The organism is Dickeya ananatis, from assembly GCF_019464615.1.
Lineage (GTDB): Bacteria > Pseudomonadota > Gammaproteobacteria > Enterobacterales > Enterobacteriaceae > Dickeya > Dickeya oryzae.
In genome coordinates this window covers 2301711-2359381 of the sequence record NZ_CP040816.1, presented here as the reverse complement: position 1 = coordinate 2359381, position 57671 = coordinate 2301711, and the positions used below count along the sequence as shown (strand labels likewise).

General features: G+C 55.8%; 49 protein-coding genes, 1 pseudogene and 1 riboswitch (2 of these 51 cut by a window edge). Of the genes and pseudogenes, 33 read left to right on the top strand and 17 right to left on the bottom strand.

Annotated elements, in window-relative coordinates; genetic code table 11:
• Positions 1-1203: the 5' portion of an adenosylmethionine--8-amino-7-oxononanoate transaminase gene (gene bioA, locus FGI04_RS10415; RefSeq protein ID WP_407336691.1), read on the bottom strand. It extends 90 nt beyond the left edge of the window; 1203 of the gene's 1293 nt are visible here — the first part of the coding sequence; its start codon is at positions 1201-1203; its stop codon lies off the left edge, out of view.
• An 89-nt stretch (positions 1204-1292) separates the two neighbouring features.
• Between bioA and bioB the strand changes: the two genes are divergently transcribed.
• The 6 genes from bioB (at position 1293) to FGI04_RS10385 (ending at position 8199) form a co-directional block, all read left to right on the top strand.
• The gene (bioB, locus tag FGI04_RS10410; protein ID WP_407273613.1) at positions 1293-2330 is read left to right on the top strand and encodes a biotin synthase BioB; all 1038 of its coding nucleotides are present in this window, start codon (positions 1293-1295) and stop codon (positions 2328-2330) included.
• The gene (gene bioF, locus FGI04_RS10405; protein ID WP_407336690.1) at positions 2331-3485 is read left to right on the top strand and encodes an 8-amino-7-oxononanoate synthase; all 1155 of its coding nucleotides are present in this window, start codon (positions 2331-2333) and stop codon (positions 3483-3485) included.
• Entirely contained in the window at positions 3472-4254 is a 783-nt protein-coding gene (bioC, locus tag FGI04_RS10400) for a malonyl-ACP O-methyltransferase BioC (RefSeq protein ID WP_407336689.1), read from the top strand. The genes bioF and bioC overlap by 14 nt, the downstream gene beginning before the upstream one ends.
• Positions 4247-4927 (top strand): dethiobiotin synthase, encoded by a 681-nt coding sequence (gene bioD, locus FGI04_RS10395; RefSeq protein ID WP_342700521.1) that lies wholly within the window; start codon positions 4247-4249, stop codon positions 4925-4927. The genes bioC and bioD overlap by 8 nt, the downstream gene beginning before the upstream one ends.
• Positions 4928-5660: 733 nt before the next feature.
• Complete coding sequence (gene uvrB, locus FGI04_RS10390; RefSeq protein WP_407336688.1) at positions 5661-7679, top strand: excinuclease ABC subunit UvrB; 2019 nt, start codon at positions 5661-5663, stop codon at positions 7677-7679.
• A gap of 73 nt (positions 7680-7752) precedes the next feature.
• On the top strand, positions 7753-8199 hold the full coding sequence (locus FGI04_RS10385; protein WP_342700522.1) for a VOC family protein: 447 nt from the start codon (positions 7753-7755) through the stop codon (positions 8197-8199).
• A 3-nt stretch (positions 8200-8202) separates the two neighbouring features.
• On the opposite strand, the gene FGI04_RS10380 is transcribed toward FGI04_RS10385, so the two are convergent.
• The gene (locus FGI04_RS10380; protein ID WP_342700523.1) at positions 8203-9123 is read right to left on the bottom strand and encodes a gluconeogenesis factor YvcK family protein; all 921 of its coding nucleotides are present in this window, start codon (positions 9121-9123) and stop codon (positions 8203-8205) included.
• Positions 9124-9717: 594 nt separating this feature from the next.
• Between FGI04_RS10380 and FGI04_RS10375 the strand changes: the two genes are divergently transcribed.
• The 12 genes and pseudogenes from FGI04_RS10375 to FGI04_RS10320 all read left to right on the top strand — a co-directional run bounded on the left by FGI04_RS10375 (position 9718) and on the right by FGI04_RS10320 (position 20355).
• Positions 9718-11133: a cytochrome ubiquinol oxidase subunit I gene (locus tag FGI04_RS10375; protein WP_407336687.1), complete on the top strand. Its 1416-nt coding sequence runs from the start codon at positions 9718-9720 to the stop codon at positions 11131-11133.
• Position 11134: 1 nt separating this feature from the next.
• Complete coding sequence (gene cydB, locus FGI04_RS10370) at positions 11135-12142, top strand: cytochrome d ubiquinol oxidase subunit II (protein ID WP_342700525.1); 1008 nt, start codon at positions 11135-11137, stop codon at positions 12140-12142.
• A gap of 44 nt (positions 12143-12186) precedes the next feature.
• Positions 12187-12351 carry a DUF2474 domain-containing protein gene (locus FGI04_RS10365; RefSeq protein WP_428845665.1) on the top strand — a complete coding sequence of 55 codons (165 nt, stop codon included), beginning with the start codon at positions 12187-12189 and terminating at the stop codon, positions 12349-12351.
• Between the two features lie 328 nt (positions 12352-12679).
• Positions 12680-12824, top strand: a riboswitch (molybdenum cofactor riboswitch).
• The gene (gene moaA / locus FGI04_RS10360) at positions 12812-13801 is read left to right on the top strand and encodes a GTP 3',8-cyclase MoaA (protein WP_407336686.1); all 990 of its coding nucleotides are present in this window, start codon (positions 12812-12814) and stop codon (positions 13799-13801) included. Its footprint overlaps the riboswitch before it by 13 nt.
• Before the next feature lie 44 nt (positions 13802-13845).
• Complete coding sequence (gene moaB, locus FGI04_RS10355) at positions 13846-14358, top strand: molybdenum cofactor biosynthesis protein B (RefSeq protein ID WP_023639957.1); 513 nt, start codon at positions 13846-13848, stop codon at positions 14356-14358.
• Positions 14359-14364: 6 nt separating this feature from the next.
• Positions 14365-14847, top strand: coding sequence for a cyclic pyranopterin monophosphate synthase MoaC (gene moaC / locus FGI04_RS10350; protein WP_012885132.1), 483 nt, complete (start codon positions 14365-14367; stop codon positions 14845-14847).
• Positions 14844-15089, top strand: a complete 246-nt coding sequence (moaD, locus tag FGI04_RS10345) for a molybdopterin synthase sulfur carrier subunit (RefSeq protein WP_012885131.1) — start codon at positions 14844-14846, stop codon at positions 15087-15089. The genes moaC and moaD overlap by 4 nt, the downstream gene beginning before the upstream one ends.
• Position 15090: 1 nt before the next feature.
• On the top strand, positions 15091-15543 hold the full coding sequence (gene moaE, locus FGI04_RS10340; RefSeq protein WP_342700527.1) for a molybdopterin synthase catalytic subunit MoaE: 453 nt from the start codon (positions 15091-15093) through the stop codon (positions 15541-15543).
• Between the two features lie 247 nt (positions 15544-15790).
• Positions 15791-16807, top strand: a complete 1017-nt coding sequence (locus tag FGI04_RS10335; protein ID WP_407336685.1) for an iron ABC transporter substrate-binding protein — start codon at positions 15791-15793, stop codon at positions 16805-16807.
• 136 nt (positions 16808-16943) lie between these two features.
• Positions 16944-18434 (top strand): annotated as a pseudogene (locus FGI04_RS10330) (ABC transporter permease); the annotation flags it as partial.
• Positions 18431-19465: an ABC transporter ATP-binding protein gene (locus FGI04_RS10325; RefSeq protein WP_407273608.1), complete on the top strand. Its 1035-nt coding sequence runs from the start codon at positions 18431-18433 to the stop codon at positions 19463-19465. The pseudogene FGI04_RS10330 and the gene FGI04_RS10325, both read left to right, overlap by 4 nt.
• A gap of 179 nt (positions 19466-19644) precedes the next feature.
• The gene (locus tag FGI04_RS10320; protein ID WP_342700530.1) at positions 19645-20355 is read left to right on the top strand and encodes a Bax inhibitor-1/YccA family protein; all 711 of its coding nucleotides are present in this window, start codon (positions 19645-19647) and stop codon (positions 20353-20355) included.
• A 368-nt stretch (positions 20356-20723) separates the two neighbouring features.
• On the opposite strand, the gene clsB is transcribed toward FGI04_RS10320, so the two are convergent.
• From clsB to hlyD, 6 genes are all read right to left on the bottom strand, one after another.
• Positions 20724-21935 carry a cardiolipin synthase ClsB gene (gene clsB, locus FGI04_RS10315; protein ID WP_342700531.1) on the bottom strand — a complete coding sequence of 404 codons (1212 nt, stop codon included), beginning with the start codon at positions 21933-21935 and terminating at the stop codon, positions 20724-20726.
• The gene (locus FGI04_RS10310) at positions 21932-22702 is read right to left on the bottom strand and encodes an endonuclease/exonuclease/phosphatase family protein (protein ID WP_342700532.1); all 771 of its coding nucleotides are present in this window, start codon (positions 22700-22702) and stop codon (positions 21932-21934) included. Before FGI04_RS10310 ends, clsB begins: the two co-directional genes overlap by 4 nt.
• A gap of 91 nt (positions 22703-22793) precedes the next feature.
• Complete coding sequence (locus FGI04_RS10305) at positions 22794-23900, bottom strand: ABC transporter permease (RefSeq protein WP_168365486.1); 1107 nt, start codon at positions 23898-23900, stop codon at positions 22794-22796.
• A 55-nt stretch (positions 23901-23955) separates the two neighbouring features.
• The gene (locus FGI04_RS10300; protein ID WP_407336684.1) at positions 23956-25146 is read right to left on the bottom strand and encodes an ABC transporter permease; all 1191 of its coding nucleotides are present in this window, start codon (positions 25144-25146) and stop codon (positions 23956-23958) included.
• A complete protein-coding gene (locus tag FGI04_RS10295; protein WP_342700534.1) occupies positions 25130-26881 on the bottom strand; it encodes an ATP-binding cassette domain-containing protein in 1752 nt (583 codons plus the stop codon). Before FGI04_RS10295 ends, FGI04_RS10300 begins: the two co-directional genes overlap by 17 nt.
• Positions 26871-27875, bottom strand: coding sequence for a secretion protein HlyD (gene hlyD / locus FGI04_RS10290; RefSeq protein ID WP_407336683.1), 1005 nt, complete (start codon positions 27873-27875; stop codon positions 26871-26873). The genes FGI04_RS10295 and hlyD overlap by 11 nt, the downstream gene beginning before the upstream one ends.
• Before the next feature lie 446 nt (positions 27876-28321).
• Here hlyD and rhlE point away from each other — a divergent pair, with 446 nt between their 5' ends.
• Positions 28322-29692: an ATP-dependent RNA helicase RhlE gene (gene rhlE, locus FGI04_RS10285; protein ID WP_407336682.1), complete on the top strand. Its 1371-nt coding sequence runs from the start codon at positions 28322-28324 to the stop codon at positions 29690-29692.
• A 4-nt stretch (positions 29693-29696) separates the two neighbouring features.
• Here the strand turns inward: rhlE and FGI04_RS10280 are convergent, their stop codons facing one another.
• Entirely contained in the window at positions 29697-30593 is an 897-nt protein-coding gene (locus tag FGI04_RS10280) for a DMT family transporter (protein ID WP_016942604.1), read from the bottom strand.
• Positions 30594-30797: 204 nt separating this feature from the next.
• On the opposite strand from FGI04_RS10280, the gene FGI04_RS10275 reads away from it, so the two are divergent.
• The 3 genes from FGI04_RS10275 (at position 30798) to FGI04_RS10265 (ending at position 33604) form a co-directional block, all read left to right on the top strand.
• On the top strand, positions 30798-31541 hold the full coding sequence (locus FGI04_RS10275; protein ID WP_407336681.1) for an AraC family transcriptional regulator: 744 nt from the start codon (positions 30798-30800) through the stop codon (positions 31539-31541).
• Between the two features lie 63 nt (positions 31542-31604).
• A complete protein-coding gene (locus tag FGI04_RS10270; RefSeq protein WP_407336680.1) occupies positions 31605-32567 on the top strand; it encodes a DMT family transporter in 963 nt (320 codons plus the stop codon).
• A gap of 161 nt (positions 32568-32728) precedes the next feature.
• A complete protein-coding gene (locus tag FGI04_RS10265) occupies positions 32729-33604 on the top strand; it encodes an AraC family transcriptional regulator (protein ID WP_407336679.1) in 876 nt (291 codons plus the stop codon).
• Here FGI04_RS10265 and pepT read toward each other — a convergent pair.
• The gene (pepT, locus tag FGI04_RS10260; RefSeq protein ID WP_407273600.1) at positions 33596-34837 is read right to left on the bottom strand and encodes a peptidase T; all 1242 of its coding nucleotides are present in this window, start codon (positions 34835-34837) and stop codon (positions 33596-33598) included. The genes FGI04_RS10265 and pepT overlap by 9 nt on opposite strands.
• Before the next feature lie 114 nt (positions 34838-34951).
• Between pepT and FGI04_RS10255 the strand changes: the two genes are divergently transcribed.
• The 4 genes from FGI04_RS10255 to cyaB all read left to right on the top strand — a co-directional run bounded on the left by FGI04_RS10255 (position 34952) and on the right by cyaB (position 39412).
• Positions 34952-36547 carry an ABC transporter substrate-binding protein gene (locus FGI04_RS10255; protein WP_407336678.1) on the top strand — a complete coding sequence of 532 codons (1596 nt, stop codon included), beginning with the start codon at positions 34952-34954 and terminating at the stop codon, positions 36545-36547.
• Positions 36548-36695: 148 nt separating this feature from the next.
• Positions 36696-37631 (top strand): tRNA dihydrouridine(16) synthase DusC, encoded by a 936-nt coding sequence (gene dusC, locus FGI04_RS10250; RefSeq protein ID WP_407336677.1) that lies wholly within the window; start codon positions 36696-36698, stop codon positions 37629-37631.
• Positions 37632-37734: 103 nt separating this feature from the next.
• A complete protein-coding gene (gene fos, locus FGI04_RS10245) occupies positions 37735-38142 on the top strand; it encodes a fosfomycin resistance glutathione transferase (protein WP_407273598.1) in 408 nt (135 codons plus the stop codon).
• A 730-nt stretch (positions 38143-38872) separates the two neighbouring features.
• Entirely contained in the window at positions 38873-39412 is a 540-nt protein-coding gene (cyaB, locus tag FGI04_RS10240; RefSeq protein WP_012885110.1) for a class IV adenylate cyclase, read from the top strand.
• Positions 39413-39463: 51 nt separating this feature from the next.
• Here cyaB and FGI04_RS10235 read toward each other — a convergent pair whose 3' ends face one another.
• Positions 39464-40144: an epoxyqueuosine reductase QueH gene (locus FGI04_RS10235; protein WP_342700664.1), complete on the bottom strand. Its 681-nt coding sequence runs from the start codon at positions 40142-40144 to the stop codon at positions 39464-39466.
• A 300-nt stretch (positions 40145-40444) separates the two neighbouring features.
• Here FGI04_RS10235 and pbpG point away from each other — a divergent pair, with 300 nt between their 5' ends.
• Entirely contained in the window at positions 40445-41404 is a 960-nt protein-coding gene (gene pbpG, locus FGI04_RS10230; RefSeq protein ID WP_016942597.1) for a D-alanyl-D-alanine endopeptidase, read from the top strand.
• Positions 41405-41423: 19 nt separating this feature from the next.
• Here pbpG and FGI04_RS10225 read toward each other — a convergent pair whose 3' ends face one another.
• A complete protein-coding gene (locus FGI04_RS10225) occupies positions 41424-42110 on the bottom strand; it encodes a glutathione S-transferase family protein (RefSeq protein ID WP_407336676.1) in 687 nt (228 codons plus the stop codon).
• Between the two features lie 96 nt (positions 42111-42206).
• Complete coding sequence (locus FGI04_RS10220; RefSeq protein WP_407273595.1) at positions 42207-42983, bottom strand: DeoR/GlpR family DNA-binding transcription regulator; 777 nt, start codon at positions 42981-42983, stop codon at positions 42207-42209.
• A gap of 396 nt (positions 42984-43379) precedes the next feature.
• Between FGI04_RS10220 and FGI04_RS10215 the strand changes: the two genes are divergently transcribed.
• Both FGI04_RS10215 and bglX read left to right on the top strand, forming a co-directional pair.
• Positions 43380-44720, top strand: a complete 1341-nt coding sequence (locus FGI04_RS10215) for an aspartate aminotransferase family protein (RefSeq protein ID WP_342700546.1) — start codon at positions 43380-43382, stop codon at positions 44718-44720.
• A 241-nt stretch (positions 44721-44961) separates the two neighbouring features.
• Complete coding sequence (gene bglX, locus FGI04_RS10210; RefSeq protein WP_342700547.1) at positions 44962-47277, top strand: beta-glucosidase BglX; 2316 nt, start codon at positions 44962-44964, stop codon at positions 47275-47277.
• A 116-nt stretch (positions 47278-47393) separates the two neighbouring features.
• On the opposite strand, the gene FGI04_RS10205 is transcribed toward bglX, so the two are convergent.
• Positions 47394-47501: a YohO family small membrane protein gene (locus FGI04_RS10205; RefSeq protein WP_012770198.1), complete on the bottom strand. Its 108-nt coding sequence runs from the start codon at positions 47499-47501 to the stop codon at positions 47394-47396.
• Between the two features lie 232 nt (positions 47502-47733).
• Here FGI04_RS10205 and dinG point away from each other — a divergent pair, with 232 nt between their 5' ends.
• The 4 genes from dinG to FGI04_RS10185 all read left to right on the top strand — a co-directional run bounded on the left by dinG (position 47734) and on the right by FGI04_RS10185 (position 54455).
• Positions 47734-49857 carry an ATP-dependent DNA helicase DinG gene (gene dinG / locus FGI04_RS10200; protein ID WP_342700548.1) on the top strand — a complete coding sequence of 708 codons (2124 nt, stop codon included), beginning with the start codon at positions 47734-47736 and terminating at the stop codon, positions 49855-49857.
• 202 nt (positions 49858-50059) lie between these two features.
• Positions 50060-51028, top strand: a complete 969-nt coding sequence (gene ybiB / locus FGI04_RS10195; protein WP_342700549.1) for a DNA-binding protein YbiB — start codon at positions 50060-50062, stop codon at positions 51026-51028.
• Between the two features lie 30 nt (positions 51029-51058).
• Complete coding sequence (locus FGI04_RS10190) at positions 51059-52924, top strand: M3 family metallopeptidase (protein ID WP_407336675.1); 1866 nt, start codon at positions 51059-51061, stop codon at positions 52922-52924.
• Positions 52925-53177: 253 nt separating this feature from the next.
• Entirely contained in the window at positions 53178-54455 is a 1278-nt protein-coding gene (locus FGI04_RS10185) for an acid phosphatase (protein WP_342700551.1), read from the top strand.
• A 103-nt stretch (positions 54456-54558) separates the two neighbouring features.
• Here the strand turns inward: FGI04_RS10185 and FGI04_RS10180 are convergent, their stop codons facing one another.
• From FGI04_RS10180 to glnP, 3 genes are all read right to left on the bottom strand, one after another.
• Positions 54559-56286, bottom strand: a complete 1728-nt coding sequence (locus FGI04_RS10180; protein WP_407336674.1) for a fibronectin type III domain-containing protein — start codon at positions 56284-56286, stop codon at positions 54559-54561.
• Between the two features lie 232 nt (positions 56287-56518).
• Positions 56519-57241, bottom strand: a complete 723-nt coding sequence (glnQ, locus tag FGI04_RS10175) for a glutamine ABC transporter ATP-binding protein GlnQ (RefSeq protein WP_012885098.1) — start codon at positions 57239-57241, stop codon at positions 56519-56521.
• Positions 57238-57671 carry the 3' portion of a glutamine ABC transporter permease GlnP gene (glnP, locus tag FGI04_RS10170; protein WP_342700553.1) on the bottom strand. 226 nt of this gene lie beyond the right edge of the window, so only the last 434 of its 660 coding nucleotides appear in the window; its start codon lies beyond the right edge, outside the window; its stop codon occupies positions 57238-57240. Before glnP ends, glnQ begins: the two co-directional genes overlap by 4 nt.

The window sequence follows — 57671 nt, the reverse complement described above, 5'->3', positions numbered from 1 at the left end:
TGGCATCAGATAAATCAGTTTGCCAAAGGGGCGAATCCATACTCCCCGTTCGACAAAGAACCGTTGCAGGTTCGCCATATTGACCGGCCGGTGGGTTTCCACCACGCCGATAGCACCCAACACCCGTACATCGGCAACCGCTGGTGCGTCCCTAAGTGGCAGCAACGCCTGACGCAGTTGCTCTTCGATGGCCACCACCTGCGCCTGCCAGTGATTTTCTGCCAGCAGTGTCAGGCTAGCGTGGGCCACGGCGCACGCCAGCGGGTTTCCCATAAAGGTCGGGCCGTGCATGAAGCATCCAGCCTCGCCGTTGCTGATGGTCTCGGCGACCGCACGGATGGTCAGTGCGGCGGACAGTGTCATGTAACCACCGGTTAGCGCCTTGCCAAGGCACAGTATATCTGGCGTGACGTCGGCATGTTCGCAGGCAAACAGACGCCCGGTGCGGCCAAATCCGGTGGCGATTTCATCGGCGATCAACAAGATGCCGAGTTGATCGCATAACTGACGGACTTGTCGCAGGTACTCGGGATGATAAAAGCGCATACCGCCCGCACCCTGCACGATGGGTTCCAGAATGACGGCGGCGATTTCACGCTGATGCTGTTGCAGCAAGGTGCTGAACGCCGATATATCTTCCTGTTGCCACGGCTGGTCAAACCCGCCGCGCGGCGCATCGGCAAACAGATGCGGTGGCAGATATCCCTGATAAAGACTGTGCATCGAGTTGTCCGGGTCGCACACCGACATCGCACCGAATGTATCGCCATGATAGCCGTGGCGCAGCGTCAGGAAACGCTGACGACGTTCCCCGCGTGCCTGCCAGTATTGCAACGCCATCTTCATCGCCACTTCTACCGCCACCGAGCCAGAGTCAGCCAAAAACACACACTCCAGTGCCGCCGGGGTGATCGCTACTAACTGGCGACACAGTGCCACCGCCGCCGGATGGGTGATGCCGCCAAACATGACATGCGACATCTGCGCCAGTTGTGCTTGCAGCGCCTGATTCAAGCGTGGGTGATTGTAGCCATGAATCGCCGCCCACCAGGACGACATGCCATCCACCAACTGGCGGCCATCAGCCAGTTGCAACCGGTAGCCGCTGGCAGCGGTGACCGGATAACAGGGCAGTGGGGACGTCATAGAGGTGTAAGGGTGCCAGATATGGCGCAGGTCGAAGTCCAGGTCATCCTGATTCATACTGTTGTCAACTAATCTGATCTCAATTTGGTTGACAGTATACCCACATAAATTACACTGGCGAGACTTTTTTACCCGGAGCAATGACGATGACCGAACGCGTAAACTGGACACTGGAACAGGCGCAAGCCCTGTTTGATAAGCCGTTTCTGGAACTGATGTTTGAGGCACAGCAGGTGCATCGCCAGCACTTTGATCCCCGTCAGGTGCAGGTCAGCACACTGTTATCCATCAAAACCGGCGCGTGTCCGGAAGATTGCAAATATTGTCCGCAAAGCGCCCGTTACCGCACCGGCATTGAAACCGAAAGGCTCATGCAGGTTGAGCAGGTACTGGAGTCCGCCCGTCAGGCAAAAGCCGCAGGCTCGACCCGATTCTGTATGGGCGCGGCGTGGAAAAATCCTCACGAGCGCGATATGCCGTATCTGGAATCGATGGTGCGTGGCGTGAAAGAGATGGGTATGGAAACCTGCATGACGCTGGGTACGCTGCATGGCGATCAGGCCCAGCGACTGGCGGCGGCCGGGCTGGATTTCTATAACCACAACCTGGATACCTCGCCGGAGTTTTACGGCAACATCATTACCACCCGTACCTATCAGGAGCGGCTCGATACGCTGGATAAAGTCCGTGGTGCAGGTATCAAAGTCTGCTCCGGCGGGATTGTCGGGCTGGGGGAAACGGTGCGTGACCGTGCTGGCCTGTTGGTGCAACTGGCCAATCTGCCGACGCCGCCGGAGAGTGTCCCCATCAACATGCTGGTGAAAGTGAAGGGCACGCCGCTGGCGGAAAACGACGATGTGGACCCGTTCGATTTTATCCGCACCATCGCGGTGGCACGCATCATGATGCCGACGTCTTATGTGCGGCTATCCGCCGGTCGTGAACAGATGAGCGAACAGACACAGGCGATGTGTTTTATGGCGGGTGCCAATTCCATTTTTTATGGTTGCAAGCTGCTGACGACGCCAAACCCGAAAGAAGATAAGGACCTGTTGCTGTTTCGCAAATTGGGGCTTAACCCGCAGCAAACCCAAATCGAATATGGCGACAACCAGCAACAGCAGCATCTGACCGAGCAATTGCTGCATACCGATACTGAGCAATATTACAACGCGGCGGTATAAATGAGCTGGCAGCAACGGATCGATCAGGCGCTGGCACAGCGGCAGGCGCAAGACGCTTACCGGGTGCGTCTGGTCAATGACGGTGGCAGCGGTCGTTGGCTGGTGCGCGAGCAACAACGTTATCTCAATTTTTCCTGTAATGATTATCTGGGGTTGAGCCAGCACCCGGCGATTGTGCGCGCCTGGCAGCAAGGGGCGCAGCAGTTCGGTGTGGGCAGTGGCGGCTCTGGTCACGTAACCGGTTATACCACCGCACACCAACACCTGGAGCAACAGTTGGCGGACTGGCTGGGATATGACCGGGCAGTGCTGATGATCTCCGGTTTTGCTGCGAATCAGGCCGTGATAACCGCGCTGATGGCAGAGGGCGACCGTATTCTGGCGGATCGGCTCAGCCATGCCTCGTTACTGGAAGCCGCCAGCCTGTCACCCGCAACGCTACGCCGCTTTCACCATAACCAGCCGGAATCGTTGCAATCATTGCTGGAAAAACCGGTGGGTGGTCAGACGCTGGTGGTCACCGAAGGGGTATTCAGCATGGATGGCGACACGGCACCGTTGGCGGCATTGCACCAGTGCTGTCGCGCGCATAGCGCCTGGCTGATGGTGGATGATGCCCACGGTATCGGCACGCTAGGGGAGCACGGTCGCGGCTGTAGCGCGCAACAAGGGGTGAAACCCGAATTGTTGATCGTCACCTTCGGCAAGGCCTTTGGCGTCAGCGGTGCGGCGGTGTTGTGTAGCCAGTCGATTGCGGAATACTTGCTACAGTTTGCCCGCCATCTGATATACAGCACCGCCATGCCACCGGCGCAAGCCTGTGCGCTGTCAGCGGCGCTGGCAGTGATTCGCGGCGATGATGGCGAGGCCCGGCGTGATGCGCTGGCGCAGAATGTTCAGCGTTTTCGTGAGGGGGCTGCTGGCCTGCCGTTTCGCCTGTTGGCGTCAGAAAGCGCCATTCAGCCGCTGATTGTCGGTGATAACGCCTGGTCGCTGGCACTGTCGCAGCAATTGCGATCCGCGGGGCTGTGGGTCAACGCCATACGGCCGCCCACCGTGCCACCGGGTACGGCACGCTTGCGCATTACCCTGACAGCCAGTCATCAGCCTGACGATATCGACAGACTGCTGGAGGTGTTGCATGACGCAGGTTGATGGGGTGTTGAACGCATCGCCCCCTCATAAACAGGCGATCGCCCGTGCTTTCGGCCGGGCGGCTTCGCAGTATGACCGCTTTGCCGCACTACAGCGTGAAAGCGGCGAACACCTGATGACTCTGGTCGGTGAACATCGCGGCGGCGAACTGCTGGATGCCGGTTGTGGTACCGGCTATTTCAGTGCGCGCTGGCAGGCATGCGGAAAACGGGTGACGGCGCTGGACCTGTCCGTGGATATGCTGGCGATGGCGCACCAGCGTCAGGTAGCGACACACTACCTGCTGGGGGATATCGAGCACTTACCGCTGGCGGATAGCAGCGTGGATATCAGTTTTAGCAATATGGCGATGCAATGGTGTGATGACTTTGCCGCCGGTCTGGCCGAGCTTTATCGGGTCACCCGGCCAGGCGGGGTGATTGCCTTTTGTACGCTGGCGCAGGGGACGCTGGCCGAGCTGGATGACGCCTGGCAGCAACTGGATGGCTCCCGGCGTATTAATCGATTCTTGTCGCTGGAAGCCATTGTTTCAGCCTGTCGTCGTTACCATGCTGATATCTCACCTGCTCCCGCGACATGCTATTTCCCCGATGTACTGGAGCTGATGCGTTCTGTCAAAGGTGTGGGGGCGACCTGGTTGCGGGAAGGGCGGGAGCCGCGCGGCCTGAGTCGTCGACAACTGACGGCGCTGGCTGCGCATTATAGCCGTCACCCACAAGGCTATCCGCTGACCTATCAACGCATTTTTGGAGTGATTTACCGTGACTGAGCGCTGGTTTGTAACCGGAACCGATACCGAAGTGGGGAAAACCGTTGCCAGTGTGGCGCTGTTGCAGGCTGCCCGTCGTGCCGGATACCGTACCGCGGGGTATAAACCAGTGGCGTCCGGGTGTGAGCTAACGCCACATGGCATCCGCAATAGCGATGCATTGCAGCTACAGGCTAACAGCACACTGGCACTGCCATACGACGCGGTTAATCCGCTGGCCTTTATGGAGCCGACGTCGCCTCATATCGTCAGTGCAGAGGAAAATCGACCGATTGCCTTTTCTACCCTCAGCGACGGCCTGCGCCAGCTTGAGCGTCAGGCAAACTGGGTTCTGGTTGAAGGGGCGGGCGGCTGGTTTACGCCGCTTTCCGGGCAGCAAACTTTTGCTGATTGGGTACAGGAAGAGGCGTTAGCAGTGATTTTGGTCGTCGGCGTCAAACTGGGGTGCATCAATCACGCCATGCTCACCGCGCAGGCCGTGCAGCACGCCGGTTTAAGGTTGGCTGGGTGGATTGCCAATGTCGTGCAGCCGCCAGGGCGTTATCACCGCGCTTATTTGCAGACGTTACAAGATAACCTTCCGGCACCGCTGTTAGGTGAAATCCCGTATTTATCCAAGCCGTTTCAGCAGGATATGGGCGATTACTTAAACATCACTTTACTAAGAGGTTAACGAAGTTGGGTGAATGTTGCGTAGGTGGTGGTTTTATCCCTGTTCTTAATTGAAATTGATAGAAAAAACCATCTTGAAAATTGCTGATCGAACCACTGGGTCAGCAGTTTTTCTTTTTGCTAAGTCTGTGTCATTTAGCACTTTTTTTTATAATAAGCGGCACGTCAAACATGGAAATTTTGTTTAAAAGTCGTTTGCCGGTCTCTAACGGACCAAGGTAACGAAAGACGCCAATACAGGAGGCGCGGGCACTTGTGGGAGTTATCCACTATTTCTGTGGATAACTGTGTGTATTAGGGTTAGAAAAAACGCGCCAGCCAAGAGCTGGCGCGGGTTACGCCGGGTTTGGTGCTAAACTCCGCTTTTTTGTGAAGTTCTTTTAAATCAATAAATTAATTAAAATCAAGTCACTTTTATGTCAGTGCGTCATCCCTGAATAAATTACCGGCACTGGTCATAGCAGATAATTTGAGAAACAGCGTTTCTGGGGATAAATTCTCGATTTTTTGCTGGATAGCAACATCACTCTGTGCTAGTCAACGAGGGCGCGTGCTGGCATGTGGTCAATGGTTAAGAATTACTTGATGCTGTTTTTATATCCAGTAATATGGGGCTGGCAAATCTGGCTGGGGGTTTTCATACTAGACGTATCCCTTTCCTGTCGATGATGCGGGTCATGCCGACCCGCGTCTGATGCGTGATTCCAACCGTTTTTTATCCGGGTGTCTTGTTCATGAGTAAAGCGTTCAAACTGCATTCTGCCTTTAAGCCCGCAGGCGACCAACCTGAAGCGATACGTCGTCTGAAAGAGGGGCTGGAAGACGGGCTGGCGCATCAGACATTGTTGGGGGTAACAGGCTCCGGCAAGACGTTTACCATTGCTAACGTGATTGCGGATCTCAACCGGCCTACCATGGTGCTGGCGCCGAATAAAACCCTGGCCGCGCAGTTGTATGGCGAGATGAAGGAGTTTTTTCCGGACAACGCGGTGGAGTATTTCGTGTCTTACTACGATTACTATCAGCCTGAAGCCTATGTGCCAAGCTCCGATACCTTTATCGAGAAGGATGCCTCGGTTAACGAACATATCGAGCAGATGCGGTTGTCTGCCACCAAGGCCCTGCTGGAGCGGCGTGACGTGGTGGTGGTGGCGTCGGTATCCGCCATTTATGGTCTGGGCGACCCGGACCTCTACCTGAAGATGATGTTGCACCTGACACAAGGTATGCTGATTGATCAGCGCGCTATCTTGCGTCGGCTGGCAGAATTACAGTATTCCCGTAACGATCAGGCCTTTAGCCGTGGCACCTTCCGGGTTCGCGGTGAGGTCATCGATATTTTTCCGGCGGAATCCGATGAGATAGCGCTGCGTGTAGAGTTGTTTGACGAAGAAGTGGAGCGGCTGTCGCTGTTTGACCCGCTCACCGGCCACATCGTGCAAACCGTACCGCGTTACACCATTTACCCGAAAACCCACTATGTGACGCCACGCGAACGTATTTTGCAGGCGATGGAAGAGATCAAAGTCGAACTGGCGGAGCGCCGTCAGGTGTTGCTGGCCAACAATAAACTGTTGGAAGAGCAGCGGCTGGCGCAGCGCACCACCTTCGATCTGGAAATGATGAATGAGCTGGGGTATTGCTCCGGCATTGAAAACTACTCCCGCTTTTTGTCCGGACGCGGCCCCGGTGAACCGCCGCCAACCTTGTTTGATTACCTGCCTGCCGATGGGCTGCTGGTGATTGACGAATCCCACGTGACTATCCCGCAACTGGGCGGGATGTATCGTGGTGACCGGGCACGGAAAGAAACGCTGGTGGAATACGGGTTTCGCTTACCCTCGGCGTTGGATAACCGGCCGATGAAGTTTGAGGAGTTCGAAGCGCTGGCACCGCAGACCATTTATGTTTCGGCGACGCCGGGTAATTACGAACTGGAAAAATCTGGCGGCGAGATAATCGATCAGGTGGTGCGGCCGACCGGCCTGCTCGATCCGGTGCTGGAGGTGCGCCCGGTTACGACGCAGGTGGATGATTTGCTGTCGGAAATCCGCAAGCGTTCGGCCATTAACGAGCGTGTACTGGTCACTACCCTGACCAAACGTATGGCGGAAGACCTGACCGAGTATCTGGAAGAGCACGGCGAGCGGGTACGTTATCTGCACTCGGATATCGATACCGTGGAGCGGGTAGAAATCATCCGTGATTTGCGACTGGGCGAGTTCGACGTGTTGGTGGGTATCAACCTGCTGCGTGAAGGGCTGGATATGCCGGAAGTGTCGCTGGTGGCGATTCTGGACGCCGACAAAGAAGGCTTCCTGCGCTCGGAGCGATCGCTGATTCAGACTATTGGTCGTGCGGCGCGTAACCTTAACGGCAAGGCGATTTTGTACGCCGACAGGATTACGCCGTCGATGGAACGCGCCATCAATGAAACCCAACGCCGCCGTGAGAAACAGCAGGCCTACAACGAGCAGCATGGCATTGTGCCGCAGGGGCTGAACAAGAAGATTGGCGACATTTTGCAGATTGGTCAGCCTGTCAACGGCAAGGGCAAGGGCAAAGGCCGCGGCAAGAAAGCGGCGGAACCGGCGGCACGGTATCAGCAACTGTCGCCGAAAGCGTTGGATCAGAAAATCCGTGAGCTGGAAAGCCAGATGCTGACCCATGCACAGAATCTGGAGTTCGAAGAAGCCGCCCGTCTGCGCGACGAAATCCATGCGCTGCGTGAGCAGTTTATTGCGGCATCCTGACCGCGTTGGTGCTGTCGGCATACTTTTGCCAGCGGCGTGACGCGATACTTCCGAATACAAGAGTGATGGTGTGATGAAAAATACGATCCCCGATGTGCCGCTTTCTGGCGTTGATGTGTTGTTCGTGGCAGGCTTTGGGCCGATAACGGTGTCGGTGCCGACCAGTCAGACGTTCTATCAGACCCTGTTGAATCTGCCGATAAAGCCGATGGAAGGTAATGAAGCCTACCTGACCTGCGATACGTTGGACGGTGTGAAGCACTTTGCGTTATGGCCGCTGGCGCAGGCGAGTCAGTCCTGCTTCGGCACTGACAACTGGCCGTCAACCCACCCGATTCCGCAAGGCTGGATGGAACTGGAAGTAGCGGATATCGGGGCGGCGACCGAGACCATCAAACAACAGGGTTACCCATTGCTGGTGGATAACCGGCTGGAACCTTGGGGGCAGACGGTAACCCGTTTCCTCAGCCCCGAAGGGCTGTTAGTGGGAGTTACCCATACGCCGTGGCTGAGGGCGTGAACCTTAAGCCGGGCACAGCCCCAGCGCTTGCACAGCCTGCTCTAACGCGGCCTGCAGCAATTGGCGATCATGGTGGTGGGGGACATCGTGCGCCCCCAGCGGTTGCCGGATGATCAGGCGGTCGTTCACGCCGTGGGTATCGGTTCGGGGAGCGACAACAACGGCGTCGATGATGCGTCGGTTAATCTTGCTTTCGATAAGTTGCAGCTTTTGGGCCAGTGTCAGACGGGTGGCTATCTGGCTTTGCTCATCGCCCAGATTACCGATATAGACCACTGGCGCACGCGCGTCGTGCAGCGATTGAGCCAGATCGGTCAGCAGTAAAGGCGGCATCAGGCTGGTGAGAAAACTGCCCGGTCCTATTAGGATCAGGTCTGCTTCGGCTATCGCCGTCAACGCCTCTTGTGTGGCCGGTGCGCTCGGGTAGAGCATCAGATCTTGCGGCAGTGCGGCGAGTTGATCGACCGCTACTTCGCCGTACACCGGGTTGCCTTGCGCATCAATTGCCATCAGGTCGACTGGCTGCTCTGACATCGGGATCAAGAGCGCGTCGACATTAAGCAGATTGCGTATCAGGTTGATGGCTTCCAGCGGGCGCACGCTGAGGTGGTCCATCGCTTTGAGCATCAAATTGCCAAGGTTGTGGCCGGACAGCTCGCCGTTGCCGTTGAAGCGGTATTCAAACATGGCGGAGGCGACACTGGGGGTGGTGATCAACTGATTAAGACAGTTACGGGTGTCACCCCAGGCAATGCCGCCTTCCGAGCGGCGAATGCGCCCGGTAGAGCCGCCATTGTCGGTGGTGGTGACAATGCCTGTCAGCCGCGAACCGAGAAAGGAGAGCGATGACATCACGCGCCCCAGTCCATGGCCGCCACCCAGCGCGACCACGCTACCCAGTTCCGCCAACGTGCGATTACCCATACCTGCCCTTATATTCCGGTTATCTACCCTAAAAAGTAGCGGTTATATACCACATCTTTGGGTAAAGCTGCATAAGCGCCAACAGAAAATTTCAGAGCCGGGTATCGATGGGATCAATGATGTTCACCCGAGGAGCAGCAACCGGTACTGTGACGCCGGGAAAGCCCGGTGTGAACAGGCTGGCTGGACATCAGTACAGGCGACGATACCGATGGGACAACGACCGATATTGAGGGAGCGTGGAATATATTCTTCCTTGATTTAATTTGTAATAAATTATTCTGTTATATTTTTATTGATATTCATCACTTATTTGTTTTTAAAGGTTTTTAAAAATTAATTTTTAATTTTATTATGGATTGATAATGAAATTATTAAATAACATTAAAACTGTTATAGTCTAAATAACGCAGACTGTTTATACCCATTCACTCCTGCCCATTTTAAGATCAGTGCCGGTAGTATCTCGCCTCGGCACGATACTTCCCACGCGTTATGTCATCGGCGCACGTCGGCGCTGTTTCCTGATTCTGGCCTGCGTGCCAGCCGACAAGTAAAACGATAGCAGGGCTGATAACAGTCCAGGGGTAAGGCATGTTTGGACTCGATGCATTTCATCTGGCAAGGATACAGTTTGCGTTCACGGTATCCTTCCATATCATTTTTCCCGCCATCACTATTGGGCTGGCCAGTTTTTTGGCTGTGCTGGAAGGGTTGTGGCTGAAAACCAGAAATCGCGACTACCGTGATCTCTACCATTTCTGGTCGAAAATCTTTGCCGTTAACTTTGGTATGGGCGTGGTGTCCGGTCTGGTGATGGCCTATCAGTTTGGTACCAACTGGAGCGGTTTTTCGCAGTTTGCTGGCAGTATTACCGGCCCGCTGTTGACCTATGAGGTGCTGACCGCATTCTTTTTGGAGGCTGGTTTTCTCGGCGTCATGTTGTTTGGCTGGCAGCGGGTTGGGCCGGGGTTGCACTTTTTCGCGACCTGCATGGTGGCACTCGGTACGATCACGTCCACGTTCTGGATCCTCGCCTCCAACAGTTGGATGCAGACCCCGCAGGGGCACGAAATTCATAACGGTGTTGTGGTGCCGGTAGACTGGCTGGCGGTTATCTTCAATCCCTCTTTCCCGTACCGACTGATGCATATGGCGACGGCGGCATTTCTTGCCAGCGCCTTTTTTGTCGGCGCGTCTGCTGCCTGGCATTTGCTTCGTCGCAACGATACCCCGGCAATTCGCAAAATGTTGTCGATGGCGCTCTGGATGGCGTTGATTGTCGCCCCCATTCAGGCGTTGCTGGGCGATATGCATGGTCTGAACACGCTGAAATACCAGCCCGCTAAAATTGCCGCGATTGAAGGCCACTGGGATAACCCACCTGGCGAACCGACGCCGCTGATTTTGGTGGGCTGGCCGGATATGGAACGTGAAACCACCCGCTATGCACTGGAAATTCCTTATCTGGGTAGCCTGATCCTGACCCACAGTCTGGATAAACAGGTCCCGGCATTGAAGAGCTTCCCCAAAGACGAACGGCCCAACTCGCCGGTGGTGTTTTGGTCGTTTCGCATCATGGTCGGTCTGGGAATGCTGATGATCCTGCTGGGGGTTCTGGGGTTGTGGCTGCGCTGGCGTCAGCGTTTGTACCAGTCGCGGCCATTTTTGTGGTTCACCCTGCTGATGGGGCCATCGGGGTTGATAGCCATTCTGGCCGGTTGGTTCACCACCGAAGTCGGCCGACAGCCGTGGGTGGTTTACGGCTTGCAACGCACCCGTGAGGCGGTATCGGCACACGGCGACCTGCAGATGAGCGTGAGTTTGCTGCTATTTATTGCGGTGTACCTGTCGGTATTTGGCGTGGGGTATGCCTATCTGGTGCGCTTGATTAAAAAAGGACCGCAACCGGGAGAGGGGGATGGTACCTCCAACGGCGAGCCGGGAGTGGCGCAGACACCAGCGCGACCGTTATCGGCGGCGCAGGATTTGTTGGGAGAGGGGAAATAACATGGGTATTGAGCTTTCTGTTGTCTGGTTCGCCATCATTATTTTCGCCACCCTGATGTATATCGTGATGGACGGTTTTGATCTGGGCATCGGCATTTTATTTCTGACTCATCGGCACCCGGCCGACCGGGATGTGATGGTGAATACCGTCGCGCCGGTGTGGGATGGCAACGAAACCTGGTTGGTGCTCGGCGGGGCCGGGTTGTTTGGTGCCTTTCCGCTGGCTTACGCGGTGATCGTCGATGCGCTAACCATCCCGCTGACGTTGATGCTGGTGGGGCTGATTTTTCGCGGTGTGGCCTTCGAGTTTCGCTTCAAAGCGACGCCGTCACACCGTCCGTTTTGGGACCACGCCTTCCTGTGGGGCTCGCTGGTGGCAACCTTTTTCCAGGGGGTAACCGTGGGGGCGGTGCTCAATGGTTTTGAGGTGACCGATCGCCACTTCTCCGGCCCGGTATTCGGCTGGCTGACACCGTTTTCGCTGTTTTGCGGCGTTGGGCTGGTGGTGGCGTATGCGCTGCTGGGCTGTACCTGGCTTATCATGAAAACCGGACAGTCGCTGCATAGCCGTATGTCGGCGTTGGCTCCGTCGCTGGTGGCGTTGTTGCTGGCGGTCATTGGTGTCATCAGCGTGTGGACGCCGCTGGCTCACCCAGCCATTGCGCAGCGCTGGTTTTCGCTGCCTAATCTGTTTTGGTTCCTGCCGGTTCCGATTCTGGTGGTGCTGTGCGCGGTAGGTATTGTGCGTGGCGTTCGCCGCCAGGCACATTACGCGCCTTTCCTGTTGACGTTGGGGCTTATCTTCCTGGGCTTCACCGGACTGGGTATCAGCCTGTGGCCAATGATCATTCCACCGGGACTGACCCTGTGGGACGCGGCTGCGCCACCGCAGAGCCAGGGATTCATGCTGTTTGGCGCATTGCTGATCATCCCGGTTATTCTGGGGTACACCTTCTGGAGTTACTACGTCTTCCGAGGAAAGGTACGGCCGGAGGAGGGATACCACTGATGGCGGGGGCAATGGAAAAAAGGGCAGATGAAAAGCCGATATTGATCGCAGGCGCAACGAAGGTGGTGCCGGCGAGAAAAACAGCGTCATCGCTATGGCGGCGGCTATTATGGATGGTCATGTTATGGGGAGCCAGTGTGCTCGCACTCGGTGTAGTCGCAACGGTATTCCGCCTGCTGATGACTGCTGCCGGGCTGAAAACCCACTAACCATGAGTCACATACCTTAATTGGCATCAATTGGCATCAGCCTCTGCATGAGCACAAAACGCCCGCGGTAGCATCGCGGGCGTTTTGTGTTAACTGAACAACCTGTCGCCATTAGGCGCTCGGTTTACTCCGATGGGAGTAGGGGATATCGGTCATACCATGATACAGGTCAGAAAAATTGATCGGATTTCCGCTATGCTGAGCGTGAAAATAGTGAATGAAATCCGCTATATACAAGATTATATACCGCATTTTCAGTGACGGATGGCTTGATTTGGCGATAGACTTCATGAAGTAATCACGGTTATCCGACATCGGTGTTCGATGCCGGGCAATCAAACTCCTAGCCTTGGAACCTACGTTCGAGAGTCAGCGCGAATAGGGTTTCCTGGCCGTGACCTGAGGGTCACCAGGGTGCAGGGTAGAAATGCCCGCATCTCCCGTACTTGGAAAGGTGTTTATGGTGAGTCAACTGACCGATGCGTTTGCGCGCAAGTTTTACTATTTGCGTCTGTCGATAACGGATGTCTGTAATTTCCGCTGCACTTATTGTCTGCCGGACGGCTATCAGCCTAATGGCGCGACCCCTCATCGCTTTCTGTCGTTGAATGAAATCCGCCGTGTTGGGCGGGCGTTTGCCGAACTGGGTACGGAAAAGGTGCGCCTGACCGGCGGTGAACCCTCTTTACGACGGGATTTTGTCGACATTATCGCTGCGATTCGTGAAAACCCGGCTATCCGGACACTGGCGGTGACCACTAACGGTTACCGGCTGGCGCGGGATGTCGCGAGCTGGCGTGATGCCGGATTGACGGCGCTCAATGTCAGTGTCGACAGTCTGGATGCCCGGGCGTTTCACGCCATTACCGGGCAGGACAAATTCCGTCAGGTGATGGACGGCATCGATGCTGCTTTCGCTAACGGATTCCAGCGGGTGAAAGTCAACACCGTACTGATGCGTGATGTTAACGACAACAGCCTGCACACCTTTCTGGAATGGATCCGCACCCGGCCTATCCAACTGCGATTTATCGAACTGATGGAAACCGGCGAAGGGCGGGAGATGTTCCGCCGCCATCATGTTTCCGGGCAGGTGATTCGCGAGCGTTTGTTACAGCAAGGCTGGCAACAGCAGGTTCGTTCGCGCAGTGACGGCCCGGCGCAGGTGTTCTCGCACCCGGATTATCAGGGTGAGGTGGGGCTAATCATGCCTTATGAAAAAGACTTTTGTCAGAGCTGCAATCGCCTGCGGGTTTCGGCCATCGGCAATTTGCATCTGTGCCTGTTTGGTGAGCAAGGCATTCCACTGCGCGATTTGCTGATGGATGACGAGCAACTGGAGGCGCTGAAACTGCGTATTTCCGGTGGCCTTGGTAGCAAACGACAGTCGCATTTTCTGCATGACGGCGACAGCGGCATTACCCCGAATCTTTCCTTTATTGGCGGCTAAACGGCCGCGCAATACGGTATTACGCATACCGTTACGGAGTATTTATGAGCAAGGTCAGCAGTGAATTTATTCCTCTGCGTGTGGCGGTGATGACGATATCCTCCCGCCGTACGGCCGACGACGATACGTCTGGCGATTATCTGCGCGAAGCATTGCAGCACGATGGGCATCATCTGGCGGGCAGCGCGATTGTCAGTGAAAACCTCTACCACATCCGTGCACAGGTGTCTGCCTGGATAGCCCGCGAGGATGTGCAGGTGATCCTGATTAACGGTGGTACTGGCTTTACCGCTGGCGATCTCGCACCGGAAGCTATCCGGGTGTTGTTTGATCGCGAAATCGAAGGATTTGGCGAACTGTTCCGCATGGTGTCCTATGAAGAGATAGGCACCGCCACTATTCAGTCGCGCGCCATTGCCGGTATGGCTAACCAGACGGCGATTTTTGCGATGCCGGGGTCGACCAAAGCCTGTCGTACCGCCTGGGAGCGGATTATTCGCGAGCAACTGGATGCGCGCCAGAAACCCTGTAACCTCTATCCTCACCTGAAAAAGTAAGCTGTTATGTCACAACTGACCCACATTAATGCCGCCGGTGAAGCGGCGATGGTGGATGTTTCCGACAAGGCAGAGACCGTGCGTGAAGCGCGTGCCGAAGCCTTTGTGGAAATGGCACCGCATACCCTGTCGATGATTATCGACGGCAAGCATCATAAAGGCGATGTGTTCGCCACCGCCCGTATCGCCGGCATTCAGGCCGCCAAACGCACCTGGGAGTTAATCCCGCTGTGTCACCCGCTATTGCTCAGTAAAGTTGCCGTTGAATTGGAAGCGCAGCCGGAACATAACCGGGTGCGCATCGAATCCCTGTGTCGGTTAACCGGTAAGACTGGGGTGGAGATGGAGGCATTGACCGCTGCCTCGGTCGCGGCGTTGACCATTTATGACATGTGCAAAGCGGTGCAGAAAGACATGGTGATAGGGCCGGTACGGCTGTTGGCGAAAAGTGGGGGTAAATCCGGTGACTTTAAGGCGGAGGCATCATGATTACGGTGTTATTTTTCGCGCAGGTGCGCGAGCTCACCGGTATTGACCGGTTATCCCTGCCTGCCGACTATCAGGATGTGGCATCGCTGCGTCAGGCGCTGTGTGAACGTGGTGACCGCTGGGCGCTGGCGCTGGAAGACGGCAAACTGCTGGCGGCGGTTAACCAGTCGCTGGTGGCGATGACGCATCCGCTGACCGATGGCGACGAAGTGGCGTTTTTCCCGCCGGTGACCGGAGGCTGACATGGGCACGCGTATTCGGGTAGGGCAGGAACCGTTCAGCGTAGGCGACGAGTACAGCTGGCTGGCAGCCAGCGATACGGACGGCGCCGTCGTCACGTTCACCGGCAAAGTGCGTAACCATAATCTGGGGGATAACGTCAGTGCGTTAACCCTGGAGCATTATCCGGGGATGACGGAAAAAGCGCTGGCTGAGATTGTCGAGGCGGCACGTGAGCGCTGGCCGATTCAGCGTGTCAGCCTGATCCATCGTGTCGGTGCACTTTTTCCCGGTGACGAGATAGTATTTGTTGGCGTCAGCGGAGCCCACCGTCAGGCCGCGTTTGATGCGGCGCAATTCATTATGGATTACCTCAAAACGCGTGCACCGTTCTGGAAGCGGGAAGCCACGCAGGATGGTGACCGTTGGGTCGATGCCCGTGACAGTGATCGACAGGCGGCAGAACGCTGGTCCTAAGCGGTGACGGCGGTGTATTGATTGCCGCCGCTACACCATTGCTGGCGATATGATTTCACTACTGGAATAAAAACGATAAAAAGCAACCGTTTATAAATGTTGCATCACTATAGTGTTCGAATAATAATTAATAAGAATCATTTTTATTTCTATTTTTATGCAACGATAATGAGCCGCGGTAATTTTTTGCCGGATTCGCTTTTATTGTCATACAGTTAATTGCCATACAGTGAAAAAGGATAATGGTATGAAACGGCGTATAGCTTCCCTGTTCCCCGCCACATTGCTGGCGTCTTCCCTGATGATGGGACTGTCCTTCGGCGCACAGGCGGAGGATGCAGGTATTGTGATTTATAACGCACAGCATGAAAACCTGGTGAAGTCCTGGGTAGACGGCTTCACTCAGGATACCGGTATTAAAGTGACGCTGCGTAATGGCGGCGATAGTGAGTTGGGTAACCAACTGGTTCAGGAAGGCAGTGCGTCACCGGCTGACGTATTTTTGACGGAAAACTCGCCGTCAATGGTGCTGGTGGATAACGCCAACCTGTTCGCACCGTTGGATGCCGACACACTGGCGCAGGTTGCGCCGCAGTACCGTCCCTCCCACGGACGTTGGATTGGTATCGCTGCTCGTTCGACGGTATTTGTTTACAACCCGGAAAAACTGACCGAAGCACAATTACCGAAATCATTGATGGATCTGGCGAAACCAGAATGGAAAGGGCGCTGGGCGGCGTCTCCGTCGGGTGCAGACTTTCAGGCGATTGTCAGCGCGATGCTGGAGCTGAAAGGCGAGAAAGCAACGCTGGACTGGCTGAAGGCGATGAAAACCAACTTCACGGCGTATAAAGGCAATAGCACGGTAATGAAAGCGGTGAACGCCGGTCAGGTCGACAGCGGCGTTATCTATCATTACTACCCGTTTGTCGACGGCGCGAAAACCGGTGAAAACAGTAAAAATATCCGTTTGTACTACTTCAAGCATCAGGATCCGGGCGCGTTCGTCAGCATCTCTGGCGGCGGTGTACTGGCATCGAGCAAGCATAAAGAACAGGCTCAGGCATTCATGAAGTGGATCACCGGCAAGAAAGGCCAGGAAGTGCTGCGCACCAATACCGCGTTTGAATACGCCGTGGGCGTCAATGCGGCTTCCAATCCGAAACTGGTTCCGCTGAAAGACTTGCAGGCTCCCACCGTGGATGCTGCCAAACTCAACGGCAAGAAAGTGGTTGAACTGATGACCGAAGCCGGTCTGCTGTAATACGTCAGTATAGGGCGGGAGTCCAATAAGACCGATGGCCGATGTGGAATGGAAAGTCGCTGGTGTGGGGATGCCACAACCAGCGCGTTCGGGGGCGCAGTCGTACCGGATAGCGGGCGGCAGTATGGCGCTGATGGCTGTACTGCTGTCACTGCTGGCGTTATTGCCGCTGGGTTTCGTCGTGGGGGTGACCCTGACGACGGGCTGGGAAACGGTAAAGACGCTGGTGTTCCGGCCCCGGGTCGGAGAACTGTTGCTCAATACCGTGTTGCTGGTCGCGGTCACTTTGCCGCTCTGCACGCTGTTCGGGGTGGCGTTAGCCTGGTTGACCGAACGTACTACCTTGCCGGGGCGCCGGGTGTGGTCGCTGTTACTGACCGCACCACTGGCGGTGCCCGCCTTCGTCCAGAGTTACGCCTGGATCAGTCTGCTGCCCGGCATGAATGGCCTGGTGGCAGGCGTATTCCTGTCGGTGCTCGCCTATTTCCCGTTTATTTACCTGCCGGCGGTAGCGGTGCTGCGTCGGCTTGATCCCAGCCTGGAAGATGTAGCGACCTCATTGGGTGCCAGGCCCTGGCGCGTTTTTTTTCGTGTGGTGCTGCCGCAACTGCGTCTGGCGATATGGGGTGGCTCGCTGCTGATTGCGTTACATCTGTTGGCGGAATACGGCCTGTACGCCATGATCCGCTTTGACACCTTCACCACCGCGATTTTCGAGCAGTTCCAGTCGACGTTTAACGGCCTGGCGGCAAACATGCTGGCGGGCGTGCTGGTGCTGTGTTGTTTGGGGTTGTTATCGCTGGAAGCCCTGACCCGTGGGCGTGCGCGCTATGCTCGCGTGGGTTCTGGTAGCGCCCGCAGTCAGACTCCCTGGCGGCTGTCGTCCTCGGCGGCGTTGATGTACGGATTACTGCCGCTGGCGTTAACCACGCTGGCGCTGGGTGTCCCGTTGATGACGTTGGCCCGCTGGTTGTGGCTTGGCGGCATAGAGGTGTGGCGTAATGACGAGCTGTGGCCCGCGCTGCGCCAGACATTGTGGCTGGGTATCAGCGGTGCTGTGCTGGTTACGCTGTGCGCATTTCCGATGGCCTGGCTGTCGGTACGTTATCCCTCACGACTGTATCGCCTGCTGGAAGGGTGTAATTACGTGACCAGCGCATTGCCGGGCATTGTCGTCGCGCTGGCGCTGGTGACGGTCACCATCCATACATTGCGGCCACTGTATCAGACCGAGTTTACCCTGCTGCTGGCCTATGTGTTGATGTTCATGCCACGGGCGTTGATCAACCTGCGCGCGGGTATTGCGCAAGCGCCGGTTGAGCTGGAAAACGTGGCACGTAGTCTGGGGTGTTCACCGGGACGGGCATTGTGGCGAATCACGCTCAGACTGGCGGCACCGGGTGCGGCGGCTGGGGCGGCATTGGTGTTTCTGGCAGTGACCAACGAATTGACCGCCACGTTGCTACTGGCACCCAACGGTACCCGGACGCTGGCGACCGGTTTCTGGGCGTTGACCAGCGAAATTGATTATATGGCGGCGGCACCTTATGCGCTGATCATGGTGGTGCTGTCGCTCCCGCTGACCTGGTTACTTTATTCCCAATCGAAACGCACGGCAGGCTTATGAATACGCTCGAACTTTATGGCATCGGTAAATCGTTTAACGCTGTTACGGTGCTGGACGGCATCGACTTGCAGGTCGCGCCGGGTAGCCGTACGGCCATTGTCGGCCCTTCTGGTTCCGGTAAAACGACGTTGCTGCGTATTATCGCTGGTTTTGAAGCGCCGGATAAAGGCACCGTGCGTTTGCAGACACGCGTTGTGGCCGATGCGAATCAGTGGGTGCCTGCGCACCTGCGTGGTATCGGTTTTGTGCCGCAGGACGGTGCGCTGTTTCCGCATTTTACTGTGGCGCAGAATATTGGTTTCGGGCTTGAGGGCAGTAAACAAGATAAACAGCGGCGTATTGATGAGCTGATGGAGATGGTGTCGCTGGACTCACGACTGGCGGCGTTGTGGCCGCATGAGCTGTCCGGCGGTCAACAACAGCGGGTCGCGTTGGCGCGCGCCTTGTCGCAACGCCCGGCGTTGATGCTACTGGACGAGCCGTTTTCCGCGCTGGATACCGGCCTGCGTGCCGCTACACGTCAGGCGGTGTCGGCGCTGCTAGCGGAGGCGGGTGTGGCGTCCATTCTGGTCACTCATGATCAGGCCGAAGCGTTGTCGTTTGCCGATCAGGTCGCGATAATGCGCCAGGGGCGGTTGGTACAGGTTGGGTCGCCACAGTCACTGTACCTGCGCCCGGCGGATGAAGGTATCGCCGCGTTTCTGGGCGATACGCTGGTGTTGCCCGCACAGCTTAATGGAGGACGTGCCGCCTGTGCGCTGGGGGATGTAGCGGTGGATGATAATCAGTCTGCCGGGGTGGCGCGTATCATGTTGCGCCCGGAGCAGATTCAGGTGTCGCTGGCCGAACCTCACGCAACGCCACAGGCGGTGGTGACCGGTATTGAGTTTGCCGGATTTGTCTCTACGCTACGTCTGCGCATGACGCAAGGTGCACAGGTGATTGAACTGAAAAGCGTGAGTCGGGAAGAGATTGTTGTGGGCTGCGGCGTCAATCTGACGGTGGCAGGACGAGCGCATCGACTTGACTAACCCCGTATGCTGGAAACTGTTGCATTGGGCGGGTAGGCCGGTCGGGCAATATTCCGCTTTGCAGGAATTACGATCCTTGTTGAGAAAGTGTTACCCGTTGTGCGCGTGGTTTTGTGTTAAGCTGAAAGTCAGGTGGGCGTAAGCCTGTTGTGTTTCACTTCTCATGCAAAGGTCGCATCATGGATCGATTTCCACGTTCTAACGGTTCCATCGTTCAACAAGCCAGCACGGGTCTGCAAACCTATATGGCGCAGGTCTATGGCTGGATGACCTGTGGTTTGCTGCTGACGGCGTTTGTCTCCTGGTATGCCGCCAATACCCCGGCGGTGTTGCAGCTGGTGTTTTCCAGCAAAATTACCTTTTATGGACTGGTGATCGCCCAACTTGGGCTGGTGTTTGTGCTGTCCGGCATGGTGCATCGCTTGAGCGGTGGTGTGGCGACCACGTTGTTCATGCTTTACTCCGCGCTGACGGGTCTGACGCTATCCAGTATTTTCATCGTGTATTCCGGTGAGTCTATCGCCAGTACGTTTGTGATAACGGCCGGGATGTTCGGTGCCATGAGTCTGTACGGGTATGTCACCAAGCGTGACCTGACCGGTCTGGGCAGTATGCTGTTTATGGCGCTGATTGGTATCCTGTTGGCGACCCTGGTGAATTTCTGGTTGAAGAGTGAAGGGCTGCAACGTGCCATCACTTACATCGGTGTACTGGTGTTTGTCGGCCTGACGGCGTATGACACACAGAAACTGAAAAACATCGGTGAAGAGCTGTCAGTTGATGACAAGGATAACTTCCGTAAGTACTCGATCATGGGTGCGCTGACGTTGTATCTGGATTTCATCAACCTGTTCCTGATGCTGCTGCGTTTGTTTGGCAACCGCCGTTGAGGGTGTTGCAGATTACTGGCAACCCTTCTTAGTTACAGATAATGGGGCTTTCCGGCGTTAAAACTGTGCTGAGGCAAGCGACTTCGCCGGGTGAGCCGCATGGACGCGGCGAAAGTCCGTGCCGCGCCGGGAGCGCGTCACGGACGGCCCGAACAGCGAAGGCGAATGCCGAAGGTAGCGCGTAGCGCCACTGTTTAGCCACCAAGCCAGTGGTCAAGGAGAGGTGGCGTTTGAACCTCTCCTTGTCGTGCGTGCGATGAAGCGGCAAAGAAATGACACCGCTTATCCCGCACGAAACCATTCACTGACCAGACATGCATCTCCGTTCACAAAACAACACGGCTGTTTGTCGACAATCTTAGTGTTTTTCATTTCTTTTCGCTGTCATCCGCTGATGTGTGCCCCACCTGCGTTAACTGTGGGCTATGCGCCGGTAACCAGCCGACCATCGATGGGAAGCGTTTCAGAAAATGGAACACCACCACGTTTTTCAGCACCTGCCAGGACGAGCGTGCCGGTAGTTGTGCCGGGTCAACCTGCACGCAGTCTTCCCGTATCAGTTGGTGCAGATTATCGCGTAATTGCTGGTTGAAGCCCCGATCGTTGATGAACAGATTCGCCTCCAGATTGAGCGCCAGACTGAGCGGATCCAGATTGCTGGAACCGATGGTGGCCCAATACTCGTCTTGCAACGCCACTTTGCTGTGCAATGGCTGGCGGCGGTATTCGTAAATATCTACCCCGGCCTTCACCAGCCAGGGGTAGAGCAAGCGCGCGCCGAACAGCACGATAGGCATGTCCGGTTGCCCCTGAATAATCAACCGTACCCGCACATGCCGCCGTGCTGCTTTGCGCATCGCCCGCAGTAACCGATAACCGGGGAAGAAGTAGGCATTGGCAATCACGACTTCGCGTTTGGCACGCCGCAGCATCAGCAAATACTGTCGTTCGATATCGCGTCGATGCAGGCCATTGTCGCGCCAGACGAACAGCGCTTGTGCGTTACCTGGATGCGGGTTACGCACCGCGCGACGAAAACGTCGCCGCCACCAGAGATGTGGCTCTTCATCGTGGACCAGTGCCGCCAGCATAAAACGGTAGATGTCATCCACCACCGGGCCACGTACTTTCACCGCGTAGTCTTGTTTAGCTTCCGGGCCGTAATCACTCAGGTGGTCGGCGGAATAATTGATACCGCCTATCCAGGCGGTGTGTCCGTCCACCACCACCAGCTTGCGGTGCAGCCGTCGGAACAGATTGGTGCGCATCAGGCCGAACAGGCGTGGACGCGGATCGTAAAAATGAAAACGCACCCCGGCTTCGATCATCGGTGCCAGAAAATCGGGCGACAGGTCGTGCGAGCCGTAGCCGTCAGCGGTAGCGTCCACGCTGACACCGCGTTGTGCCGCTGTAATCAGTACCTCCCGTAATGCGTAGCCCACTTTGTCTTCAAACCAAATAAAAGTCTCCAGCACGACCCGATTGCGGGCCTGGCGGATAGCCTCAAACACGCTGGGGTAGTATTCGTCGCCATTCACCAGCAATTCAATGTGATTACCGTCGCGCCATTCGGTTCTCACAAATGGATCTCCACCGCCAGCGGCGCATGGTCGGATAAATGCGCCCAGGGTTTGGAGGGCAGTAGCTTGGGTACACTGGTTTTGGCGTTACGCACGTAGATACGGTCAAGCCGCAGCAGCGGGAAACGGGCAGGGAAGGTGCGGGCCGGTTTGCCAAAATGTTGGCTGAACACCTCCTCCAGCCCGGCGCGGCGCTTGAGTATGGCGCTGGCTTTCATCTGCCAGTCATTGAAATCCCCGGCGACAATCAACGGCGCGTCAGCGGGCAGGGTAGCGAGCAGGTCACACAGCAGCGAGAGTTGCTGTCGCCGGTGCGAGGCGGTCAGCCCCAGGTGTACACACACGACATGGATATGCACATCCCGGTTGGGTACTTTCAGCACGCAATGCAGAATACCGCGTTTGGCCTTGTCGGATACCGATACGTCCAGATTGTGGTAGCTAAAAATCGGGAAATGCGACAACACGGCGTTACCGTGATCGCCTTCCGGGTAGACAGCGTTGCGGCCATAGGCGTAATCATTCCACATGGTTTCTGCCAGAAATTCGTAGTGTGGGGTATCCGGCCAATGCTCCACTTGTAGCGGATGGGTAGAGTGACGGCCTAACACCTCTTGCAAGCACACGATATCGGCGGAAACCGAACGTACGGCATCACGCAGTTCAGGCAAAATAAAACGGCGATTGAGTGCGCTGAACCCTTTATGGGTATTGATAGTGAGGACAGTGAAAGAAATCCCCAATGGCGGTGGCGAAACAGTACCCATGGCTTTCCCTCGTTCCCAAGTAGCTGAAAATCAGTGTAGTCAGGATTTGGTAAGACGTCGCTGACGCCGGAGGCAAACGGCTCGCCCACCGCTATCCTATTTTGTGCCTGAAGAGTGCGTAAGCCGCGCTGCCCGTGGTCGCGGTAATGGTCAGTAACGGCCATAGGCCATGCCAGATGATGCTCAGGCTGGCGTTTTTCAGATAGATCTGTTTGGTGATATCGGTGAAATGGCGCACCGGGTTAACCCAGGTAAGCTGTTGCAGCCACATCGGCATATTCTCAACCGGAGAGACATAGCCGGAGAGCAGGATGGCCGGCATCACGAAAACAAATACGCCGATGAAGGCCTGCTGTTGGGTCGAGCAGAGCGCAGAAATCAATAACCCAAACCCCACCAGCGATAACCCGTATACCAGCATGCTGAGGTAGAACAGCAATAGCGAGCCGGAAAACGGAATGCGATAAGCAAGGATACCGGCAGCCAGCACGATACTGGCCTGTACGGTGGCGACAATCAGCGCTGGCACGGCTTTACCGACAAAAATTTGCCCGGTAGAGAGTGGTGACACCAGTAACTGCTCCAGCGTCCCTTGTTCCCGCTCACGAGCCACCGACAGCGCGGTGACGATTAGAACACCAATCGTGGTAATAAGCGCCACCAGCGACGGCACCACAAACCACTTGTAGTCCAGGTTCGGGTTATACCAGTGACGGATCACCAGGTTACTTTGGTGCGTCAGCGTCGGGGACGTGATTCGTTCCTGCTGATAGTCCTGTACGATTTGTTGAATATAACGGGCAGCAATTTGGGCACTGTTGGAGTGGCGTCCGTCAAGCAACAGTTGGAGGCTGGTCGGTGAATTGTTTGCCAGTTGGCGGGAGAAATCAGCGGGAAAGCGCACCAGCAGCAGCGCACGCTGGTCATCAATCGTTGGGGCGATTGCCTGCGGGCTGTGCAACAGGATGACCCGCGAAAACGCACTGGCGCTGGCGAAACGCTGCGTCAGTTCGACGGATGCCGCGCCGTTATCTTCGCTGTAAATGGCGATGGTGGCGTCGGTGACGTCCAGCGTAGCGGCGAACGGGAATAACAGCACCTGCAGCAGTACCGGTAATACCAAAATGGCGCGAGTCTGTGGTTCGCGCAGCAATGACTGAAGCTCTTTGCGGATCAGCGTCCACAGGCGATGCAACATACGCTTTTCCCTCCGTGCCGCGCAGGGCGTCACTGTCCATGATTGTGCTTCGGATCTAATCGAGCCGACGTCGGGTTTTCCAGGCGGTCAGGCCTATGAAAAACACCGCTGATGTCATCAAAAACAACAGATTCATCAGCAATACGCTGCCGATGTTCCCGGCTAAAAACAGGGTTTGCAGTGTGCTGACGAAATAGCGTGCGGGGATCAGGTACGATACCGCCTGTACCAACACCGGCATACTGTGAATTTCAAAGATAAACCCGGACAGCATCACCGCAGGCAGAAATGCCGCATTCAGCGCCACCATCGCGGCGTTGAACTGGTTACGGGTCAGGGTGGAAATCAGCAACCCCATACCTAGCGTGCTGGCGAGAAACAAACTGCTCATGCCAAACAGTAGCCACAGCGAACCACGATACGGTACCCCGAGTACAAATACCGCGACCACCACGCACAGCACCATGGCAATCATGCCCAGCACGTAGTAGGGGAGCAATTTGGTGAGCAGCAATTCGGCGCGGGTAACCTGGGTTGATAATAATGCCTCCATGGTGCCCCGTTCCCACTCGCGGGCGATCACCAGTGAGGTCAGAATAGCGCCGATCACCGTCATGATGATGGTGATGGCACCGGGAATGATGAAGTGGCGGCTGATGGCGGCGGCGTTGAACCAGTAGCGTGTCTGTACGTCAATCAGCGGTTGGTAATGGCTGCCGTTGTCTTGCGCGTATTGCTGCTGCCAAAGTTGCCATACCCCCTGGGCGTAGCTCTGTACGAACTGCGCCGTATTAGGCTCGCTGCCATCGGTGATCACCTGAATCGGTGCCGAGTCTTGTGGGCGCGCCAGGCGGGTAGCGAAGTCGGCGGGGATAACGATTAAGCCGCGAATTTGCCCGGCTTGCATCTTCTCTATCAGCGCCGGGCGGTTATCGCTCAGGGTGACGGATAAAAAAGGCGAACCGGTAAAGGCGCGCGCCAGACTATTGGCTTCGGCGCTGTGCTGCTCCATCAACACGCCGATGTTCAAACGACTGGAGTCGAGGTTGATGCCATAACCGAAAATAAACAGCAGCAACAGTGGAATGACGAAGGCAATCAGTGCGCTGCTGGGGTCGCGCAGGATCTGACGGGTTTCCTTCAGGCACAACGCGCGCAGTCGTCGCCAGGAAAAACGTTGATCGTTAAGGCGTTTTTTATCAAGGTGCTGGTTATCAGGGCGCTGTTCATCAAGGTCTTGCGGCATGCGTCACCTCCCGGTCGTATGCCTGTACCAGCGTGATAAACGCCTGCTCCATGGTTGGCTCCGGTGTGTCGTCGCAGGCCGCCTGCCGCTTGAGGTCGTCCGGCGTGCCGCTGGCGATAAGCCGTCCCCGGTATACCAACCCGATACGGTCGCAGTATTCGGCTTCATCCATAAAATGGGTGGTGACCATGACGGTCACGCCTTTGTCCACCATGCCGTTGATATGCTGCCAGAACTCCCGTCGGGTGAATGGGTCGACGCCGGAGGTGGGTTCGTCAAGAAACAGGATATCCGGTTCGTGCATTAACGCGCAGGCCAGCGCCAGCCGCTGGCGAAAGCCAAGCGGCAGCGAATCCGGTGTTCGCTGGAAAATGGGATGGAAATTGAACGCCTGCGCCATGCTGTTCACTTTTTCCTGCTGACGCTGGCCGCTCAGGCCGTAGACGCCGGAGAAAAAGCGCAGGTTCTGTTCTACCGTCAGGTTGCCGTAGAGCGAAAATTTTTGCGCCATATAACCGAGGTGCTGACGTGCTCGCCCGGAGCCGGTTTTGAGATCCATACCCAGCACCAGCGCCTGACCATCGGTGGGTGTCAGCAGGCCGCACATCATACGAAAGGTGGTGGATTTACCGGCACCGTTTGGCCCCAGCAAGCCGAAGATTTCACCACGACGAACCTGAAAATTCACCTGGTCGGTGGCGGCAAAATCACCGAATTTTTTTGTCAGGTTACGCGCTTCGATCACCGTTTCCCGGCGATGGGTATCCAGTTGCGGCAAAATCGCCGCCAGTGACGAGGTGGCGCTGGGGCCGCCTCCCAGCAGGTCAATAAACGCATCCTCGAAACGTGGGGCGGTATTTTGCACCCGATCCGGTGGCAGATTGAGGGCATGCAGTAAGGCGTCGCGGTCTGCCTGCGGTTTTAGAATCAACCGTACGTAGCGCCCCTGAATAACCCCATCGCTCACCTGTGGCTGGCGCAGCGCCTGTTGTAGCAGGCGGCGGTGATTACTGTCCGGCTGGTCGAGCAGAATGCAGCGGCCCGCCATCTGTTGCGTCAGGTCGGCGGGCGCGCCCCGGTAGAGCAGTTCGCCGTCGTTGAGTAGCAGTACATCGCGGCATTGTTCCGCCTCATCCAGATAAGAGGTGCTCCACAGAATCAGCATGCCATCATCTGCCAGCTCGTGCACCATGCGCCACAGCTCACGACGGGAGATGGGGTCGACACCGACTCCCGGTTCATCCAACAATAACACGTTGGGTTGCCCCAACAGCGTACAGGCCAACCCGAGCTTTTGCTTCATACCACCAGAGAGTTTGCCTGCCAGCCGGGTGGTAAAACGGGTGAGATCGGTAAACTGCAGCAGCCGCTCAAAAGTAGCACGCCGGGTATCACCGGTAATGCCCCGCAAGTCGGCGTAGAGCGTCAGGTTTTCCATCACCGTGAGGTCTTCGTACAGACCAAATTTTTGCGGCATGTAGCCCAGTCGGGCGTGTAGCTGGCGGTCATCGGCTATCGGGTCGAGTCCCATCACCCGAATAGTGCCTGCGCTGGGTGTCAGTAACCCGGCCAGCATGCGCAACAGCGTGGTTTTGCCCGCCCCGTCTGGCCCCACCAGCCCGGTGACCGCCCCGGCGCGAATATCCGCACTCAGTTGCGCCAGCGCCGGTTTTTCCCGGCCAGCAAAGCGTTTTTCCAGCGCATCAAGGTGGATAAGCGGTACATCACTGGTCATGTGAGGCCTTATCCTGTTCCAGCGTGAGTGTGACCGGCATTCCCTGACGCAAACCGTCGTCTGCATCGTCCACAATGATACGCAGCCGGTACACCAGGTCGGTGCGAAGCGCCGTGGTTTCCACACTCTTGGGCGTAAATTCAGCACTGGGCGAGACGAAGCCGATACGGCCATGATAAGGGCGTTCCGGACGGCTGTCGGTGTAAATCAGCACCTTTGCCCCCGGTGCGGCACGCCCTAACTGCGGTTCACTGACGTAAGCACGAATCCACACCGGGTGGGTTAGCGACAGGGTAAAGACGGTGCTGCCCGCATTCAGCATACTGCCGACTTCAGCCGCACGGGTGAGGATCACGCCGGGGGAGGGCGCATACAGATGGGTATCCTGCACATTGAGTTGCGCCTGCGCTTCAGCGGCTTGCGCTTGTGCCAGCGCAGCCTCGGCGGCAGCGATTTCCTGCGGTCGGTTACCACGTTGATACTGGCTGAGTTTTTCCCGTGCGGCTTGTAATGTTGCCTGAGCCTGATTGCGTGTCGAACGGGCGTCTTCCAGTGCGTTGGCGGCGAGGGTGTGTTGCTTCCACAATCCCTGCTGTCGTTGGTAGAAACTGTTGGCATAGTCGTAGGCAGCTTGCGCCTGCTCCACCTGAGAGCGTACCTGCGCAATTTCTTCGCTGCGGTAGCCTGCCTGTAATAGCGCCAGTTGTGCTTGTGCGTTGGCGACGCTGGCTTTCGCCTGTTGCAGCGCGTTTTGCAATGGCGCGCTGTCTAGCCGAGCTAACTGTTGTCCGGGCTGAACGACATCGCCCTCATCCACATTGAGTGCCGCCAGGCGTCCACCCACCCTGAAACCCAAATTAACACTGCGGATATCCACATTGCCGTACAGTGTTAACGGCGTATTTTGCTGATGACGATGCTGCACCAGACCGTAACCGACGGCTGCGATAATCACGACCGCCAGTGCCAGCCACAGCCCTGCTTTCTTATTCATAGCGCTCCCGATGTGCTCTTGCGTCCTGGTTGTGCCCATCGAGCGCGGGATGGCCTCTCCCACTGGACGATGGCATCACTGTAAGAATAATCGCTCATTCAACAGTTTGCCGCATGCTGATTGCTGACAAGTCGGTTTCACACCACCCTTCACAGGCGCTGTGGTGGAGGAATGGGCTTTATAATCAGTAACTAATTGATATCCATAAAGAGCAAAACTATTTTGCGCACAATGCAGAGGATAAAATGTGATCGACAGATAAAAATTCCTCAAACAAGCGATTTCCTGTTACAATCGCAGGCAGTCATGCACCGTAGTTTGTGCCCATTCATCTGGACTCGGCGTTGTGCGGCATACAAGCCGACGCGACGCGGAACCCATCTGTCATCACCCTAAAAACTGCACCGGTAGATACCGGGTAGGGTGACTCTGGAGTTGTTCTCGTTATGTCTTTTCAATCCCTCGGTCTGAGTGCCGATATTTTGCGTGCTGTGGAAGAGCAGGGCTACCGTGAGCCGACGCCGGTTCAGAGTCAGGCGATTCCGGTTGTGCTGGAAGGGCGCGATCTGATGGCTAGCGCCCAGACCGGCACCGGCAAAACCGCCGGTTTCACCCTGCCGCTGCTGCAACTGCTGAACGAACGCCCGGTTCTGGCGAAAGGTCGTCGCCCGGTGCGAGCGTTGATCCTGACGCCAACCCGTGAGCTGGCGGCACAGATCGGCGAAAACGTTCAGGCGTACAGCAAATATCTGCGCCTGCGCTCGCTGGTGGTATTCGGCGGCGTCAGCATTAATCCGCAGATGATGAAGCTGCGTGGCGGCGTCGATATTCTGATTGCCACCCCTGGGCGTCTGTTGGATTTGGAGCACCAGAACGCGGTTGACCTGTCGCAGGTAGAGATTCTGGTACTGGATGAAGCCGACCGTATGCTGGATATGGGCTTTATCCATGATATTCGCCGGGTGCTGGCGAAGTTACCACCAAAACGGCAGAATCTGCTGTTTTCGGCCACCTTTTCCGACGAGATTAAAGAGCTGGCTGGCAAGCTGCTTACCAATCCGGCCTCGGTGGAAGTGGTGCGCCGCAATACCCCGTCCGAGCTGGTGACGCAACACGTGCATTTTGTCGATAAGAAACGCAAACGTGAGCTGTTGTCGCACCTGATCGGCAAGCACAACTGGCAGCAGGTGCTGGTGTTTACCCGTACCAAGCACGGTGCTAACCATCTGGCGGAACTGCTGAATAAAGACGGCATCACCGCTGCCGCTATCCACGGCAACAAGAGTCAGGGCGCGCGTACCCGTGCACTGGCAAATTTCAAAGACGGCGACATCCGTGTGTTGGTGGCGACCGATATCGCCGCGCGTGGGCTGGATATCGATCAATTACCGCACGTGGTGAACTACGAACTGCCGAATGTACCGGAAGATTACGTGCACCGCATTGGTCGTACCGGGCGGGCAGCATCGACTGGTGAAGCGTTGTCGCTGGTGTGCGTGGATGAGCACAAGCTGCTGCGCGATATCGAACGTCTGCTGAAGCGGGAGATCCCGCGCATCGCTATCCCGGGTTACGAGCCGGACCCAACCATCAAGGCCGAGCCGATCCAAAACGGCCGTCAGGGTGGACGCGGTGGCCGGGGCGGCGCACCACGTCAAGGGGATCGCCCACAAGGTGAAAGAGCCTCTGCGCGTCCACAAGGTGATCGCCCACTTCAGCCACGTCGTGACGGCGGCGCTCGCCCGGCAGGCCGTCCAGAAGGGCAACCTGCTGCTCGCCGTCGCCCGCCGCGTAATAAGCCTGCTAACGCGCAATAATCGACTAGATGGCGGTTTTCGCCTCCGGCTGTGGCCGGGGGCGATAAAACATCACCGCATTGCCCGCCAGAATCAGCAATAATCCCAGCACCGCATTACTGCGCCACACGTACCCTTCGTACAATGTGGAGACTGAAAGCGCCACTAACGGAAACAGTAAGGTCGCATACGCCGCCTGACTGGCACCGATCCGCCCGACCAGCGCAAAGTAAGCGCCAAACCCAATCACCGAACCAAACAGCGACAAATAAAACAGCGAGCCGAGATATTGCAGTGAGAATTCCGGTGTGAAGCGGTAACCCAGCATCAACGCTATCAGCCCCATCGCCAGCGCCCCGTACAGCATTCCCCAGGCGTTGGTCGTCATAATGTCCCGGCCACTGTGTTGATGACGGGCGCTTATCATATTGCCGAGTGAGAAACCGTATGTCCCCAGCAGGCTCAAACCGACGCCCCACAGCAGTTGCGGGCTGCTGTTAAGACGCAACAGGTCGTGCCAGAACAGCAGGAGAATACCGGCCAGCCCCAGCGGGGCGGCGATCATCACATTACGGCTGAGGCGGGTGCCGAAAAACAGCCGACTGTTGAAGGCATTAAACAGTACTGCCATCGAAAAAATCACCGACTCCAACCCGCTCGGGATCCAGGCGACGGCATGATAAAAACAGAAGAAATTAAGACCGAAGACGGTTGCCCCCTGTGCCATGCACAATACATGTGCACGTCCACTCAACGGACGCAGGCGACGCGTCAGGATCAAAAATGCCATCAGCAGCGTCGAGGCACTGGCAAAACGCCAGAAAATCGACACTTCCGGTGGTACGTTACCATGCTGCAAACTGATGGCTATCCAGGTAGTCCCCCAAATCAGCACGACGGCGCTATAAAGCAGGCTATTCATTGTTATACTCCAGACCCTACACAGGCGCTCATTATCCGGCATTGCTGACAAGCAGGCTGTCAGCAGGTTGCGGTGAGTAACAGAATCCTGCGGTTTTTTATGTTGGGCAGACGACGGTGTTGGCTCATCTCAATGAGTAGTCCATTCATATATCAGCAGACCGTAGTGGTGAGGTGGTGAGAGATGTTCGTACCTGGTGCTTTCATGTTGTCCATTCGCGGCTACGGTGTGCTGGAGTCGCCCCATCGTCACGAACATGCGCAGTTAGTTTTGCCGCTGTCAGGTTCGCTGAATATCGATATCTCAGGCCAGAGCGCGCAGTTGGATCGCCGACTGGCCGCCTATGTTGACAGAGATTCCCCTCATGCACAGCAAAGTTGTGGCGAAAACCAGTTCTTGATTGTGGATCTTGAGTCCAGTCATCTGGAGCCTTGGGTAGCGGATTATCTGGCATCATGCCGGTTCCTGACGCTCGCCCCGGAAGCTAACCATCTGATCGACTATATGGGCGGTATGCTGGTCAAGGGGAAGGTGCCGATATCGCGGATTCAACTGTGGACGCCGTTGTTGTTAGATGCGCTGACGGGTCAGGGGTTGCCGCCGCGCTCACGACTGGCAGGATTGATATCGGCTATTGATAGCGACCCTTTTCTGGACTGGACCACCGAGTTCATGGCGCAACAGGTGGGGATGAGCGTCAGCCGACTGCATGCTGTATTCCGAAACGAGCTGGATACCACGCCACATGCCTGGCTGGCGCATGTACGGCTGGGCAGGGTGCAGCATTGGCTGGCGACAACTAATCTGTCCATCGCTGAGATTGCCTACCGCGGCTGTTATGCTGACCAAAGCGCCTTGACCCGGGCTATGCGTAAAGCGACAGGGTTGACGCCGGCAGCGTTTCGGCAGCAATTGCAGGAGTCTGGGCCTAAAGTACGCGAGTCTTAGTCAAGCATTGCGGTATACCTTGAGCGATACTCTCTCGTCAGCAATAGGGGAGAGAGTGGTAGAGTGGATAGCAAAAAAACAGTAGCAGGTGTGGCGTGCGGCATGGGAGCGGGTGCGCTATGGGGACTGGTTTTCCTGGCACCGGAATTGGTACGTGCGTTTAGTCCGTTGCAGATAGCCATCGGCCGTTATGCTGCGTATGGAGTGATTTCGTTGATATTACTGGTGCCGCGCTGGCCGTCTCTGGTACGGCGACTGACGCGCCGTGAATGGGTCGCACTGGGTTGGCTGTCGATGGCGGGTAACACCCTGTATTACATTCTTCTGTCCAGCGCGGTGCAGATGGCAGGTATCGCCATCACGTCTTTGGTGATCGGCTTTATGCCGGTGGTGGTGACGCTGATCGGTAGCCGCGATCAGGGTGCGGTTCCACTGCGCAGACTATTACCGTCTTTGCTGATGTGTGCAGCCGGTGCCCTGTGCATCGGTTGGCAAGCACTGGGGGCGTCGGTGTCCACCGCGCGAGGATCGCAAGTGGTCGGGCTGTTGTGCGCGCTGGGCGCGTTGGTATCATGGAGTAGCTTCGCGGTAGGCAACAGCCGCTGGCTGACACGGGTGGCACCAGTTTCGGGGCACGACTGGAATCTGCTGATGGGGATTGTTACCGGCGTGCAGTCGATGGCCTTGATGCCTGTCGCCATCATCCTTAACACCAGTAGCCATAGCAATATTGACTGGGCGCAGTTCGCTGGCGTATCCATCGGAGTGGCGGTGTTGGCCTCGATTGTCGGTAATCTGTTCTGGAATCAGATGAGTCGTTTATTGCCGCTCACGCTGGTTGGTCAGATGATTTTGTTTGAAACCCTGTTCGCGTTAATTTACGGCTTTTTGTGGGAACAACGTCTGCCCACGTATCTGGAGGCCGCGGCCTTTACGCTGGTCGTTTGTAGCGTAATATCCTGCATCAGCGTACACCGAAAGCCTACTCATCGTGATAATGAAGACCGGTTAACCCTCTCGTTATGATATGAAGCGTCGCGCCTGCTCGTATCGGATCCGTTATTCTGGACATCCGGCGTTTAGGACAAAAAAGACATGCAAGGCGTATCGACACGGAAAGACCCATTCCTAATAGCGAGCGCTTGCTTTACTCTGTTGTCTAGAGGGGATGTTTCGCAGGGTGAACAATGAGCCAGTACGACGCTTTCGACGTGTTACAGCATTATAAAACCCGGTTGCAGGAAACCGTGACGCTGGATAATCAGGTGCAACTGGCGGTCTGGCAGAATAGCCACGATCGGGTCACATTGGAAAATACCCGTCATCATACCTTCAGTATGTACGTGCAGGATGGGTACGAAAGCTACCACAAGCGCCCGGATGGGTGGTTTAACGGTGGTGCGCCGGGACGTTTTTGCCTGATGCCGCAGCAGAGCCAGTCCACCTGGGATATTCGCGGTAGCCTGCGTTTTGCCCACTTTTACTGTACCGATCAGCACTTGCGTCAACTGGCGGAGCAAACCTGGGATCGCAGCCCGGCGTCTATCCGGCTGGATGAGCGTATTTTTGTCGCTGACCCGGCACTGGAAGCACTGTATCGCCATTTTTTGCTGACCGGCAACTGGGGCGATCCTGCCAGTCAGATGATGCTGAGTTCTGCATCAACGATGGTGATGCTGCACATGTTGCGTCAATACAGCCAGTTGCAGTGGCAGACGCCGGGCAGTCGCGGCGGGCTGGCACCGGCGGTGTTACGGCGGGTAAAAGCGCGAATTGATGCCCAACTGGGGGAGCCGCTCACCCTGGCGGATTTGGCGATGGAAGCTGGGCTGAGTGAGTTTCACTTTTCACGCATGTTCCGCCAGAGTGAGGGTATGGCACCGCATCAGTATGTGATGAAGCGACGGCTGGCGCAGGCGGAACAGTGGTTACGCCATAGCAGTCGTTCCATTACTGATATCGCGCTGGCCTGCGGGTTTAGCTCCGCCAGTCATTTCAGCCAGCGCTTTCGCGCTGAATACGGCATCACGCCGTCGGCGCTACGCCAGCACCGCTCAGACTGATGGTTGTTGTGCCGCGAGCTGGCATAGCGTCAATGCCACCTGATACGATTTGACGAACGACGGTACCGGCAGAAACTCGAAGCGTGAGTGGAAGTTGTGCGCACCGGTAAAAAAGTTCGGCGTCAGAATGCCTTTGGCCGACAGTGCCGCGCCGTCGGTACCGCCGCGCATCGGAATCACGTTCGGGGTAATCGACAGTGTGCTCATGGCGGCGAACAGCAGGTCAAGCGCGCGCCGGTCATCCCCTAACGCGTTGCTGATGTTGCTGTAAATATCAGCGATGGTGCAGTTGACCTGACCCGTTGGATAGCGGGCGGCAATCTCTGCGGCGACGTCGCGTATCTGTTGTTTTCGCTGTGCAAACCCGGCCAGATCGAAATCACGGATTGAGGCTTTCAGCACCGCTTCATTGGCGTTGGCGTGGATGTCGTTAAACCAGATATATCCCTCCCGCCCCTCGGTGTGTTCCGGGGTCTGCTGGCGATCAAACTGGCTGATGAAATCGTGCGCCATCAGAATGGGGTTAACCAGCACGCCTTTGGCTGACATTGGGTGGGCGGTCACACCGGTAAAGCGGATTTCCGCCGACGCCGCATTAAAATTCTCGTACACCACTTCACCTAATTCACAGCAATCGATGGTGTAGGCGAAATCGACGTTGAAGCGCGTCAGGTCCAGCGCTTTCGCGCCTCGCAGACCAATTTCTTCGTCTGGCACGAACGCGACGACAATGTCGCCATGTGGCTGGTCGTCACGCAGGTTTTCCAGCAGCGTCATCACCACGGTGACGGCGGCTTTGTTGTCGGCCCCCAGCACGCTGGTACCGTCGCTGAAAATGATGTCCTGATCGCGATAGGGCTGAATCTCCGGGTGCTCACCGACGCGCAACCAAATATCCTGTTCCGGGTTCAGGCACAGGTCTTCGCCAGTAAAACGTAAGGTTTGCGGGTGAATATCCGGTGACAGGCCGACATCTACGGTATCAATATGGGTAATAAAACCAATGCGTGGCGCAGTCGGGGTATTGCCCGGTTTCACCGCGGTGACGGTGGCATGCTCGTCGCACACTATCTGGCTCAGCCCCAGGGTGCGCAGTTCCTCTGCCAATAGGCGGGCCATCGCCATCTGACCTGGCGTGCTCGGTAGCGTGGTCGCCGCAGCGTTGCTCTGGCTGGTGACCGCCAGATAGCGGTAGAAACGGTCGGTCAATTGGCGCGTCAGGTTATCACTCATAACGGATCCTTATTGGTAAACCCCATGGAAGGTTCGGTATTGTTTTCAACCATAATCAAAGGCTTCGTTGTACTCAGCGAGCTACCTGGAAGTCAATAAAAAGCGAGGATGGGGATGAAAAACACACTCACACGCATCGCACTGGCGGCGATGACGTTGGTGGTAACACAGATGGCATGCGCCAAAACCCTGGTGTACTGCTCAGAAGGTTCACCGGAGAACTTTAACCCGCAGTTGTATACCTCCGGGACCAGCGTGGATGCCAGTGCCGTGCCGATTTATAACCGGCTGGTGGATTTCAAGGTCGGTACCACTGAGCTGGTGCCGAGTCTGGCGGAAAGCTGGGAGATAAGCCCGGATGGCACGCAATACACCTTTCATCTGCGTAAAGGGGTGAAATTCCATCACAACGCCCAGTTTACCCCGAGTCGTGATTTCAACGCTGACGACGTGATTTTCTCTTTTCAACGCCAGCGTGATCCCAATAACCCGTATCACAAGGTGTCCGGTGGCACCTATGCCAACTTCGAAAGCCTGTCGTTTCGTAGCCTGATTACCGCTATCGACAAGCTGGATGACCATACGGTACGTTTTACCTTAAGTCATGCGGAGGCCCCGTTTTTGGCCGACCTGGCGTGGTATTTCGCCTCGATCCTGTCTGCTGAATACGCCGACCAGATGTTGAAAGCCGGTACACCAGAGAAAGTGGATCTGGAGCCTATTGGCACCGGTCCGTTCCAACTGGTGCAGTACCAGAAAGATTCCCGCATTCTGTATCAGGCGTTTGCGGATTACTGGCAGGGTAAAGCCAAACTGGACCGGCTGGTTTTTAGCATCACACCGGATGCTTCAGTGCGTTACGCCAAGCTGCGCAAGAATGAATGTCAGGTGATGCCGTTTCCCAACCCGGCGGAACTGGCAGACATGAAGAGCAATAAAGACATTACCCTGATGCAAAAAGCCGGGCTGAACATCGGTTTTCTGGCGTTTAATACCCAAAAACCGCCGCTGGATAACCTCAAGGTGCGTCAGGCATTGACGATGGCTATCAACAAACCGGCGATTATCGAGGCGGTATTTCAGGGCACCGGGACGGCGGCTAAAAATCTGCTGCCGCCTGGCGTATGGAGCGCGGCGTCTGATCTTCAGGATTACCCATACGACCCGGAGAAAGCGCGAGCGCTGCTAAAAGAAGCCGGTATGGCGCAAGGCACCACTATCGATCTGTGGGCGATGCCGGTACAGCGGCCGTATAACCCGAACGCGCGTCGTATGGCGGAAATGATTCAGGCTGACTGGGCGAAGGTGGGAGTGAAAGCCACTATCGTCAGTTACGAGTGGGGTGAATACCTGAAGCGGGTGAAAAGCGGTGAACATCAGGCGGCGCTAATGGGCTGGACCACCGCGACCGGTGATCCGGATAACTTCTTCGGCCCGCTATTTACCTGTACTTCCGCCAATGGCGGGTCTAATTCATCCAAGTGGTGCTACCCGCCGTTTGATACATTGATTACCGAGGCGCGTGCCGAACAGGATCACCAGAAACGCGCGACGTTATACCGTCAGGCGCAGTTCATGATGCATGAGCAGGCTCCCGCCGTGATGATTGCGCACTCGACGATCTTTGAGCCGGTGCGCAACACGGTGAGCGGATACGAAATTGACCCGTTCGGTAAACACATTTTTTATCAGGTCGATATCCGACAGTAATGCCAGCACCACAGCGGGAGAGTTTCGGCTTTCCCGCTCGTTTAAGCACCCCGCTGTGACACCGTTTTTCCTGTCGACGCTTTCTCCCCGTCGACAGTTTCTTCCACCGACAGTACCATGACCTGCCTTTTTTATGATGAGTCGAGTTATGCGCGTTTTACTGGCCCCGATGGAAGGGGTGCTGGATTCCCTGGTACGGGAATTACTCACCGAAGTGAATGATTACGATCTGTGCATCACCGAATTTTTGCGGGTGGTGGATAGCCGTCTGCCGGTAAAAGCGTTTTATCGCCTGTGTCCGGAATTGCGCCACGGTAGTCGTACCCCGTCCGGTACCCGGGTTCGGGTACAGTTACTCGGCCAGTACCCGCAGTGGCTGGCAGAAAATGCCGCCAGGGCGGTGGAGCTTGGCTCCTGGGGGGTTGATCTCAACTGTGGTTGTCCATCGAAACTGGTCAACGGCAGTGGCGGCGGTGCCACCTTGCTCAAAGACCCCGAGTTGATCTATCAGGCCGCCAAAGCGATGCGTGACGCGGTGCCGTTATCGCTGCCGGTGACGGTAAAAGTGCGCTTAGGCTGGGATTCTGGCGATCGCCAGTTTGAAATTGCCGATGCGGTAGCGCAGGCGGGAGCCAGTGAACTGGTGGTGCATGGGCGCACGAAAGAGGATGGCTATCGGGCTGAACGCATCAATTGGGCGGCGATAGGGGACATTCGCCAACGCCTGAATATTCCCGTTATCGCCAACGGAGAAATTTGGGACTGGCAAAGCGCACAGGATTGTATGGCCGTGACCGGTTGTGATGCGGTGATGATTGGCCGGGGCGCGCTCAATGTGCCTAACCTGAGCCGGGTCATCAAGTATCGTGAGGCACGTATGCCGTGGTCGGAGGTCGTGCAATTGCTACAGAAATACGTGCGGCTGGAGAAGCAAGGCGACACCGGTTTGTATCACGTTGCGCGTATCAAACAGTGGCTGGGCTATCTGCGTAAAGAGTATGACGACGCCAGCGAGCTGTTCAGCCAGATTCGTGCGCTGACGACCTCGGCTGATATTGCGCGGGTTATCAACGGTATCCGGTAACAGTATCCGCTAAGCGATACCTTGCTGTGCCATCCTGTGCGTCGTAACCTGAGAGTCGTATCTGTTCTGTTCATCCATTGACATGAAAGGCGTGAGGTTGTGCATGTTATCCGGATTCAATCATCTGACATTATCGGTGTGCGATTTACCGCGCAGCCTGGCGTTCTACCATCATCTGCTGGGGTTGCGACTGGAGGCTGAGTGGGCGACAGGGGCGTATCTGTCATTACCGGGATTATGGCTTTGCTTGTCACTGGAGCCGACGCGTAGCGATATCGCCGCGGGCTATACCCACTACGCATTCAGCCTTTCTGCCGATAATTTTCCGTTGTTTTGCCAGCGTCTGCGTGATGCGGGCGTTACAGAGTGGAAAGATAACCATAGCGAAGGCGACTCGCTCTATTTTCTCGACCCGGACGGTCACCAACTGGAGGCTCACGTCGGTGATTTGGCGTCACGGCTGGCGCGCTGCCGTCAGGCCCCTTATCGTGCGATGACGTTTTATTCGTGATGATTTACCCTAGATGCTTTATTCGCGAAGCTGGGCGGTGAAAAGAAAATTTACAACAATATCTCTTCCTAATCGGCAAAATGCGGGATAGCAGATTGAATTATTATGCTTTCGTATCTATACATGAGTATCGAAAAGCAAGATTTGTAATAATGACGTGGTGAAATAGAGAAAATAGTGATGAAAAACATCACGATCCATATGGGGGCGTTAAGCAGGATTCGTGGTTAAGTGGGGTATGGGGTAAGTGAAAAACAGCGACTGGCTTTTATCGTTATGATAACCGGTAACCGTAGATCGCCTGACGTAATGAGATTCATTTTGCCAGCCAGCCATGATGGAAAATGGAAGACTGGTTTTTCTGGTAAGGAATAGATGGCGTTTCTGTTTAATCCGTTCTCTTTTTTCAGCATGGTGAACGCACACTGTGCTTTTTGCTTGTGGTGCTTATTTCAGCACATCATGCCAATGAAGGCTGGCGCAACTCACGCGTCGTTATCCGGAGCAATATCCGGGTGATACGATTCCAGATAGGTAGAGTGCAGGACGGTTGTCGGCGTGATAATTGAGAACCATGAGCTATACCGCTGACCTGACAGCCTGAATAAAAGTTAGCATAATAATCTATCTGATGAGTAATATTACATAAGCTGATCGTCTGTTGTCCTGCTTGTAGGTATTTGCCAAATAAAGAGACGTGTCAGAGAGAACCGATAAGCGGAGAAAAAAAGTGCACGAGCATTTCAGAGGGAAATATGAAGTTGAATTGAAATTTCGTATTCAGGATATTATCGCTTTTCGTGAAAAATTATTCAGCCATCATCCTGAGTCGTTCGTATTCGAAAATAAGGAACATGATATTTATTATGATTCAGCGGAAAAGAAACTGGGGCAACAAAATATCAGTATGTTGTTACGCCGCATGGCACCATCCGGGATTAAGCTGTGGATTGTGAAAGGTCCGCGTACCGGCCGTTGTGAGGCCGTCAACGTGGAGTCATTCGATATGACAGACAGCATGCTGAGAACGCTGGGGTTTTTGCCTATCTTTGAAGTGAATAAAACCCGTAGTATCTATTTTCTCGACCGGTTTCACATCACGCTGGATTATATTGAGTCGTTGGGCCATTTCGTCGAGATATCCTGCATGACAGAAGACGAGACGGAACTGGATATTCTGGGTGAACATTGTCAGGATTGTGCATTACGGCTTGGGTTACAGATGGACAGCATCGAAACCCGCTCCTACCGTCAACTACTGGGATATTAGGTGGCATCACCCAATAGCGTGTGACACCACCTGTTCCACGAGCCGGGACTATCAGCCCCTATCGCCCTTGTCTTTATCGGTGGTGACGTCGTTGTTGGAGGCGGCGTTGTCGCCGTAATATAGCGTACCGATGCGGATGATATCGCGGCCCTGTGCCTTGCGGTGTTTATTGGTATCACGCAGCGAGTAGATACAACCGCAGTATTCCTGTTGGTAGAAACGCTCCCGTTTGCTGATGTCAATCATGCGGGCTGAGCCACCGCCTTTACGCCAGTTGTAGTCCCAGTAAGTCATGCCCGGGTAGCGGCTGGCGGCAGTGACACCACACTGATTGATCTGTTGCATGTTCTTCCAGCGCGAAATACCCAGTGAACTGGAGATAACCGAAAAACCGTGCTCATGCGCGTACAACGCGGTGCGCTCAAAACGCATGTCGAAACACATGGTGCAGCGAATACCGCGTTCCGGCTCCCATTCCATGCCTTTAGCGCGTTCAAACCAGTTATCGGTGTCGTAATCCGCATCGACGAAAGGAATGCCTTGTTTTTCGGCAAAACGCATGTTCTCTTCTTTACGGATCAGATATTCGCGTTGTGGGTGAATATTCGGGTTATAAAAGAAAATGGTGTACTGAATGCCAGACGCGGTGATAGCTTCCATCACTTCGCCTGAACACGGTGCGCAGCAGGAGTGCAGCAACAGGTTGTCAGCCTGATTAGGCAGTGTCAGCAATGGGCGTTGAACGCCGGTGCGCGGTTCATTGCCGGTGGAGTGATCCTTATTGGTAGATTGTTCCTTTTGGGGTAAGTGTTCCTTGTCAGACACAGCGTCATCCTTATCTTCATGGGTACATCAGCGGTGGGCAGTATCGGTTATCCACTTGTCGATGACAACCGGCCACCAGTTGGGAAACGGCTGTCAAACTTTGTCACAAAGCTTTTAAGACAGGCGGAGTGCGTGCGATCCGTCGGCGCATTATAATGCGTCGTTCTTTTTTTTCAGTTAACAGTACACTGTTTAAGCTATTGAATAATGAATAAAAAATTTCGGCTTTCTGTTGTAAGCCTGCTGTTGCTTTCCGCCCCTGTGTGTTTTGCAGCACAGGCCGTGGCTAAAACACCTGTGACACAGCATGCCCCATCCCGTCAGGAGATTGCCTCCGGCAGTGCGATGGTGGTGGATATGCGTAATAACGAGGTGCTCTATTCCAGTAATCCAGATGTGGTCGTACCGATTGCCTCTGTGACGAAACTGATGACCGCCATGGTGGTGCTGGATGCCAATCAGCCGCTGGACGAGCTGATTTCCGTTGATATCAGTCATACCAAAGAGATGCAAGGGGTGTATTCCCGCGTGCGTCTGGGCAGTGAAATTAGTCGCCACGATATGCTGTTGCTGGCGTTGATGTCGTCGGAAAACCGTGCTGCCGCTAGCCTGGCGCATCACTATCGTGGCGGGTATCAAGCGTTTATCACCGCGATGAACGCCAAAGCGCGTTCGCTTGGCATGATGCATACCTACTATGTTGAACCGACTGGGCTATCAACCAGTAATGTGTCTACCGCACGTGATTTGACGAAGTTGCTGATTGCGTCCAAACAGTATCCGCTGTTAAGCCAACTCAGTACCACGCATGAAAAAACTGCCGTGTTTACGCACCCGTCGTACACGTTGCCGTTTCGTAACACCAACCATCTGATTTATCGCCCGGACTGGAATATTCAGTTGACCAAGACCGGTTTTACCAATCAGGCAGGCCACTGTCTGGTGATGCGTACGGTGATCGGCGGACGTCCGGTGTCACTGGTGGTATTGGATGCGTTTGGCAAATTCACCCATTTTGCCGATGCCAATCGCCTGCGTAACTGGCTGGAAACGGGGAAAGTGAGCCCGGTACCGGAAGCGGCGCTGAGCTACAAGAAGCAGAAGTCACTGGCGTCACGCCAGCCGCATGGCAGCGGAGCTGGCGTCACTGCTGAGGTAGATGAATAACCGTCGGATAAGGGCGGTGTTACGATACCGCCCGTTGGTCCTGAACTATCCGGCCTGATGCCACAATTTCCTCTTCGTGGCCGGGTTCGCGCCAGGTTTCTGCCAGTGCCTGCTGGTACCATAACTGCATCGCCGGTTGTGCCAGCATGTGGCTGGCATACTGTGCCGCCGCGCCCGTTAGCGGCAGTGCGTAGGTTTGTGCCCGGAATACTACCGGGGCGAAAAACGCGTCAACGGCACTGAACTGCGCTCCTGCCAGAAACGGCCCGCCAAATCGTTCTATCCCTTCCTGCCACAATTGATTGAGCCGGTCGATATCGCGTTGCAATTCTACGGTGATAGCATAAAGTTCCACCCGCACGCCGCAACTCATCGAGCACTGGTTACGCAAGGCGTTAAAACCGGAATGCATTTCCGCTGCCGCGCTGCGAGCCCAGGCACGGGCCGCCTTGTCGTGCGGCCATACCGCAGGAACGTCCTCCGCCAGATATTCGGTAATAGACAGCGAATCCCAGACGGTGATGCCATCGTCAACCAGACAAGGGACTTTGCCGGTCGGTGAGAACGTTTTGAATGCCGTCTGGACGGGGGCGGGGGCAAACGGGGTCAGGATCTCTTCAAACGGGATATCCATCGTTTTCAGCAGGATCCACGGGCGCAGCGACCAGGACGAATAGTTTTTATTGGCGATGTGCAACTGATACATGTCTTCCTCCGTGGGGGATATAACGATGGGCGGTGTCGTTTTAGATGTATCACGAAATCAGCAACATGGCACTGACCGATTAACCCGTCCCTCGGTTCAGGCTAACAGCACGTGAGCGCAAACCGCCTGCAATGCCGGAAAGTCGGCATTACTGCTGCTGCCACTGTCGGTAATCAGCAGGTCGATATCCGTGGGAGCGGCGTAGATAACGCGGCTGGTAACGCCAATCTTGCTGTGATCCGCTAGCATGATGCGCTGTCTGGCGTTGCGAGACATCGCTCCGGCAATTGCCGCTTCATGGTGGGAAAAGCTGCTGGCACCGGACTGGCTGGCAATGCCGACCGGCGAGAGCAGTGCGATATCAGCCCGATAACGCTGGATTTCCGTCACCGTCAGAGCACCGCTGGTGGCCTGTGCGGCCACGCCCATGTGGCCACCGAGCAGAATGACCTCATGTGGTGCATGCTCGTCGGTTTCTGCGGCGGTGAGTGTCAGCGCGACGTTCAAACTATTGGTAATAATGGTCATGCCGGGAAGTACCAGCAATTCCGCAGCCAGCAAGGTGGTGGTGCTGCCTGCATCAATAAATAATGTCTGGCCTGCTTTTACCTGCTGCGCCGCCAGTTGGGCAATCGCCCGTTTCTCCTGTTCCCTGACTGTGTTGCGAACGGATAGCGGTGGCTCCGGCTCAGCATTCGTCGCGACGATACCGCCATGAACCCGACGCAACACCCCCTGAGCCTCCAGCTTGAGCACATCGCGCCGCACGGTTTCCCGCGACACACCAAGATGCTGAATGATGTGGTCGGTACTGACCCGGTTGAGGGACGACAGCAGCAGGCGGATACGGTGCAGACGGGTTTCTTCAAGCATGAGCAGGCATTCTCTCGGTCAGGATGACAATCGCCGTCATTATAACGATAAGGCGGCAGAGTGGCAGGAGCAACAGAGGGTTGGTCTGTTTGTGTAATTTTGTGCATTTAAGCATAGCAGGTGTCACTGTATTGGCAATGGTCTTCTGGAAAATCAAGTCAATTGCGTATATTTATTTGTTTTTAATTGATTAATTCCTTTTTTATTACAAAGGATGATATTGCGTGATAAAGCGTTGGGTCGCGGTCTTTTTAGGCGTGAGGTTTGCGTTTTTATCGTGCGTATTTTTGTATTTGTGTATTTTGTTGCTTTTGGTGTAGGGTAGTATTCATCAGGCGGCACCGGAGAGCCGGTAGCCATCACGCGTTGGCACATTACTTTTAATCGGGAGTCATCATGGCGACACGTTCAACCATCATGGATACCAACAGCTTCCGGGCTGAACACGCAGCAGCATTGAGCGACGATATCCGCACACTGACCGAAAAACGCGGCAGGGTGCTGGGGGAGTCTTACCGGCTGTTCTACCGTAACCCGGTGCATCTGGTGCGTGGCGAGAAGCAATACCTGTGGGATGCGGCGGGTAACCAGTATCTGGATGTATACAACAACGTCGCCAGTATCGGCCATTGCCATCCGGCGGTGATTGAGGCGGTACACGCACAGATGTGCCAGCTCAACACGCACACCCGCTACCTGCATGACCGTATTCTGGATTACACCGAAGAGTTGCTGACGCTGGTGCCAGCGGCTATCACCAAGGCGATGTACATGTGTACCGGCTCGGAAGCCAACGATCTGGCGATTCGCGTAGCGCGCGCTTACAGCGGTGGCACCGGGATTATCGTCACTCGCGAGGCGTATCACGGCACTAGTGAGCTCACGTCCGGTGCGTCGCCAGCGCTGGGTAGCGGTCAGCCGATTGCGGCAACGACGCGTCTGGTCCCCGCGCCGGATCGCTATCGTGTCGAGGCACCGGATTTGGGGGCCTGGTTTGCGAATGAAATTCAGAAACAGATCGATGACATGGCCGCGCACGGCATCAAGTTTGCCGGCTTCCTCGCCGATTCGATTTTCTCCTCTGACGGCGTGTTGCCGGGGCCAGCGGGTTACCTGCAAGCCGCTATCGATGTGGTCCATGCCAACGGCGGCATTTTTATCGCCGACGAAGTACAACCTGGGTTTGCCCGTACCGGTGACGCGTTCTGGGGTTTTGCCCGCCACGGTATCGTGCCGGATATCATCACGATGGGGAAACCGATGGGAAATGGCATTCCGGTCTCGGCGTTGCTGGCGAAACCCGATGTGCTGGCGGCATTCAGCGATGAAATTCCCTATTTCAATACCTTTGGCGGTAACCCGGTATCGATGGCGGCGGCGCAAGCCGTACTGACGGTGATCCGTGAAGAGAAATTGCAGGAGCACAGCAAGGTCGTCGGTGCCCAGTTACTGAAAGAACTGGCAGGGCTGGCGGATCGTCATGCCTGTGTGGGCGATGTTCGCGGTGCCGGGTTGTTTATCGGTTTTGAACTGGTGAGCGACCGTGATAACAAAACGCCAGACAAAACGCGCGCGTTGAACGTGATAGAACAGCTGCGTGAGCAGCACGTGCTGACCTCGGTCGCCGGTCCACATGGCAACGTGCTGAAATTGCGTCCGACGCTGGCATTTCAGGCGCATGATATCGACTGGCTGGTCGGCGCGCTGGATAAGGCGCTGAGCGCCACCGGCTCCTGATTGTTGCGGTATGCGATGCCGATTGCCTGGCGATAGCTGGCCTGAGCGAGTGCCAGTGCGTCTGCACGGTGTGTGATTCCTCCCCAGCCCTTGTGTTGTGTCACACCGTTGGCGGGAAAATGCGTGATAGTCATTTTTCCGCTGGCGGTTTTATGGCACATTAGCCGCCTGGTTAACCACACACTCATCGGGCAGCGTGTCGCACCCTAACTGGCAACTGCACAAGGAATTCGCAATAACAATGAAATGGTTTACTCCACTGGCGCTGGCGGTCGGTCTGGCCTGTAGCCCGCTGTGGGCGCAAACGCCCCAGCAACAGACAACTGCGCCACAGGCAACGCCCGCTCACCAGCAACAGCGCGATACTTTCGTTAACGACTTAATGAAAAAAATGACGCTGGATGAAAAGATTGGCCAGCTTCGTTTGATCAGTGTCGGTCCGGATAACCCGAAACAGGCCATCCGCGAAATGATCCGCAACGGTCAGGTCGGTGGGATTTTCAACACCGTCACCCGACAGGATATTCGCGTGATGCAGGATCAGGTGATGCAGTTAAGTCGCCTGAAAATTCCGCTGTTTTTCGCTTATGACGTGGTGCACGGTCAGCGTACCGTTTTCCCCATCGGGTTAGGGCTGGCTTCCAGTTGGGACATGAATGCCGTCGAACTGTCGGCAAAAATAGCGGCGTATGAAGCCACCGAAGACGGCCTGAACATGACCTGGGCACCGATGGTGGATATCACCCGCGATCCGCGTTGGGGCCGTGTTTCCGAAGGTTTTGGTGAAGATACCTATCTGACCAGTGAAATCGCGCGCGTGATGGTAAAAGGTTTTCAGGGGGATGACCTGTACGGCCGTCACTCGCTGATGACCAGCGTCAAACATTATGCGTTGTATGGCGCGGCAGAAGGCGGGCGTGATTACAACACCGTCGACATGAGCCCGCAGCGCATGTTCCAGGAGTATATGCCGCCGTATAAAGCCGCGATTGATGCCGGTAGCTACGGTGTGATGGCATCGCTCAACTCCATCAACGGTGTACCGGCGACCGCCAACCGCTGGTTGCTCAAAGATGTGTTACGTGACCAGTGGCATTTCAAAGGTATTACTATCAGCGACCACGGCGCTATCAAAGAGCTGATCAAGCATGGTGTGGCGGCAGATCCGAGTGATGCTTCGCGCATTGCGGTGCAATCCGGTATCGGTATGAGCATGAGCGACGAGTATTTCGCGCGTTACCTGCCGGATCTGGTGAAGCGCGGTGTGGTCAGCATGAAAGATATCGATGATGCCTGCCGTCAGGTGCTGAACATGAAATATGACATGGGCCTGTTCGAAGACCCGTATCGTCACCTTGGCCCGGCCGGTTCTGACCCGGTGGATACCAATGCCGAAAGCCGGTTACACCGTGAAGAAGCACGTGATGTGGCGCGCCGCAGTCTGGTGCTGCTGAAAAACCGTCTGGGTATTCTGCCGCTGAAGAAATCCGGTACCATCGCGGTTGTCGGCCCGCTGGCTGACAGTAAGCGCGACATCATCGGCAGTTGGTCTGCTGCCGGGCGTCCGGCACAGGCGGTGACCGTGTATGAAGGCATTCGTAAAGCCGTCGGGTATAACGCCCGGGTTTACTACGCTAAAGGGTCAAACATCACCAATCATCCGGGGTTGATCAAATTCCTCAATGAATACGATGAATCCGTGGTGGTGGACCCGCGCTCGCCGCAGGCAATGATTGATGAAGCGGTCGATGTGGCGAAGAAATCTGACGTGGTGATCGCGGTCGTGGGGGAATCCCAGGGGATGGCGCATGAAGCCTCCAGCCGGGCCAAAATCACCATTCCGCCGGAACAGAAAGCGCTGATTGCCGCGTTGAAAGCAACGGGTAAACCGTTGGTGCTGGTGCTGATGAATGGCCGTCCGTTGGATCTGAGCCGTGAAGATCAGCAGGCGAACGCGATACTGGAAACCTGGTTTAGTGGTACCGAAGGGGGGAACGCCATCGCCGATGTGCTGTTTGGTGATTACAACCCGTCGGGTAAACTGCCGATGACCTTCCCGCGCTCCGTGGGACAAATCCCAATGTACTACAGCCATTTGCCAACCGGTCGGCCGTATTCAGCTGACGCGCCCAACAAATACACCTCGCACTATTTTGACGAGGCTAACGGGCCGCTGTATGCGTTCGGTTATGGCTTGAGTTACACCACCTTTGCGGTATCGGACGTGGTGCTCTCCAGCCCGACAATGAAACGTAACGGCAGTATTACCGCGTCGGTGACGATCACCAATACCGGTAAACGGGCTGGCGAAACCGTGGCACAGCTGTATCTGCATGATGTGGTGGCGTCGGTTAGCCGTCCGGTGAAAGAACTGCGTGGTTTCCAGAAGGTGATGTTGATGCCGGGTGAAAGCCGCACCGTGACATTTACCCTGTCGCCGAAAGATCTGATGTTCTACAACGCACAGATGCAGCAGGTAGCGGAACCGGGCAAGTTTGACGTGATGATTGGGCTGGATTCCCAGCGTGTGAAAACCAGCAGCTTTACCTTGCTGTAAATGCCGACAGGTTTAGCCCGTCAAGGGTGACAGAAGACGGCCCCTGCGATGTAGGCAGGGGCCTGACAGGAAACCGGCTGCACGGCAACAGGCGGCCGGGACTGACCGGTTCGGCGTTAGCCACCGTGCACGATAATAATATACCCCACCAGCATCACACCGCCGATGCCGCCTAACGCGCACAACGCAAACAGGCTGACGACCCCCAGTTTTTTGATATTCATCCGGTTATCCTTTTGTTACGCCCCGGTAATGGTGACGTTCCGGCGATTATAGAGACTCCGCTATCGGATACAAGCCAGCTGCGCGTGTTGATACCAATCCGTTACAGGGCTGATAAATGTGACAACGTCACAAAATCACGATATCACAATACACAGCATCAAAACTGTGCTTGCTGACGTTGCCGTTGGTCTGTGGGACAATACCCGCCAGATTGAACGACAGTGAGATGGCATGACCCTGACCCCCGCGTTAAAGCAGCAGATTGGCGAATGGTATAAAGCGCTGCAACAGCAAATTCCTGATTTTGTCTCCCGTGCGCCGCAGCGTCAGATGATAGCCGAGGTAGCGAAAGCGCTGGCAGGGGACTACCCGCGTCATCTGGTGATTGAAGCGCCGACGGGTGTGGGTAAAACCTTGTCGTATCTGATCCCCGGCATTGCCGTTGGCCGCGTTGAGCTGAAAACGCTGGTCGTCAGCACCGCCAACGTGGCGTTGCAGGATCAGATCTTCAACAAAGATTTGCCGCTGTTGCGCCAGTTCATTCCGGAGCTGAAATTCACGGCGGCGTTTGGTCGTGGGCGCTATGTGTGCCCGCGTAATCTGGCGGCGATGGCGACCGAGGCTTCAGCGCAGGGCGATTTGATGCTGTTTATGGATGACCACTTGCCATCCAGCCGTGAAGAGCAAACCACCAGCGCCCGGTTGCAACAGGCGTTGCAAAGCTACGCCTGGGATGGGTTGCGTGACCACTGTCAGGAGTCTATCGATGATGCATTATGGCAACGCCTGAGTACCGATAAAGCTAACTGTTTGGGGCGTAATTGCCATTATTACCGCGAGTGCCCGTTCTTTCTCGCCCGCCGGGAAATTGAAGACGCCGATGTGGTGGTGACGAACCACGCGCTGGTGATGGCGGCGATGGAGAGCGATTCAGTATTACCGCAGGCAAAGAACATGCTACTGGTGCTGGATGAAGGTCACCATGTGCCGGATGTGGCGCGCGATGCGCTGGAGATGTCCGGCGAAGTGACGGTCAGCGCGGTACAACATCAAATGGATCAATTGATTCAGCAGGTAGGGATTTGTCTGGCGCAGTTCCCGCCCAAGTCGTCACCCCGATTGATGCAACCGGATAGGCTGGGTGAGCATTGCGGTGAAATCCGTGAACAGTTGCAACTGTTCGATCGCCTGAGCAGCCTGTTTCTGCCTGCAGCCCAACCCGATGCCGATTACCGTTTCCCGATGGGGGAATTGCCAGACGAGATGCGCGAGTGCTGCAATCGGTTGTTCAAACTGACGGATAGCCTGCGCGGTCTGGCGGAGTATCTGTTAAACGACCTGGCGGAAAAAACCGGTAAGCATGACGTCGTGAAGTTACACCAGGCGATGCTGCGTATCAGTCGACTCAACGGCTATTGGGAGGCGCAAAGCAAGCTATGGCGATTGGCCGCGTTGGAGAAATCCTCTAATGCGCCGGTGTCGAAATGGTTGCAACGGGAACGGCGTGATAACCAGTTGCACCTGTATTTCCACTGCGCGGGCATTCGCGTGTGCGACCAGTTGGACCGATTACTGTGGCGTAATTTGTCGCATGTGGTGGTCACCTCGGCGACATTGCGTTCGCTCAACAGCTTTTCCCGCTTGAAAGAGCTATCCGGGTTGGATGAAGAAGAGGGCGATACCTTTATCGCGCTGGATTCACCGTTCAATCACCGAGATCAGGGTAAGCTGGTGATCCCGCAGATGCGTCATGAACCGCTGATTGCGCAGGAAGCGGAACATATCGCCGAGATGGCGCGCTTTTTTCGCGCGGAACTGCAGCGCGACGTGCATAAAGGCATGCTGATGTTGTTCGCCAGCCAGCGTGCCATGCAGCAATTTCTGACCGAGGTGCCGGACCTGCGGCTGATGTTGCTGGTGCAGGGCGACCAACCGCGTTACCGGCTGGTGGAATTGCACCGTCAGCGGGTACAGCAAGGGCAGACCAGCGTGTTGATTGGCTTGCAGTCTTTCGCCGAAGGGTTGGATCTCAAGGGCGAATTGCTCTCGCAGGTGCACATCCACAAGATTGCCTTTCCGCCGATCGACAGCCCGCTCATTCTGACGGAAGGCGAGTGGCTGAAAAGTCTCAAACGTCACCCTTTTGTGGTACAAAGCTTGCCGAGTGCGTCCTTTAGCCTGATCCAACAAGTCGGGCGATTGATTCGTAGCCATGATTGTTTTGGTGAAATCGTCATCTACGACCGTCGCTTGTTGACCAAAGGCTACGGTGCCCAATTACTGGCGGCGCTGCCCGTTTTTCCTATCGAACAGCGTGCGATGCCCGATGATAAGTCGCTTGCGGTTTCAACGTAAGCTATCAGCCGCATCAAAAGTAAACTGTAACGGCTGACCTGCTTTCCTTGCTGCTCCCGTCGGGGGCAGCAACGGTGATTTCACACTTCCCCTCAGACTAATTCATGCTATGTTTCCAGTGTGTTATCCCACATAACCGGGGCTACCCACTCGCCCGTTCGAGGGTACCGTTTAACCATCGCCTTACCAGTGAGAGCAGATCATGGATTACACCCACATCATTAAAGAGGTTGGTCGCGGCAAAAATCATGCGCGCGATCTGAACCAGGACACGGCGTATCAGCTGTATGGTCATATACTCAATGATCAGGTACCGGAGCTGGAGTTGGGTGGGCTGTTGATTGCATTTCGCATTAAAGGCGAGTCTGAAGCCGAAATGCGAGGCTTTTATCAGGCGATGCGCGAACAGACGCTACACCTGTCCGTACCGGCCAACAGGCCGATGCCGGTGGTGATCCCCAGCTATAACGGCGCACGTAAACAAGCTAATTTGACGCCATTACTGGCATTGTTGCTGCATCGCCTGGGGCTGCCGGTGATAGTGCACGGTGTGAGCCACGACCCAACCCGTGTGACCAGCGAGGCGATTTTTCGTGAGCTGGGCCTGATGCCGGTGAGTGATGCGCCGTCGGCACAGCAGCGGCTTGATGAGGGCGAGCCGGTGTTTATGCCGGTGTCGCTACTGTGTCCTGCCATCGAGCGTCAGTTGGATTTGCGCTGGCGTATGGGGGTGCGTAATAGCGCGCATACGCTGGCCAAGCTGGCTACGCCGTTTGATGAAGGTGCGGCGTTGCGTCTGGCAAGCGTGTCGCACCCGGAATACGTCGGCCGGGTTGGTACCTTTTTTCAGGACATCAACGGCCGTGCGTTATTGATGCACGGCACGGAAGGCGAGGTGTACGCTAACCCGCAGCGCTGCCCGGAAATGTATTTCATCCGTGAACAGCGCAACGATCTTTTGCAGGTTCGTCAGGATATCGCGGTCGATCGCTCCGCACTGCCTGCTGATAAAGACGCGGTGACGACGGCTCGCTGGACGCAAGCCTGTCTGGCAGGGGATCAACCGATACCGCAAGCGATTCGGCTGCAACTGGCGTGTTGTCTGGTGGGAACCGGCGAAGCCGCGTCGATGGAGCAGGCGGTGTCGACAATACGAAAACGACTGGGTTGAACATAACGATTAACGATAAGGAACAACCACATGCAACAGGCTAAGGCGTATTTTGACGCCCTGAACCGCGATTATCTGGTGGTACATCAAACGAAAGAAGATCTTTTCTGGCAGTGTTACATGGGGACCGGCGACGAGACCGTTGCCACCCGCTTTGCCGAGGCAGAGAGTGCCTGGAAACGCTTTATTGCGCAATCCTCACGGCTGGCCGAATTGCGCCAACACATGGCGACGGTTGAGGCTGAGCCTGCCAGTGAAGCGCGTGACGCGCTGCTGCACGGTTTACGCGGCTGGTACCGCTTTTTTGACTGCAATGTGATTGAAGATCCGAAGGCGCAGGCGCTGATGGATGAGCTGATTGCCGCTGAGCACGCGTTGTTCGCCCGCCGCAAAACTTATCAGCCCATGCATATTGACGAGCAAGGGGAGCTGGTTGCTGCGTCGCTTGGCGAGTTACTGACCAACCAGGCTACCAATGATAACGAGGCGCATCGGCGTAGCTCACAACAGGCGCTGCGTGATTTAGAACAGTGGCTGGTTAACCACGGATTTCCGGAGCTGGTCAGCCTGCGTAACCGCTTTGCGCGTCAGATGGGGTATCGCAACTACTTTGACTACAAGGTCAACAAGACCGAGCGCATGACGCCGGAGCAGTTATTCGCCATTCTTGACCGCTTCGAAGAACAGACTCGTGAGGCCAACCTGCGTAGTCTACGTCAACTGGCGGCGGAGAAAGGCGAGGACGCATTAACACCGTGGAACGTGCGCTATGCCAGTACCGGCGACGTGACCCGGCAGATGGACCCGTACTTTCCGTTTTCAGCGTCGCTGTCCCGCTGGGTCGATAGCTTCAAACGTCTGCATATTGGTTTCAGTGGGGCGCAAATGCAGCTCGATTTGTTGGTACGCAAAGGGAAATATGAAAACGGTTTCATGCACCAGCCAGTGCCGCCGTTTGTCGATCAAGGTCGGTGGTTGCCTGCGCGCATCAACTTCACCAGTCTGGCGCAGCCAGATCAGGTAGGCAGTGGTGCCAACGGTATCAACACGTTGTTCCATGAAGGGGGCCATGCGGCACATTTCGCCAATATCCGCCAGAATGCGCCGTGTTTTGCCCAGGAGTTTCCGCCGACGTCGATGGCCTACGCCGAAACGCAGTCGATGTTTTGCGACAGCCTGCTGCAAGATGCCGACTGGCTCAAGCGCTATGCCTATAACGCACAAGGTGAGGTGATCCCCGATGCGTTGATTCAGGCCGATATCCGCGCCCGCCAGCCGATGCGGGCTTTCAACGAACGCCATATTTTGCTGGTGCCGTATTTCGAATGGCAGTTGTACTGCATGGATGACAAGGCGCGCACGCCCGAGGCGATTTTGCAGCTGGCCCGCGAGACTGAGCAACGTATTCTCGGCATCAGCGGCAGTCCACGCCCGACGATAGCGATTCCACATCTGTTGTCGATGGAGTCGGCCTGTTCCTATCAGGGGTACCTGTTGGCGATGATGGCAGTAGAACAAACGCGGCATTTCTTCCGCCAGCGTGATGGCTATTTGACGGATAACCCGGCGATTGGCCCAGATTTGACGCGCCATTACTGGCAACCCGGCAATAGCCTGAGCCACGATGAAACACTACGCAGCCTGACAGGCGAAGGATTCAATCCAGACTATCTGGCCCATGAATGCAACCTGACGGTTGAGCAGGCGTGGCAGCAGGCACAGGCCACCATTGCCGCTGCTATGTCGCGCCCGCAACCTGCGGCGGATTTTCCCCTCAACGCCCATATCCAGGTGGTGGATGGTGATACGGTGCTGGCAGACAATCAGGACGGCGATGACGTCATGTGTCAGGCATTCGCTCGTGTGATTGAGGAAACCTATCTGCTTCATGCCTGAGTACGCACAGGTGCTGTGGCGAACCACAGCGCCTGTTTTGCCTGCTCCATCACTCTTTTATATCGCTAAACCGGTGCGGCTCTCTCGCGCCAGCAGAAACCCCTGCCTATACTGGTCTGGTGGTTATTTGCAATCAATTTGCAATGAAAGTGCCTGTTATTAAAAAAGTTTCACTGAACTGTCATCAGCAGCGCTTAGGCTGATGCTGTTTCTTGTCTTTGACGATAATTCGTGACAATAAAAAGGACATATCATGCGCTATTCTTACGTGTTTATGGCGGTGGTTTGCTCACTGGCGACAGCCCAGACACAAGCCGCTTCCCGTAGTGACACCCAGTTGTCGCAGATAAGCCTGCTGCAAACGACCACCGAGGCCAGCAATAGTGCGCCGGTGATTGAAATGCAGCAACGGGTGCAGCAGTACCTGCAAAAAGCCTTACAGGGAACCGCGCCAAAGCTGACTCGCGCCGTGCTGGATAAAGCGCCGGATCAGGGGGAACCGCAGGGCGATATGAAATGGCTGAAAGCCACCGGTTACGCGTTCAACCCGAAAGACCAGCAGCAGGCCAGCGTGAAATTGCTGGAGGGGTTCAGAACCCTGCCTGCCGAGGTGTTAGCGAAAAACCTGGCGACCGTTGAGCGCATTAATCTGGAAGCGACGTTGCCATTGCGACAGAAAGCGCTGATTGACGCTGAAAATACCCGCTATCTGTATGCGCTGGCAGAGGCGCTGGGGCCGAAATTGGGCAAGGCGTTTCTTGCTGTCTACCAGAAAGGTGAAATCGGCAAAGCCGCCGCGCTGATTAAAGCCACTAACGTCAGTACGTCTGCGGCGAAAAACGCGTTTAACTACCCGCGTCCGTTCAAACACGAGGGTAACAGCATCCATCTGGTGCCGGATACCGCTGTCGTAGCGGACAATGCCCTTTACACCGCGTCGGGTGGTTCATTCCCGAGCGGGCATACCAATGGCGGCTATAACGATGCACTGCTATTGGCGCAGATGCTGCCAGAACGTTTTGTGCCGCTTCTCGATCGTGCCGCCACCTACGGATATTCCCGTCTGGTGTTGGGGGTACATTATCCGCTGGATGTCATCGGTGGGCGCATGACCGCTGAGCGTAGCGTGGCGCATTTTCTCAATGACCCGAAATACCGCGTGTTGTTCAATGAGGCGAAAGCCCAGTTGCGGACTGCGCTGGAAAAAGCCTGTGGCACGACAGTGGCGGAATGTGCCAAACCGCAGGGTAAAAACGACCCTTACACCGACCCGGCAATGAAGTCATTCTACCGTTACACCATGACGTACAACCTGCCGATGGCGAAGGTGAAAACCCAGGTGGTCAAGGTGCCGGAAGGCGCTGAGGTGTTGCTGGAAGGGCCATTGCCTCAGTTGAGCGCCGCCCAACGTCGTGCCTTGATGGTAAAAACCGCCATTGCTGACGGTTATCCGTTGTCCGCCGGTGGGCAGGACGCCAATTTCTGGCAGCGCCTGAACCTGCATGACGCGGTGGAATCCGCGAAAAAATAAAGGTGATTCCCTCTTCACAGGGGGAAATCATGGTGAGCGATGAAGAGAGGCGAGATTCACGCCTCTCTTTTTTTGTGGCTATACCCAACTGCAACCGGGGCGACTAACGCTCAATGCTCACGTTATCGAAACTGACTTTCCCGCTATTGTGGCGTGACGAGAGTGCCAGCCCGACGTACAGCGTATCGTTCATGTTTTGATTGATGACTTTATTGAGCGTAGTCCAGCTCTGCCCATCGCTGGATACCTCAGAGATAAAGGCGTTACCATCACGGGTCAATCGTAACCAGGTCGGCTGACTGCCATTTTCGGATTTGGCAAACCGTCCCCGGCTACCCGTGGCACTGGCCTCTTTACTGCGCCATTGCGACATCGCGCCAGATGAGGCGATATAGCCAGTCAGCATGTAAGCACTGCTGTCGGATAGGGTATTTCGCATCATCACACCGGCTTTGGCGTAAGGATCGCTATAGCGCAGGTCTATCAATCGTGCGGTGATGCTGCCGTCGCCTTTCAGTTTTTGATACACAAAATGGAGTCTGTCAGACTCTGCCCACATATCGCCGTTATGCGCTTGTAGCGCAATTACGTCATGATCTTCGCTGGCGGAGCCGGGCGTGTCGGCTTTCCCGATATCCTGCTGCGTCCAGTTGCTGCTGAGTGCGGCGGCGGGCGGTGTGGTGACCGTGACCACGTTGGAGTAGGCAGAATCTCCGGCTTGATTGTAGGCTTTGACCCGAAAGGCGTAAGTCGTGTTGGGCTCCAGCGTCCCGACCTCGATGGAGGTGGCGTTCGGCCCCAGCGATTTGGCACTGGTATAGACTGCACCAGCATCATAGTGATGGGGCGTAGTGTCGTAGGATCCTTCGCCGAAAGTACCCGCATACGAATATTCAACGACGAAGCCACGCTCGTTGTCCGAGCCATCATTCCAGTCCAGTTGCACCACCGAGCTGGAGATAACGCCTGCCGTCAGGCTATCGGGCGAGGAGGGGGGCTTATCTGCGCCGGTATAGGGATCCAACGAGATACCGTCGCGTAGCGTGGTGGCGTTAATGCGATAGCGCGTTGCCGCCAGCCGGTTATTTACGTCGGACAGCGTCAGTGGCGTGATGCTGATGTCATAATCCACCGGGCCTTCGCGCTGAGTGAGTGTCGCGGTGCCGTCCAGATAGAAAATCTCGTTGAGCCACAGACTGGGCATGATTTCACCGTTACCAGCCGGTGCGCCAACGGAGAAAGGCACCAGCGGATTGCCAGTGCTGGTTTGGATACCGGCGTTCCACACCGCAGAGCGACCGGGTGCGCCGTCAAGGGGGTAATCCGGCGCGTAACGGCCGGTTAACGCCACCTTTTTGATGAAACCCTGTGAGGTGGTCACCAGTGGCGCATTGTCTGCCAGTAAGGTGCCGCCATGATTGAAGTAGTTGAGTTCCCAGTGCATCAGAAAATACCCCTGGCCGGTCAGCGTCAGGTGTTCTCCGGCATGTAATAACAGGTACTTTCCTTCTTTTGAGCCTTTAACCGGTTCAACGTACTTATTGGCTTCGCCGTCGTTGTCGCCGATCAGCGTGACGCCGCTGGTCGCTGGTCGCTGGTACAGGCCGTTGATCTTCGGATAGGACAGATCCTGATCGCCTTTATCGAATGCGGAATTATTGAGCGTGGAAGTACTGAGCGCGGAAGTACTGGATGAGGCGACGGTGCCAGCACTGCGTTGCGTATCGACCGTGGGCGGCGTGTCGTCTGCGAGCCCATATGCGCTGAAAAACAATCCGCCCAGCAGGGCGCTGAATCGGCGTCGGGAAAGGCGAGAACGGGGAGTTTTCATGCGTACATCCTGGTGAACTGATAACGTATTGATTTAAAAGTGATATGAATAATGCGTGACAAACGTTTCGTGCAGCGTATCGGAATCAGTAAAAAATGCCAAACCCGGTAGCATCAATCTCGGAATAGTCGGACATCGTGTGGTGATAATAGCAGCAACGGTGAAGGGCAGTCAGAAGGCGCCAGAAGCCAGTACTGACGGCAGCCTGGTCAAGGCTGCCGTCACTGCGCTATCAGGATACGTGTTGCAGGAACTCACGCAGACGATCGCTGGGCGGATTGGAAATCAACTCATCCGGGTGACCATCTTCGGCGATGCGGCCTTTATCGATGAAGATCAGGCGGGAGGCGACTTTCTGGGCGAATCCCACTTCATGGGTCACGATCACCATGGTCATGCCTTCTTCAGCCAGATCCTTCATTACGTTCAGGACTTCGTGACGCAGCTCTGGGTCCAGCGCCGAGGTGGGCTCATCAAACAGCATCAGTTTCGGTTTAACCGCCAATGCACGGGCGATTGCCACACGTTGCTGCTGGCCGCCGGAGAGCTCGGAAGGGTAGTGGTGCGCACGCTCTGCCAGACCCACTTTACCCAATAGCTCGCGTGCCAGTTTTTCCGCGTCGGCTTTGCTGGCGCCACGTACCCGAATCGGACCGAAGGCCACGTTTTCCAGCGCGGTCAGATGTGGAAACAGATAGAACTGCTGGAACACCATCCCCGCTTCCTGACGAATCAGTCGTTCGTCCACTTTTGGGCTGTTGACGGTCAGACCGTCCACCACCAGTTCACCGCTGGTAATCTCTTCGAGCTTGTTTATACAGCGCAGCAGGGTGGATTTACCAGACCCGGACGGCCCGATAATCACGACGACTTCGCCCTGTTTAATTTGCAGGTTGATATCGTGCAGCACCTGCGTCTGGCCGTAGTGTTTCGATACGTTTTTAAATTCAATCATATAATTTTCAGTCTTGTTTCCAGCCAGCGTAAAACGGCACTCAACACCAGCGTTATCACCAGATAGATGATGGCGACTGCGCTCCAGATTTCCAGTGCGCGGAAGTTACCGGCAATGATTTCCTGCCCCTGGCGGGTCAGCTCTGCAACGCCGATGACAATAAATAACGAGGTGTCTTTAATACTGATGATCCATTGGTTGCCCAGTGGCGGCAGCATGCGACGCAGCGCTAGCGGCGCGATGACATGACGCAGTGTGTCACGACGGGACAACCCCAGCGCCAGACCCGCTTCAGTAAAGCCTTTGTGGATAGACAACACCGAGCCACGGGTGATTTCCGCGATATAAGCGCCCGAGTTGATCATAATGGTGACCACGGCCGCGCTAAACGGGTCGATGCGTATTGAGGTCAGCAGCATCGGCAGCGCGA

Bases quoted from the DNA above. Each gene is read 5' to 3' on its own strand.
- bioB (WP_407273613.1), top strand. From the start codon at position 1,293: ATGACCGAACGCGTAAACTGGACACTGGAACAGGCGCAAGCCCTGTTT.
- bioF (WP_407336690.1), top strand. From the start codon at position 2,331: ATGAGCTGGCAGCAACGGATCGATCAGGCGCTGGCACAGCGGCAGGCG.
- bioC (WP_407336689.1), top strand. From the start codon at position 3,472: ATGACGCAGGTTGATGGGGTGTTGAACGCATCGCCCCCTCATAAACAG.
- uvrB (WP_407336688.1), top strand. From the start codon at position 5,661: ATGAGTAAAGCGTTCAAACTGCATTCTGCCTTTAAGCCCGCAGGCGAC.
- FGI04_RS10385 (WP_342700522.1), top strand. From the start codon at position 7,753: ATGAAAAATACGATCCCCGATGTGCCGCTTTCTGGCGTTGATGTGTTG.
- FGI04_RS10380 (WP_342700523.1), bottom strand. From the start codon at position 9,123: ATGGGTAATCGCACGTTGGCGGAACTGGGTAGCGTGGTCGCGCTGGGT.
- FGI04_RS10375 (WP_407336687.1), top strand. From the start codon at position 9,718: ATGTTTGGACTCGATGCATTTCATCTGGCAAGGATACAGTTTGCGTTC.
- cydB (WP_342700525.1), top strand. From the start codon at position 11,135: ATGGGTATTGAGCTTTCTGTTGTCTGGTTCGCCATCATTATTTTCGCC.
- moaA (WP_407336686.1), top strand. From the start codon at position 12,812: ATGGTGAGTCAACTGACCGATGCGTTTGCGCGCAAGTTTTACTATTTG.
- moaB (WP_023639957.1), top strand. From the start codon at position 13,846: ATGAGCAAGGTCAGCAGTGAATTTATTCCTCTGCGTGTGGCGGTGATG.
- moaC (WP_012885132.1), top strand. From the start codon at position 14,365: ATGTCACAACTGACCCACATTAATGCCGCCGGTGAAGCGGCGATGGTG.
- moaD (WP_012885131.1), top strand. From the start codon at position 14,844: ATGATTACGGTGTTATTTTTCGCGCAGGTGCGCGAGCTCACCGGTATT.
- moaE (WP_342700527.1), top strand. From the start codon at position 15,091: ATGGGCACGCGTATTCGGGTAGGGCAGGAACCGTTCAGCGTAGGCGAC.
- FGI04_RS10335 (WP_407336685.1), top strand. From the start codon at position 15,791: ATGAAACGGCGTATAGCTTCCCTGTTCCCCGCCACATTGCTGGCGTCT.
- FGI04_RS10325 (WP_407273608.1), top strand. From the start codon at position 18,431: ATGAATACGCTCGAACTTTATGGCATCGGTAAATCGTTTAACGCTGTT.
- FGI04_RS10320 (WP_342700530.1), top strand. From the start codon at position 19,645: ATGGATCGATTTCCACGTTCTAACGGTTCCATCGTTCAACAAGCCAGC.
- FGI04_RS10310 (WP_342700532.1), bottom strand. From the start codon at position 22,702: ATGGGTACTGTTTCGCCACCGCCATTGGGGATTTCTTTCACTGTCCTC.
- FGI04_RS10305 (WP_168365486.1), bottom strand. From the start codon at position 23,900: ATGTTGCATCGCCTGTGGACGCTGATCCGCAAAGAGCTTCAGTCATTG.
- FGI04_RS10300 (WP_407336684.1), bottom strand. From the start codon at position 25,146: ATGCCGCAAGACCTTGATGAACAGCGCCCTGATAACCAGCACCTTGAT.
- FGI04_RS10295 (WP_342700534.1), bottom strand. From the start codon at position 26,881: ATGACCAGTGATGTACCGCTTATCCACCTTGATGCGCTGGAAAAACGC.
- hlyD (WP_407336683.1), bottom strand. From the start codon at position 27,875: ATGAATAAGAAAGCAGGGCTGTGGCTGGCACTGGCGGTCGTGATTATC.
- rhlE (WP_407336682.1), top strand. From the start codon at position 28,322: ATGTCTTTTCAATCCCTCGGTCTGAGTGCCGATATTTTGCGTGCTGTG.
- FGI04_RS10280 (WP_016942604.1), bottom strand. From the start codon at position 30,593: ATGAATAGCCTGCTTTATAGCGCCGTCGTGCTGATTTGGGGGACTACC.
- FGI04_RS10275 (WP_407336681.1), top strand. From the start codon at position 30,798: ATGTTGTCCATTCGCGGCTACGGTGTGCTGGAGTCGCCCCATCGTCAC.
- FGI04_RS10265 (WP_407336679.1), top strand. From the start codon at position 32,729: ATGAGCCAGTACGACGCTTTCGACGTGTTACAGCATTATAAAACCCGG.
- pepT (WP_407273600.1), bottom strand. From the start codon at position 34,837: ATGAGTGATAACCTGACGCGCCAATTGACCGACCGTTTCTACCGCTAT.
- FGI04_RS10255 (WP_407336678.1), top strand. From the start codon at position 34,952: ATGAAAAACACACTCACACGCATCGCACTGGCGGCGATGACGTTGGTG.
- dusC (WP_407336677.1), top strand. From the start codon at position 36,696: ATGCGCGTTTTACTGGCCCCGATGGAAGGGGTGCTGGATTCCCTGGTA.
- fos (WP_407273598.1), top strand. From the start codon at position 37,735: ATGTTATCCGGATTCAATCATCTGACATTATCGGTGTGCGATTTACCG.
- pbpG (WP_016942597.1), top strand. From the start codon at position 40,445: ATGAATAAAAAATTTCGGCTTTCTGTTGTAAGCCTGCTGTTGCTTTCC.
- FGI04_RS10225 (WP_407336676.1), bottom strand. From the start codon at position 42,110: ATGTATCAGTTGCACATCGCCAATAAAAACTATTCGTCCTGGTCGCTG.
- FGI04_RS10220 (WP_407273595.1), bottom strand. From the start codon at position 42,983: ATGCTTGAAGAAACCCGTCTGCACCGTATCCGCCTGCTGCTGTCGTCC.
- FGI04_RS10215 (WP_342700546.1), top strand. From the start codon at position 43,380: ATGGCGACACGTTCAACCATCATGGATACCAACAGCTTCCGGGCTGAA.
- bglX (WP_342700547.1), top strand. From the start codon at position 44,962: ATGAAATGGTTTACTCCACTGGCGCTGGCGGTCGGTCTGGCCTGTAGC.
- FGI04_RS10205 (WP_012770198.1), bottom strand. From the start codon at position 47,501: ATGAATATCAAAAAACTGGGGGTCGTCAGCCTGTTTGCGTTGTGCGCG.
- dinG (WP_342700548.1), top strand. From the start codon at position 47,734: ATGACCCTGACCCCCGCGTTAAAGCAGCAGATTGGCGAATGGTATAAA.
- ybiB (WP_342700549.1), top strand. From the start codon at position 50,060: ATGGATTACACCCACATCATTAAAGAGGTTGGTCGCGGCAAAAATCAT.
- FGI04_RS10190 (WP_407336675.1), top strand. From the start codon at position 51,059: ATGCAACAGGCTAAGGCGTATTTTGACGCCCTGAACCGCGATTATCTG.
- FGI04_RS10185 (WP_342700551.1), top strand. From the start codon at position 53,178: ATGCGCTATTCTTACGTGTTTATGGCGGTGGTTTGCTCACTGGCGACA.
- FGI04_RS10180 (WP_407336674.1), bottom strand. From the start codon at position 56,286: ATGAAAACTCCCCGTTCTCGCCTTTCCCGACGCCGATTCAGCGCCCTG.
- glnQ (WP_012885098.1), bottom strand. From the start codon at position 57,241: ATGATTGAATTTAAAAACGTATCGAAACACTACGGCCAGACGCAGGTG.